Annotated in this window: 49 protein-coding genes, 1 pseudogene and 1 riboswitch; of the genes and pseudogenes, 40 read left to right on the forward strand and 10 right to left on the reverse strand. The window is 40.8% G+C overall.

The window, feature by feature from the left end; translation table 11 throughout:
• Positions 1-151 precede the first annotated feature (151 nt).
• From BN2425_RS03100 to aroD, 9 genes are all read left to right on the forward strand, one after another.
• Positions 152-916, forward strand: a complete 765-nt coding sequence (locus BN2425_RS03100; RefSeq protein WP_042454928.1) for a MerR family transcriptional regulator — start codon at positions 152-154, stop codon at positions 914-916.
• 183 nt (positions 917-1099) lie between these two features.
• Positions 1100-2416, forward strand: coding sequence for a sensor domain-containing diguanylate cyclase (locus BN2425_RS03105; protein WP_042454930.1), 1317 nt, complete (start codon positions 1100-1102; stop codon positions 2414-2416).
• Positions 2417-2575: 159 nt separating this feature from the next.
• Entirely contained in the window at positions 2576-3589 is a 1014-nt protein-coding gene (locus BN2425_RS03110) for an ABC transporter ATP-binding protein (RefSeq protein ID WP_042454932.1), read from the forward strand.
• Entirely contained in the window at positions 3570-4535 is a 966-nt protein-coding gene (locus BN2425_RS03115) for an ABC transporter ATP-binding protein (RefSeq protein WP_042454933.1), read from the forward strand. The genes BN2425_RS03110 and BN2425_RS03115 overlap by 20 nt, the downstream gene beginning before the upstream one ends.
• A 53-nt stretch (positions 4536-4588) precedes the next feature.
• Entirely contained in the window at positions 4589-6202 is a 1614-nt protein-coding gene (locus tag BN2425_RS03120) for an ABC transporter substrate-binding protein (RefSeq protein ID WP_042454935.1), read from the forward strand.
• A gap of 85 nt (positions 6203-6287) precedes the next feature.
• Positions 6288-7295 carry an ABC transporter permease gene (locus tag BN2425_RS03125; RefSeq protein WP_042454937.1) on the forward strand — a complete coding sequence of 336 codons (1008 nt, stop codon included), beginning with the start codon at positions 6288-6290 and terminating at the stop codon, positions 7293-7295.
• 15 nt (positions 7296-7310) lie between these two features.
• Positions 7311-8210, forward strand: coding sequence for a nickel transporter permease (gene nikC / locus BN2425_RS03130; protein ID WP_042454939.1), 900 nt, complete (start codon positions 7311-7313; stop codon positions 8208-8210).
• A 178-nt stretch (positions 8211-8388) separates the two neighbouring features.
• Positions 8389-8874 carry a shikimate kinase gene (locus BN2425_RS03135; RefSeq protein ID WP_042455014.1) on the forward strand — a complete coding sequence of 162 codons (486 nt, stop codon included), beginning with the start codon at positions 8389-8391 and terminating at the stop codon, positions 8872-8874.
• Positions 8875-8893: 19 nt separating this feature from the next.
• Complete coding sequence (gene aroD, locus BN2425_RS03140) at positions 8894-9658, forward strand: type I 3-dehydroquinate dehydratase (protein ID WP_042454942.1); 765 nt, start codon at positions 8894-8896, stop codon at positions 9656-9658.
• 42 nt (positions 9659-9700) lie between these two features.
• Here the strand turns inward: aroD and BN2425_RS03145 are convergent, their stop codons facing one another.
• On the reverse strand, positions 9701-10837 hold the full coding sequence (locus BN2425_RS03145; RefSeq protein ID WP_042454945.1) for a HupE/UreJ family protein: 1137 nt from the start codon (positions 10835-10837) through the stop codon (positions 9701-9703).
• A 285-nt stretch (positions 10838-11122) separates the two neighbouring features.
• Between BN2425_RS03145 and BN2425_RS23490 the strand changes: the two are divergent.
• The 15 genes and pseudogenes from BN2425_RS23490 to BN2425_RS03215 all read left to right on the forward strand — a co-directional run.
• A pseudogene (locus BN2425_RS23490) lies at positions 11123-11464 on the forward strand (lamin tail domain-containing protein); the annotation flags it as partial.
• A 750-nt stretch (positions 11465-12214) separates the two neighbouring features.
• Positions 12215-16324 (forward strand): DUF4350 domain-containing protein, encoded by a 4110-nt coding sequence (locus tag BN2425_RS03150; RefSeq protein WP_406603183.1) that lies wholly within the window; start codon positions 12215-12217, stop codon positions 16322-16324.
• A gap of 222 nt (positions 16325-16546) precedes the next feature.
• Positions 16547-17584 (forward strand): N-acetyl-gamma-glutamyl-phosphate reductase, encoded by a 1038-nt coding sequence (gene argC / locus BN2425_RS03155; protein ID WP_042454947.1) that lies wholly within the window; start codon positions 16547-16549, stop codon positions 17582-17584.
• Positions 17585-17652: 68 nt separating this feature from the next.
• Positions 17653-18879, forward strand: coding sequence for a bifunctional ornithine acetyltransferase/N-acetylglutamate synthase (gene argJ / locus BN2425_RS03160; RefSeq protein WP_042454949.1), 1227 nt, complete (start codon positions 17653-17655; stop codon positions 18877-18879).
• Positions 18880-18891: 12 nt separating this feature from the next.
• Positions 18892-19689: an acetylglutamate kinase gene (gene argB / locus BN2425_RS03165; RefSeq protein ID WP_042454952.1), complete on the forward strand. Its 798-nt coding sequence runs from the start codon at positions 18892-18894 to the stop codon at positions 19687-19689.
• Complete coding sequence (locus BN2425_RS03170) at positions 19689-20888, forward strand: acetylornithine transaminase (RefSeq protein WP_042454955.1); 1200 nt, start codon at positions 19689-19691, stop codon at positions 20886-20888. Before argB ends, BN2425_RS03170 begins: the two co-directional genes overlap by 1 nt.
• 6 nt (positions 20889-20894) lie before the next feature.
• Complete coding sequence (locus tag BN2425_RS03175; protein ID WP_042455018.1) at positions 20895-21971, forward strand: carbamoyl phosphate synthase small subunit; 1077 nt, start codon at positions 20895-20897, stop codon at positions 21969-21971.
• Positions 21958-25191 carry a carbamoyl-phosphate synthase (glutamine-hydrolyzing) large subunit gene (gene carB / locus BN2425_RS03180; protein WP_042454957.1) on the forward strand — a complete coding sequence of 1078 codons (3234 nt, stop codon included), beginning with the start codon at positions 21958-21960 and terminating at the stop codon, positions 25189-25191. Before BN2425_RS03175 ends, carB begins: the two co-directional genes overlap by 14 nt.
• Positions 25175-26149, forward strand: a complete 975-nt coding sequence (argF, locus tag BN2425_RS03185; RefSeq protein WP_235714560.1) for an ornithine carbamoyltransferase — start codon at positions 25175-25177, stop codon at positions 26147-26149. Before carB ends, argF begins: the two co-directional genes overlap by 17 nt.
• Positions 26150-26230: 81 nt before the next feature.
• On the forward strand, positions 26231-27442 hold the full coding sequence (locus BN2425_RS03190; protein WP_042454959.1) for an argininosuccinate synthase: 1212 nt from the start codon (positions 26231-26233) through the stop codon (positions 27440-27442).
• Between the two features lie 65 nt (positions 27443-27507).
• Positions 27508-28884 carry an argininosuccinate lyase gene (gene argH / locus BN2425_RS03195; protein ID WP_042454961.1) on the forward strand — a complete coding sequence of 459 codons (1377 nt, stop codon included), beginning with the start codon at positions 27508-27510 and terminating at the stop codon, positions 28882-28884.
• A 270-nt stretch (positions 28885-29154) separates the two neighbouring features.
• Positions 29155-30015 (forward strand): carbon-nitrogen hydrolase family protein, encoded by an 861-nt coding sequence (locus BN2425_RS03200; RefSeq protein WP_042454962.1) that lies wholly within the window; start codon positions 29155-29157, stop codon positions 30013-30015.
• Between the two features lie 21 nt (positions 30016-30036).
• Entirely contained in the window at positions 30037-30699 is a 663-nt protein-coding gene (locus BN2425_RS03205; RefSeq protein WP_042454963.1) for a GNAT family N-acetyltransferase, read from the forward strand.
• Between the two features lie 20 nt (positions 30700-30719).
• Positions 30720-31391, forward strand: coding sequence for a hypothetical protein (locus BN2425_RS03210; RefSeq protein ID WP_042454964.1), 672 nt, complete (start codon positions 30720-30722; stop codon positions 31389-31391).
• Positions 31392-31477: 86 nt separating this feature from the next.
• Positions 31478-31589, forward strand: a riboswitch (SAM riboswitch).
• A 78-nt stretch (positions 31590-31667) separates the two neighbouring features.
• Positions 31668-32903 (forward strand): homoserine dehydrogenase, encoded by a 1236-nt coding sequence (locus BN2425_RS03215; protein ID WP_042454967.1) that lies wholly within the window; start codon positions 31668-31670, stop codon positions 32901-32903.
• Positions 32904-33211: 308 nt separating this feature from the next.
• On the opposite strand, the gene BN2425_RS03220 is transcribed toward BN2425_RS03215, so the two are convergent.
• Positions 33212-33397: a YfhD family protein gene (locus BN2425_RS03220; RefSeq protein ID WP_042454970.1), complete on the reverse strand. Its 186-nt coding sequence runs from the start codon at positions 33395-33397 to the stop codon at positions 33212-33214.
• 92 nt (positions 33398-33489) lie between these two features.
• Positions 33490-33621 (reverse strand): YfhE family protein, encoded by a 132-nt coding sequence (locus BN2425_RS03225; protein ID WP_074433001.1) that lies wholly within the window; start codon positions 33619-33621, stop codon positions 33490-33492.
• A 164-nt stretch (positions 33622-33785) separates the two neighbouring features.
• Here BN2425_RS03225 and recX point away from each other — a divergent pair, with 164 nt between their 5' ends.
• Both recX and BN2425_RS03235 read left to right on the forward strand, forming a co-directional pair.
• Entirely contained in the window at positions 33786-34598 is an 813-nt protein-coding gene (gene recX, locus BN2425_RS03230) for a recombination regulator RecX (RefSeq protein WP_042454971.1), read from the forward strand.
• A 25-nt stretch (positions 34599-34623) separates the two neighbouring features.
• Entirely contained in the window at positions 34624-34947 is a 324-nt protein-coding gene (locus BN2425_RS03235) for a YfhH family protein (protein WP_042454972.1), read from the forward strand.
• A 71-nt stretch (positions 34948-35018) separates the two neighbouring features.
• Here the strand turns inward: BN2425_RS03235 and BN2425_RS03240 are convergent, their stop codons facing one another.
• Complete coding sequence (locus tag BN2425_RS03240; protein ID WP_042454974.1) at positions 35019-35195, reverse strand: small, acid-soluble spore protein K; 177 nt, start codon at positions 35193-35195, stop codon at positions 35019-35021.
• 130 nt (positions 35196-35325) lie between these two features.
• Between BN2425_RS03240 and BN2425_RS03245 the strand changes: the two genes are divergently transcribed.
• Positions 35326-35595: a YfhJ family protein gene (locus tag BN2425_RS03245; protein WP_042454975.1), complete on the forward strand. Its 270-nt coding sequence runs from the start codon at positions 35326-35328 to the stop codon at positions 35593-35595.
• A gap of 27 nt (positions 35596-35622) precedes the next feature.
• Here BN2425_RS03245 and BN2425_RS03250 read toward each other — a convergent pair whose 3' ends face one another.
• Positions 35623-36603, reverse strand: a complete 981-nt coding sequence (locus BN2425_RS03250; RefSeq protein ID WP_042454977.1) for a metal-dependent hydrolase — start codon at positions 36601-36603, stop codon at positions 35623-35625.
• Between the two features lie 106 nt (positions 36604-36709).
• Between BN2425_RS03250 and mutY the strand changes: the two genes are divergently transcribed.
• Positions 36710-37804, forward strand: a complete 1095-nt coding sequence (gene mutY, locus BN2425_RS03255; protein ID WP_042454979.1) for an A/G-specific adenine glycosylase — start codon at positions 36710-36712, stop codon at positions 37802-37804.
• 29 nt (positions 37805-37833) lie between these two features.
• Here the strand turns inward: mutY and BN2425_RS03260 are convergent, their stop codons facing one another.
• On the reverse strand, positions 37834-38058 hold the full coding sequence (locus BN2425_RS03260) for a hypothetical protein (RefSeq protein ID WP_042454982.1): 225 nt from the start codon (positions 38056-38058) through the stop codon (positions 37834-37836).
• A gap of 112 nt (positions 38059-38170) precedes the next feature.
• On the opposite strand from BN2425_RS03260, the gene fabL reads away from it, so the two are divergent.
• The 5 genes from fabL to BN2425_RS03285 all read left to right on the forward strand — a co-directional run bounded on the left by fabL (position 38171) and on the right by BN2425_RS03285 (position 42319).
• Positions 38171-38920: an enoyl-[acyl-carrier-protein] reductase FabL gene (gene fabL / locus BN2425_RS03265; RefSeq protein ID WP_042454983.1), complete on the forward strand. Its 750-nt coding sequence runs from the start codon at positions 38171-38173 to the stop codon at positions 38918-38920.
• Positions 38921-38992: 72 nt separating this feature from the next.
• Complete coding sequence (locus BN2425_RS03270) at positions 38993-39337, forward strand: gamma-type small acid-soluble spore protein (protein WP_042454984.1); 345 nt, start codon at positions 38993-38995, stop codon at positions 39335-39337.
• A 171-nt stretch (positions 39338-39508) separates the two neighbouring features.
• The gene (locus tag BN2425_RS03275; protein WP_042454987.1) at positions 39509-39766 is read left to right on the forward strand and encodes a YgaB family protein; all 258 of its coding nucleotides are present in this window, start codon (positions 39509-39511) and stop codon (positions 39764-39766) included.
• Between the two features lie 168 nt (positions 39767-39934).
• Complete coding sequence (gene ntdP, locus BN2425_RS03280) at positions 39935-40465, forward strand: nucleoside tri-diphosphate phosphatase (protein WP_042454990.1); 531 nt, start codon at positions 39935-39937, stop codon at positions 40463-40465.
• Positions 40466-40552: 87 nt separating this feature from the next.
• Positions 40553-42319 (forward strand): ABC transporter ATP-binding protein, encoded by a 1767-nt coding sequence (locus BN2425_RS03285; protein WP_042454992.1) that lies wholly within the window; start codon positions 40553-40555, stop codon positions 42317-42319.
• A 26-nt stretch (positions 42320-42345) separates the two neighbouring features.
• Here the strand turns inward: BN2425_RS03285 and BN2425_RS03290 are convergent, their stop codons facing one another.
• From BN2425_RS03290 to BN2425_RS03300, 3 genes are all read right to left on the reverse strand, one after another.
• On the reverse strand, positions 42346-43413 hold the full coding sequence (locus BN2425_RS03290) for an FUSC family protein (RefSeq protein WP_042454994.1): 1068 nt from the start codon (positions 43411-43413) through the stop codon (positions 42346-42348).
• 232 nt (positions 43414-43645) lie between these two features.
• Complete coding sequence (locus tag BN2425_RS03295; protein WP_042454997.1) at positions 43646-48115, reverse strand: glutamate synthase-related protein; 4470 nt, start codon at positions 48113-48115, stop codon at positions 43646-43648.
• A gap of 323 nt (positions 48116-48438) precedes the next feature.
• A complete protein-coding gene (locus BN2425_RS03300) occupies positions 48439-49734 on the reverse strand; it encodes a glutamate-1-semialdehyde 2,1-aminomutase (protein WP_042454999.1) in 1296 nt (431 codons plus the stop codon).
• 162 nt (positions 49735-49896) lie between these two features.
• On the opposite strand from BN2425_RS03300, the gene BN2425_RS03305 reads away from it, so the two are divergent.
• The 6 genes from BN2425_RS03305 to perR all read left to right on the forward strand — a co-directional run bounded on the left by BN2425_RS03305 (position 49897) and on the right by perR (position 54441).
• Positions 49897-50913, forward strand: coding sequence for an ABC transporter ATP-binding protein (locus BN2425_RS03305; RefSeq protein ID WP_042455001.1), 1017 nt, complete (start codon positions 49897-49899; stop codon positions 50911-50913).
• On the forward strand, positions 50906-51697 hold the full coding sequence (locus BN2425_RS03310; protein WP_042455003.1) for an ABC transporter permease: 792 nt from the start codon (positions 50906-50908) through the stop codon (positions 51695-51697). The genes BN2425_RS03305 and BN2425_RS03310 overlap by 8 nt, the downstream gene beginning before the upstream one ends.
• Before the next feature lie 2 nt (positions 51698-51699).
• Positions 51700-52485, forward strand: coding sequence for an ABC transporter permease (locus BN2425_RS03315; RefSeq protein ID WP_042455005.1), 786 nt, complete (start codon positions 51700-51702; stop codon positions 52483-52485).
• Between the two features lie 157 nt (positions 52486-52642).
• On the forward strand, positions 52643-52972 hold the full coding sequence (locus BN2425_RS03320; protein WP_319922063.1) for an ion channel: 330 nt from the start codon (positions 52643-52645) through the stop codon (positions 52970-52972).
• Between the two features lie 80 nt (positions 52973-53052).
• Positions 53053-53520, forward strand: a complete 468-nt coding sequence (gene bcp / locus BN2425_RS03325; RefSeq protein WP_042455006.1) for a thioredoxin-dependent thiol peroxidase — start codon at positions 53053-53055, stop codon at positions 53518-53520.
• Between the two features lie 483 nt (positions 53521-54003).
• Positions 54004-54441, forward strand: a complete 438-nt coding sequence (gene perR, locus BN2425_RS03330; RefSeq protein WP_042455008.1) for a peroxide-responsive transcriptional repressor PerR — start codon at positions 54004-54006, stop codon at positions 54439-54441.
• Between the two features lie 102 nt (positions 54442-54543).
• Here the strand turns inward: perR and BN2425_RS03335 are convergent, their stop codons facing one another.
• A complete protein-coding gene (locus BN2425_RS03335) occupies positions 54544-54897 on the reverse strand; it encodes a YgzB family protein (RefSeq protein ID WP_042455010.1) in 354 nt (117 codons plus the stop codon).
• Positions 54898-55047: 150 nt separating this feature from the next.
• On the opposite strand from BN2425_RS03335, the gene BN2425_RS03340 reads away from it, so the two are divergent.
• Positions 55048-55923 (forward strand): nucleotidyltransferase-like protein, encoded by an 876-nt coding sequence (locus BN2425_RS03340; RefSeq protein ID WP_042455012.1) that lies wholly within the window; start codon positions 55048-55050, stop codon positions 55921-55923.
• Positions 55924-56174: the final 251 nt, after the last annotated feature.

Here is a 56174-nt window from a genome sequence, read left to right on the forward strand (position 1 = left end):
GTTCATGATAACTCGGCGCAGGAGTCTGCGCGACTTCCACTCAAATCAACAGAGTTAGAAAAATCTAAATAAAAAAGGAAAATAGGCATTTTTTTAATTGACTTTGACGTTACGTAAAGGTGTATCGTTGTGATTAGAGGAGGTGACTTTGGTGGAATATACAATCAACAAGCTGGGACATTTGGCTGGGATCAGCACGAGAACTTTACGATATTATGATGAAATTGGCATTCTTAAGCCAGCAAGAGTTAATTCATCGGGATATCGCATCTATGGGCCAAAAGAAGTGGACTGCCTGCAGCAGATTCTTTTCTACCGGGAACTGGGGGTGAGCCTCGACCAAATTAAAAACATCGTCACTGATCCTGCGTTTGACGGTGCCAAGGCGCTCAGAGAACACCGTGAAAAACTCCTCGAAAAACGGCAGCAATTGGATTTGTTAATTGCCAATGTTGATAAAACCATTGCCCACACAGAAGGGAGAATTACCATGTCAAATGAAGAAAAGTTTGAGGGCTTTAAGCAAAAAATGATTGAGGATAATGAGAAAAAGTATGGCCAGGAAATCCGTCAAAAGTATGGGACGGAAACGGTAGAAAAAGCGAATGCAAAAGTGAAGAATATGACCCAAGAGCAATATGATGAGGTTACCGCATTAACTGAGCAACTTACCGAAACATTGGCTGAAGCCTTCAAGACAGGAAACCCGGCAGGGGAACAAGCACAGAATGCAGCCGACCTTCATAAGCGGTGGCTGACCTATTACTGGGACCATTACAGCAAAGAAGCACATGCGGGACTTGCCCAGATGTATGTGGATGATGAAAGATTCAAAGCATACTATGACAAGGAACAGCCGGGAACGGCTGAGTTTCTTAGGGATGCTATTCTAATTTACACAGGGATGAAAAGATAAAGTAGTCGTTTCTATACTAATAGAAAATGGTAATATAAGGTCTATCCTTCAAAATGAGGGATAGACTTTTGTTGTTGCAATTCGATTCGAATACTATTGTACATATGGGTAACACTTTCACTATTAAATGTTAACATTTATAATAATTGTAACTATAATTGTAAATATGGAAAGGCTATAGGTATGACAAATAGGATTAAATTTGAAGGACTGAACCAACTCGATATTTTTTTGAAACTTTTTAATATGATATCCGATTTAGTGTTCCTTACTAAGGTAGAGAACCATCACTTTAGTTATGTATTGGCAAATAAGCCGGCAAAACAACTGTGGGACCTAGATGACAATATGTTTGGCACGCCCTTGAGCGAATTGTTGCCGAGTTATATCTACCATACTATCGAAGCCAATTACCAAGAGGTGTTAAATAAAAAACAGCCTGTTACTTATGTTGATAAGGTATCTGTAAAAGCGGATGAGCAGTCCGCAGATAACCATTCTGATGAGTATGATAGATACTGGGAATCAATTATAACACCCGTTATCAATCATGATGGAAACTGTACTTATCTGTTGGCAATCGTTAGGGATATCACTGCCCGAAAACAAAGAGAAAATGAATTACAAAGGGTTCGGGATCGTCTGGAACTGCTGTGGAACAGTGTCGCGGATGCTGCGTACTTTTTTGATACAGAAGAAACTTTTTTGGGAGTCAACAAGTCTTTTGAACAAATCTTTGGCTGGACAAAGGAAGAAATACTTAAGGATAAGAACATAAGTATTATTCCTAATGAAAGCAAAAAAGACATGAAAAATATCATCGGTCAATTAAAAAAAGGAGAAAAAATTCCGTCCCATGAAGTGCAGCGAATCACAAAAGATGGAAGAGTTATCGATGTCCTTGCCTCCTATGCACCATTGTATGACGTAAATGGCAGATGGGAAGGTGGAGTGGCGGTCTATAAAGATATCACAGAAAGAAAGAAGTACGAGGAGCAGCTCAAGCAGCTGGCTCATATAGACTTTCTCACTGGGCTGCCAAATCGGGCTTATTTCTATGAAAAACTGACCGAAGAAATAAACGCAGCTAGAAAAAAGCAAATACCCTTCGCCGTGTTATTCCTTGATATCGATAAGTTTAAAAACATAAACGATACAAAAGGTCATGATATTGGAGACCTATTGCTCAAGGAATTTGCCAACCGTGTAAAAAACAGTATCAGAAAACATGACACATTGGCAAGATTCGGAGGCGATGAATTTGTTATTCTTATTCCCGATTTAAACATCCTGGGAGATGCAACTGAAATAGCCGAACGAATCATTCAATCACTGGAGCCTAATTGGTCTATCGGGGATTATAATTTAAAAATAACCACTAGTATTGGCATAGCATTCTATTCTGATAACAATTTGGACGAGAAAACCATTTTAAAACATGCGGATGTGGCGCTATATAGAGCCAAAGAAAGTGGAAGAAATAATTATCAAGTTTATTAATAAAGTAATTTTTTATGCCTGGCCCTAAAAAGGGGTCAGGCATATTTTTTTAAAATATTTTTTAGATTTTACAGAAAATGACAAATTACCCAATATACTATATGTCATAATAGTCGTGAAATTTAAGTTGAATAAAGAATCAATAAAGTAGGTGGAACAGTGAGCGACGGACCTATTCTTAGCATAAATGATCTAAAGATATCGTTCCAATCAGGTAAGGAATTTTTACCTGCTGTTGATGGGGTAAGTTTTGAGTTAAAAGAAGGAGAAATCCTTGGGGTTGTCGGTGAATCAGGCAGCGGTAAAAGTGTTACATCATTAGCTGCAATGGGATTAATTCCTTCACCTCCAGGAAAAGTCGAAACCGGTGAAATTATCTTTGAAGGGAAAGACTTAACTAAGTTTACTGAGAAGGAATGGAGAGAAATTCGTGGTAACCAAATCTCAATGATTTTCCAGGAGCCGATGACCTCTTTGAATCCGCTATTTACTATTGGAAATCAGCTAATAGAAGCCATTCGGTTACATACCGACTTATCAAAGTCAGAAGCGAAACAACGAAGCATTGAATTATTGAAGTTGGTGGGAATCCCAAGGGCTGAGGGAATTTTAAAAGAATATCCCCATCAATTGTCCGGCGGGATGAGACAGCGCATTATGATTGCGATGGCCATGGCTTGTAATCCCCGGGTGCTGATTGCAGACGAGCCCACCACGGCATTGGATGTAACGATTCAGGCCCAGATACTAGCGCTCATGAAGAATTTAAATCAAAAAACCAATACATCAATCATTCTCATCACACACGATTTAGGCGTTGTGGCTGAGATTTGTCAGCGCGTGGTTGTCATGTATGCAGGTCAAATTGTTGAACAAGGGGATGTCAAGAAAATTTTAAAAGACCCACAGCATCCCTATACAAAAGGTTTGCTGAAGTCAGTGCCGGATTTAAGGGAAAAAAAGGACAGGCTTTATAGCATACCTGGAATGGTTCCACTTCCGGGTTCCATTAAAAATGGCTGCCGGTTTGCGCCCAGATGCCAAGAGGTATTTGGTCCTTGCCAAGTGGAATCGCCAGAATTATTCAGATCGGAAAAAGACGGACATGAAGTACGCTGTTTCCTACATACATTGAAAGAGGGGAATGACAGGCATGCCGGAGTTACTTCTTGAAGTTAATGGGCTAAAAAAATACTATCCTATCACAGGAGGAATTTTCGGGAGAAAACTAGGCGAAGTAAAGGCTGTTGATAATATTTCTTTTTACGTGAAGAAGGGCGAAACATTAGGAATTGTTGGAGAAAGCGGCTGTGGAAAATCGACTACTGGACGCCTGTTAATGCGTTTAATAGAAGCAAGTGATGGGCGTATTCTATTTGAAGATAAAGAAATCACCAATATGTCCAAATCGGAATTAAGAAAAGTCCGCCGCGATATTCAGATGGTGTTTCAAGATCCTTATGCATCACTAAACCCGAGGAATACTGTTGAACAAATATTAGAAGAGCCCTTAATTGTCCATGGAATGGGAACAAAAGAAGAACGCAAAAAGCGTGTCAAGGAAATGCTTGAGGTGGTGGGGTTAAGCAGCTACCATTCAAAACGCTATCCACACCAATTCAGCGGCGGGCAACGCCAAAGGATTGGGATCGCACGAGCATTAATGACTAAGCCAAAGCTAATCATTGCCGATGAGCCCGTATCGGCACTAGATGTTTCCATCCAGGCTCAGGTTCTTAATTTAATGAGTGACATCCAAAAGGAGTTCGGGCTCACTTACATATTTATCGCCCACGATTTAGGGGTTGTCCGGCATATCAGCGACAGAGTGGGTGTGATGTATTTAGGCAGATTAATAGAATTGGCTGACAGTGAAGAACTTTACGAGAATCCCAAGCACCCCTATACCCAGGCATTGCTAAATGCCGTGCCGGTACCAGACCCAGACTTAAAGAAACAGACTAGTCTGATTGAAGGGGAACTGCCCAGCCCGGCCAATCCTCCTTCAGGATGTGCCTTCCATACGAGGTGCAAGGAATGCATGGAAATATGTAAAACCCAAAGGCCCGTGGAACAAAATCTCAATGGTCATTATGTTGCCTGTCACTTATATTCCTAAAACAGGCTGCATTCATGATAAAAAACAAACACTTAGGGGGTATCTAAACGGATATGAGGAAGAAGTCATTTAAATTAGTGCTGTTTGCCTTATTGGCCATCAGCATGTTGCTGGCCGGCTGTACCGGCAAAACAAGAGAAACCAGCGGCGGCAAAGAATCAGGCAATGGAGGCGGCCCGAAAAAGGACACGCTTGTATATGGGCGTGGAGGTGACTCCACCTCGCTTGATCCCATTACCACAACTGAGGGCGAAGCTTACAAGGTAACTGAAAATATATTTGAAACACTCGTTTCTTACGGGGAGAAAGATGTAACCATCAATCCGGGACTCGCTGAAAAGTGGGACGTCAGTGATGATGGTTTGACTTACACATTCCATTTGCGCCAAGGTGTGAAATTTCATGACGGAACTGATTTCAATGCAGAAGCGGTTGTGTTTAACTTTAATCGCTGGATGAATGGCGACGAAGATAAATTCCCGTATTATACCATGTTTGGCGGCTATAAGAATGACGAGGGCCATGTTATTAAAGAGGTTAAAGCAGTCGATGAAAAGACTGTTCAGTTCGTGTTAAAACGTCCGCAGGCCCCGTTCTTAAAGAACTTGGCTATGTCCCCGTTTGGAATTGGCAGCCCGGCAGCCATTGAAAAATACGGTGATGATTTTAGAAGCCATCCAGTAGGAACGGGTCCATTCAAATTTGTGGAGTGGAAGCAAAACGATACGATTACCCTGGAAAGAAATCCAGACTATTGGCAAGAAGGATTGCCAAAGTTAAATAAAGTCATTTTCCGGGTGATTCCAGAAAATACGGCCCGGCTTAATGCCCTGGTTAACGGAGAAATTGATATTATGGATGGTCTGAACAACTCGGATGAAGCAACGGTTAAAGCAAATGATAAGCTCCAAATAATTGAACGTCCGTCAATGAATGTTGGCTATATCGGCATGACAACAACCCGTAAGCCATTCGACAACAAACTGGTTCGTCAGGCAATGAACTATGCCATTGATAAGAAAGCGCTCATTAATGCTTTCTATGGCGGAAAGGCAGAACCTGCGATTAACCCGATGCCGCCAAGTATCAAGGGGTATAACGAATCGATTAAAGATTACCCATTTGACCTAGAAAAAGCAAAAGCTTTGTTGAAAGAAGCCGGATATGAAAAAGGCTTAGAAATCGATTTATGGGCAATGCCTGTAGCACGCCCATACATGCCTGAGGCGCAAAAAGTGGCTGAAGTAATCCAAGAGAACCTGAACAAAATTGGTGTTAAAGCCAATATCAAATCAGTAGAATGGGCCACCTATTTGGATAAGGCCTCTAAAGGCGAATTTGATATGTTTATGATGGGCTGGACAGGTGATAACGGTGACGCTGATAACTTCTTATATACGCTTCTGGATAAAGACAGCATTGGAAGCAACAACTATTCTTATTACAGCAACGACGAACTCCATGATATCTTGATTCAAGCACAAACGGAAACGGAAGAAGCCAAGCGTAACGAATTATATAAGAAGGCCCAAGAAATCATTAAAGATGATGCCCCATGGGTGCCGCTTGTTCACTCAATTCCATTATTGGCTGCCTCTAAGGATGTAGTCAATTATGTACCGCATCCAACAGGGTCTGAAGCAGTGACGAATGTGGAGTTTAAATAAGTAAGGAACAATGGGGAGGGAGCGTATGCCTCCCCATTTATAACCGACATCATTTGCCTTTGAAATAAAGAAAGGGGTGTGAGCGTTGCTTGCCTATACCGCCCGAAGGATTCTATCATTATTTCCTGTTTTAATCGGAATGACCCTTGTTGTTTTTGCTATTATTCATGCGATCCCTGGAAACCCTGCACAAATGATTCTTGGACAAAGAGCTACGAAGGAAGCAATAGCAGAAGTTACTAGACAATTAGGTTTGGACAAGCCTTGGTACATACAATACTTTGACTATATTAATTCATTGGTCCATGGAGATTTAGGTACATCCCTTCGGACAAGAGGCCCCATCAATCAGGAAATCTGGCCTTTTTTGTCCGCTACCATGGAGCTCACGCTGGCAGCGATGCTGATTGCTGTATTTATCGGGGTTAATGCAGGAATTATTAGTGCTTGGTTTTCAAAATCTTGGTTTGATTATTTGGCTATGGTACTAGCGCTAATTGGCGTATCCATGCCTATCTTTTGGCTCGGCTTAATGGAGCAGTGGGTATTCTCAATTGAATTAGGCTGGCTGCCAACAACAGGAAGAGAGGATGTCCGCGACCCTGTCTCGGCCATAACCAATCTTTACTTAATTGATACGCTGCTTCAAGGCAGATTCGATCAATTTGGAACCGTACTGCAGCATTTGATAATGCCTAGCTTGGCTTTAGCGACCATTCCTATGGCAATCATCGCAAGAATGACACGTGCCACGATGCTAGAAGTCATGAAATCGGATTATATTCAGACAGCACGGGCCAAAGGGTTAGGCATGTTTTGGGTGGTTTATAAGCATTCATTAAAAAATGCGGTCATACCTGTCCTCACTGTAATCGGACTTCAGACAGGATTGCTTTTGGGCGGAGCCATTTTAACGGAAACGATTTTTGGCTGGCCGGGTATCGGCCGGTATTTATATGATGCCATTGCCTACAGGGACTACCCAGTAATCCAATCAGGAATTTTGGTGATTGCGGCCATTTTTGTGTTTATTAATTTAATCGTAGACCTTTTATATGTTCTAGTAGATCCTCGAATTAAATTTACGAAATAAAGGAGGGAACTTAGCATGGCAGAATTGGCAAAAAATACGGCTGATATCACAACGATCCCCCCTGAAGCAAAAGCAATATCACCTTGGAAGGAAGGGTGGCAATCGTTTTATAAAAACCGCTTGGCTGTTGTTGGTTTGGTGATTGTTGTGTTTTTTATCCTTGTTGCGATAATCGCTCCTGTCATCGCTCCCTATAATTTTAAGACACAGGTATTAACGGAGCGGATGCAGGCTCCTTCAGGCAAGCATTGGTTTGGAACTGATGACTTTGGGCGAGATATTTTTTCAAGGGTCATTTACGGAGCAAGAATTTCTTTATGGGTAGGGTTTTTCTCTGTATTAGGGTCCGTCATTATCGGAACTATACTGGGGATTGTGGCAGGATACTATGGCCGTTGGGTGGATTCTATCATTTCCCGGATTTTTGATATTATGCTGGCGTTTCCCAGTATTCTCCTGGCCATCGCAGTAGTGGCTATCTTAGGACCATCTCTGGAAAATGCCCTTATCGCGATCGCGGTGGTGAATATTCCGAACTTTGGACGGCTGATCCGGTCGAAGGTACTTAGTGTCAAACAGGAAGAATATATCATGGCAGCACGGGCAATAGGGATGAAGGATTCACGGATATTATTACGGCATATTTTGCCCAACAGTATTTCTCCGGTCATTGTCCAGGCCACATTAGCCATTGCCACGGCGATTATTGAAGCAGCAGCTCTTGGATTTCTTGGGATGGGTGCACAGGCACCAACACCTGAGTGGGGCAAAATGCTATCAGATTCCAAGAATTATTTGATGCAGGCCCCATGGACGCTGTTTTTTCCTGGGATGGCGATTATGCTGACAGTTCTTGGATTTAATTTGATGGGTGACGGGCTGCGGGATGTATTGGACCCAAAAATGAAGCAATAATAGAAGAGGCTCGAAAAGAGTCTCTTTTTTCTAATCTTTAAAGATGAATTTTACGAATATTTACATATTGGTCATTTTTATATAATATGAATCTATCTTATATTAATTTTGGAAAGTGTTAGCGGGTGGTTAATCTTTGAAGATTATAACTGATAATAATTTGGTATTTATTGGATTTATGGGTGCGGGAAAAACTACGGTTGGGCAACTATTGGCTAGAAAATTGAATCGTGTATTTATTGATACAGATGAAGCGATTGAACAAGAATATGGTATGCCTGTCTCCCATATTTTTAAAGAATATGGTGAATTGGAATTTAGAAATAAAGAAAAAAGCTTGATCACAGATTTATGTCAAAAAAAGAATTTGGTTTTGTCACTTGGCGGAGGGGCGTTCCTGCAGGAGGAAATCAGGAATGTTTGCTTGACGAAAAGCGTTGTCATTTATTTAGACATCTCATTTACAAATTGGAAAGACAGAATGGCCTTATTGATGGACACACGTCCGATTTTGCAAAATAAAACCCTACAGGAAATGGAAGAGCTTTATAATAGCAGACAAGCGATTTATGCGCATCACCACATAAAGATTAATGTCAATGGCAAGGGACCTGAAGAGATTGCGGATTTCATTATTGATAAACTACCGTTAAAACAGAATTAACGTGAACGGGGGATAATAAGTGAATAGAACAGTAACGGTAAGAGGTGTCACAATTGGGGAAGGAATTCCGAAGATATGTGTCCCTCTTGTGGGGAAAACAGTGCAAGAAATAATCGAAGAAGCCGTGTCTCTGAAAACGCTAGATTTGGATATGGTGGAGTGGCGGGCTGACTTTTTTGAACATGTCGAGGATATTTCGGCTGTAAAAACAGCACTTGAAAAAATTCGGGGTATACTGGACGATCGACCAATTATTTTTACATTTAGAAGTGCATCCGAAGGTGGAAATAGGGAGGTTGGCAAAGAGTTTTATTTTGAGTTAAACAAAGTAATTGCTGAAACTGAATTAGCCGATATCATTGATGTGGAACTATTTACTCATGAACCGGATGTAAAAGCACTTTTGGAGTTTGCTCATCAGCATAAGGTGTTCGTCATCATTTCCAATCATGACTTTGCCAAAACTCCATCAAAAGGGGAAATTGTCTCACGGTTGCGGAAAGCCCAGAGTTTGGGAGGGGATATTCCTAAAATTGCGGTGATGCCTAATAGTAGTGGAGACGTTATTACCTTATTGGATGCCAGCAGTACAATGGCAGAAAAACATGCCGATCGGCCGTTTATTACCATTTCAATGGGAGGAAAGGGAACAATTAGCCGGTTAAGTGGTGAAGTTTTTGGATCAGCAATTACCTTTGCCTCGGCTAAGGCAGCATCGGCTCCGGGACAGATGACCGTTAATGAAGTTCGAAAAATAATTAAAATCATACATGAAAATAAATAATGAAAAACCTTGCTGAGTGATTAGCAAGGTTTTCATTATTTATTAACTAAACAATCGCTGTACAAGCCAAATGGCTCCTAAAACAAAGATAATAGCTGAACCGTAATTGACAAAGCCTCGATATTTCTTAATTGTTTGCAGTTTGAACAAAACTGGTACCAAGATTAAGACAATCAACAATTGGATTAATTCAATGCCAACATTAAAGTTTAGCAGCGCGATGGCTAATTCTGATTTAGGGAGATTCATTTCTTTTAAAATACTAGCAAATCCGAGTCCGTGAATTAAACCAAATAGAAAAGTAATTAACCATCTGAATTTTATTTCTTTCCTGAAAATATTTTCTATGGCTACATAACAAATACTTAAAGCAATAATAGATTCAACAAACTTTGATGGTAATTCAACAATTCCAAGAACTGATAACGTTAAAGTAATGCTATGTGCAATTGTAAAGGCTGTAATTGTAGCAATATACTGTTTAATGGTCTGCTTTCTAATCAGTAGCGCTAATAGAAAAAGTAAATGGTCATAGCCAGTTAAAATATGTTCCATACCTAATGTTAGAAAGGATGCCCATGAAGAATTTGTTTGTTTAGATGGTGGCGCCTCTTGAGCTGTTTCATCACCAGGTTTCTGCTGTTGTTGTGTTTCAGCTAAACGCATGGCCCATTCGCGGTTGTTTCCGTGCAATACAGCCTCGCTGACTTGATCTCCATATTTTACTGCCAGAAAGTTGTTATAACTGCTGGCATTTTGCCCTTCATAAAAAATGCCGTCTAGAAGTTTGACGGTTTGACCCACCTGGAAAGCTGGGTATATAAATTGAAGGGTAACCATTTCTTGGTCACCTTTTTGTTCCAGGGTTACCTTTTTTAGCTTCGATTCTTGCTGTTTTCCGTCGACTTCAAGAACGATACCATCCTCAACCCATTCTTGTAATCTAAATTCTAGTTCCTTTAGTTCTTCTTTACTTAAAGTACCATCCTCGTTTTTATCCCCGCCAGCGCCTTCAATGACAGAAAGGGTGTCAATGGAAAAATAAAGCTCTGTTTGTTTATCTGTGATGTTTATTGTCGTATAAGCTGCGCTTAATGCATGAGCATAGCTGAATTTTGGCAAACATAGTAAGGCGATAATTAATATAGTATAAATTTTCCATAGATAAGATTCTTTCATTCGATGTGTCCCCCTTAGCCGTCCAATTCAAATACTATTATAAAGGTTTTCTGTTAAGAAAAAATAAATTTTCTTAATTATCTTTGTAAGGTAAATTTACACAAAATTTACTATATTAATAAAAATAAAATTCTAAATCTACTAATTTTATGGTAAATTAAAGGTGTTTGACAATTTAGTACTTCGTTATATAAAAGGGGGAGGAATATGACGAAAAGGCGGGTAAAGAAGTATAGTTCACTAGCTTTAACAGCCCTACTGGTCAGCGGAACGTTTCTGCCGAATATGGCCGTTCCAGTGAAAGCTGCATCATTTGGAAACATTGTAATCAGCGAAGTTTACGGTGGTGGAGGCAACTCAGGAGCTACATACAAAAATGACTTTATAGAATTGTACAACCCGACAGATGAGGATATCAGTCTGGAGGGGTGGTCGGTGCAGTATGCTGCCGCTACAAAAGGGTTTTCAGGGAAAAACGATTTAAAAGGAACTATCAAGGCTCACGGATATGTTTTAATACAAGGGGCTAAGGGTTCGGGAGGAACTCTAGATTTACCTACACCCGACGTCTCAGGTAGTTTAAATTTGTCTGGTACGACTGGTAAAGTTGCTTTAGTCAAAAGTAATACTACTCTTATTTCCGGTAAAGATGATCCAAATGTTATTGATTTTGTAGGTTTTGGTAAGGATGCAACAGAATATGAGGGAAATGGACCAACGCCTGCCCCATCAAATTCGACAAGTATTGAAAGAAAAGCAAACGATGGTTCAGATCCCACCACTACAGATGGTGCTGGTAAAGGAAACGGTTGGGATGTTAATGATAATTCCACAGATTTTGTGGTTTCGTCTCCAAACCCTCAAAATTCCACTTCTGAAATTGAGCCTAAAATCGAGGAGCCGCCTGCACCTCCGGAAGAGGGAGTAACTCTTTTGAAGGATGTTCGGGCAAATGATGAGAACGGGGAACCGGAATTGAAGGGTCAGACAGTAACCGTTGAGGGGACTGTTACGGTTGCTAACAATATTATCGGTTCAAAAACTTATTATATCCAAGACGCAACTGGCGGCATAAATATATTTGGCAACAGCCAGGAAGTCACGGTTGGCCAAAAGGTGAGAATAACCGGAACTGTTGACTTTTACCGCGGTTTAACGGAGATTACACCGACTTCTGTGGAAGTAAAAGGCGAAGGAGACTCCATTACTCCTAAAAGTATCTCCATAGCTGAACTCAATAACTATGCAACTGCCGAGCCAAAAGAAGGTATGTTGGTAACCGTTCAAGGTAAAGTCACTGACGTACCGGCTACTGCATCGGGTGGAGGCTATAACGTCACCCTAGAAGATGGAGGGAAAACAACAACAGTAAGGGTCATGACGACTACTGGGATTGACACGGCCACCACATTAAAAGTGGGCAGCTCATATGTTATCACTGGGATAGCCAGTCAGTATGATTCCACCTCACCATATGATACGGGCTATCAAATATTTCCTCGTAATGATCAAGACGTTACTGAATACTTTGCTTTGTCTTTATCACATGATCCGTTAACTACAGTTTATACGGGCAATAATGCCAAATTTAAAGTTACCGCAGAAGGTGCAGATGCCGTCACAGTTTATTATCGTGAAAAGGGAGCATCATCCTATAGCTCTTTAGAAATGAGTAAAGGGGAACAAAACCAGTACACCGCTGTTTTACCAACCGCTTCAGTACCACAAAATGGTTTTGAGTATTATATTAAAGCAGTTAATAAGTCTGAAACCAAAACAGCAGGAACGGCCGAACAGCCATACAGCGTTCAAGTTACTGCTGACACATTTGCACCGGTGTTGAGCGGGTTCCAACCAGCGAATAACTCAATCGTTGAAACAACCTTGCCGGAAATCAGCTTTTTGGTAGATGAGCCAAGCGGTCTAGACGAATCAAAACTATCTATTAAACTGGATAATGAGGAAGTCCACCAAAAAGCCATTGTTTCGGAACAGCAAGTACAACTTACCTTAGACAGTCCGTTGTCTTACGGCAAGCATACTGTTGTTGTAGAAGCGTGGGACACAAAAGGAAATCTCGGTACAGCAAATTGGTCGTTTGAAGTATCAGAGCCTTTTACGGGTGGAAATCATTATCGAGGCACAACCCATAACCATACAAACATCTCTCATGATGGTGCAGGTACACCAGAGGATGCACTAAAAGCAGGTATAGCACATGGTTATGATTGGTTTGCTTTCTCGGACCATTCACACGATATTGATGCTGATTTGGCTGGAAAGGATACCGTCGATCATAACGGCATGCCGGAAAGAACAGGCGGATCCGACTGGCAGACTACAAAGAATTTGGCCAAGCAGTATACAAATGATGACTTTGTGGTATTCCCAGCCTTTGAAATGACATCAACGACTTGGGGACACTCCAACGTTTTTGGTACTGATAACTTTATTGACCGTAAAATCAACAATGGCAAGTATCAGGATTTGAATCAGTATTATGCATGGGTATTGACCTATGATAATATCACGGCACAATTCAACCATCCAGATATGTCTACCAACGCATTTAATAACTTTATGCCTTACGATCAAAATGTAGACAAGCTGTTTACCATGTTTGAAGTAGGGAATGGTTCCGGTCATTATGAGTATGCCAACGCCGAGAAGAAATATTTCAGTGCGCTGGATTTAGGCTGGCATGTTGCTCCAACTTACGGCGAGGACAACCATGAAGGTACTTGGGGACAAACCCTGAACAGAACGGTTATCGTTTCTAAAGACTTAAAACAGGAATCCTTATTGCATTCGATGCAAAACATGCGGGTTTACATGGAAGAAGATCCTAACTTTATGCTGGATGTTACGGCAAATGGCCAATATATGGGTTCCATTATTGACAGTAAATCTTTACAATTTGACATCAAAGGATCTGATTCAGTAGCTGAATCCAATGCTCTTCCTGAGTACAATTTCCTTCCGGATGACTATAAGTCTAATGACCAAATTAAAAAAGTAGAATTAATAACCAACGGATTAAAGGTGGTAGATTCTATCGAGCCAATGACCAAAGAATTTACATGGAATCCTTCGGTTACTGTGACCGGCGGACAGCAATGGTTTGTTGTGAAAGTCACTCAGATGGACGGGGAACAAATTTATTCGTCGCCAATTTGGACAAAAGAGCAGGATGTGGACGTGCGTGTCAGCGGGTTGGAAGTTGCCGGTGATGCTATTGTATCGGGTAATCCTGCAACGCTTGAAGCTGGCATAAGCAACCTTGGTAAGACAGAGCAGACTAATTTAACTGTAAAGTTCTATTATGATGAGGTTAATGACAGCAATTTAATCGGGACTGGCAAGATTGATAAGCTAGCTCCTAAAGGTGTTGGCAAAGCCAGTGTTGTCTGGGAGAAACCAATTGAAGGTCAGCATACTCTCATTGCAGTTGTGAATACACCGCAAGGGGACAGTCCAGAAGATAACAAGTTTAACAAGCAAGTAAATATTAAAAAATCTCTAGGTAAAACGGTCATGATTGATGCTGCTCATAAGAATGAGAATACATCTACAGACCCTGGCACCTACAAAAATAACTTCACTGCCTTTACCAAGCTGGTACAACGTGAAGGATATACAGTGGTAGAAAACAAGCAGCCGCTGACAGAGGATATCTTAAAAGATGTAAGTGTCTTAGTAATGACCCATCCAGAGATAGATTTAACTCAAGCCGAAAATGATGCAGTGGCCAATTTTGTTAAAAATGGCGGTTCATTGTTCCTGACAGATAAAAGTAATTATAACAATGAATCAACCATTAACAATGACTTGCTTCTGGGAATGGGTTCAACCATTCAATTTAACAACGATGGCATATATGATGACACGAAGGAAGGAAACTTCTGGTCCGATCCGTTGAAATCAAAATTTGCTGTCCGGCTTCATGTGAAACCGGTAAAAAACTATATCACTGACCGTGCCGACACCATCGAGTATTACAGCGGTGCAAGCTTAGAAAAAATAGGTCACCAGCCTTTAACGGACAGTGACACCGTTACAATAATAGCCAGCGGCAACGAAACCACTTACCAAGTAAGTGTCAAACAAGGCTACGTCTATGACGATGTTTCTGATGACCATGGTGGTACAGCTATACCAGCCATTGCGTCTGAGACGATTGGAAAAGGACGTATTGTTATTTCAGGTATGAATTTCATGAATGATAAGCAACTGGATGAGTCTTTCAACCCTAAAGGCAACGACGAAGTAGCCCTTAATGCTGTCAATTGGCTCGCAGACCGTGGAACAACGATTACCAACATTGCTGAAGCCCGCAAATTGGCAGATGATACTGAAGTAGTGGTAGAAGGAACAGTAACCACAGCTGCCGGCGTTTTCTTTGATGCCTTCTATGTGCAGGATGAAACTGGAGGTATTATGGCCTTCAACGAAGTTCCTGAGGGTACATTAAAAGAAGGTGACAGGGTACGGATATACGGTCATCTAAAAACCTTTGAAAATAACAAAGAATTAGAGTTCAGTAAGTTTGACCAAGATGTCATCAAATTGGGAAGCGTTGACCCTGTAGAGCCGAAAGTAGTTACAACTAAGGAAGCCACATCAGATACAAACAAAGGGCTGCTAGTGAAGGTACAGGGAAAAGTGGTATCCCAGTTCGATGCAAATTCCTACGTCATTAATGATGGCTCTGGAGACGTACTAGTCTTTACTGACGGATATATTGTCAACCAAAGCGGACCAGTACCTGATTTGAAGATTGGGGATACGCTGCAGGCTGTTGGTCTATCTGGTTCCTTTGGACAAGGCGATCGAATCCGGGTTAGAAATACAAAAGAGTTGGCCAAGCTGGATGTTACCGCACCAGTTACGACAGTTGCTGTAAATCCGGGTGAGCCAACCGGAAAAAATGGCTGGTATACTTCAAATGTATCTCTGGAACTCACTGCCAGTGATGATATGTCTGGTGTCCAAGGTATACAATATCGAATCAACAGCGGAGATTGGACAGACTATTCCGATATCATAGAGTTAACCAAAGATGGCCAATATACGATAGAGTATCGAAGTAAGGATGCTGCAGGGAACTCAGAGGATTCAAAGTCAGTAGTAATCAAGATTGATAAGACTGCTCCGACAATCGTTGTTTCTGTTGACCAACCTGTTCTGCATGTTCCAAATCATAAGATGGTAGATATTAACGCCTTGGTAAAGGATAACGATAATACATCAGGGATAGCGTCGGTAGTACTAAAAGCAATAGAGATTAATGAAGAAAATGCAAGTCTAAATGATATCCAAAATGCCGATTATGGAACGTTGGATACATTATTTAGCCTTCGTGCCGAAAGAAACGGTTATGGTAATGGACGGACATATACCATTACGTATGTAGCAACAGACATGGCCGGAAATACGGCTGAAGGGAAGACAACTGTGTTTGTACCAAAGGGTAATTCTGGAAAGTAAACCCACAAACGTCCTGGTTCTCATAGAAGCGCGAATCGCTTTATGGGAACCAGTTTTTTTTATTAGGTCTGAGTATTATAATTACCAAATATAAGTAAACGCTTACAATATTAAAATTAGAAATTATTCGATATAACCTGAAAATTGCTATATTTTTGGTTGAATAATTATTTGTTAATATGTATAATAATTCATTATGAGGAACACAGGAGATGACAATAAATGAAAGCTGCAGTAGTTGGAGGTACAGGGTATGGCGCCATTGAGCTAATCAGGCTGATCCATAAGCACCCATACCTCGAAGTGGGAACCGTTGTTTCCAATTCACAGGCTGGAAACAAGTTTAGCGACAGTTATCCTCATCTTTCAGGGATTGTTGAACAGCCACTTGAAAAATTCGATGCCGAAGCTCTTTCTAAAAACAACGATGTAGTGTTTCTTGCTACCCCGTCAGGTGTAAGCCGTAATCTAGTACCGCAGTTGTTGGAGAACGGGATAAAGTGTATCGACCTATCAGGTGATTTTCGCCTCAGGTCGTCGGAAGAGTATCAAACCTGGTATAAGCATTCACCAGCAGATGAGCAATACCTGAAACAAGCGGTTTACGGCCTAAGTGAGATATATAGTGAAAAAATAAAAACAACGGCATTAATCGCCAATCCTGGCTGTTACCCAACAGCTTCGACCCTGGGATTAATACCGATTTTAAAAACAAATCTGGCAGACTATCAGTCTATTGTTATAGATGCAAAATCAGGTGTATCGGGAGCGGGCAGAGGACTCTCTTTAACTTCCCATTATGCCGAGATTAATGAAAACTTAAAAGCTTATAAACTCGGTGCCCACCAGCATATACCCGAGATTGAGCAAGTATTGGCAGACGAGGCAGGAGAACCGATTACCGTTACATTTACAACCCACTTGGTGCCAATGACAAGAGGGATTATGTGCACTATTTATGTCAGGTTAACTGACAAAATATCAGCTGAAGAAATTAGTGAAATCTACACCGAATTTTATAAAAATCACCCATTTGTAAGGATTAGGCCACTTGGTTCAGTTCCTGCCACCAAAGAGGTTTGGGGGACTAATTATTGCGATATCGGTCTCCATGTAGACCCGCGAACCAATCGCCTAACGATAATTTCCGTAATAGATAATTTGATGAAAGGTGCAGCCGGGCAGGCCATCCAAAATCTAAACTTGATGAATAACTGGGATGTCAGGACAGGGCTGAATGACATACCAATATATCCATAGGCGAAAATAATGAAATGACTAGAAAACTAGTTTTAAAGATCAACAGGGAACCGTAGGGGGTAGTTAAAATGCAGGCAACAACATCGAAAGAAATCGTAGTACTAGATAAAGAAAGTGTCACATTGCCACAAGGGTTCAAGGCCGGAGGGGTACATTGCGGTATAAAGCGAAAGAGAATGGACCTGGGGTATATCGTATCAGATGTTCCTGCAGCTGTAGCTGGGGTTTATACAACAAATTTATTTCAGGCAGCCCCGTTGTTGGTGACCCAGGAAAGCATTGCCAAGGAAAATAAAATTCAAGCAATCATCGTAAATTCTGGGAATGCCAACGCCTGTACGGGAGAACAGGGGATAAAAGATGCCTATGAGATGCAAAAGGAATTCGCTTGCCAGCTAGGAATCCAAGAACATCTGGTTGCCGTTACCTCCACCGGGGTCATAGGCGAACTTTTGCCAATGGATAAAGTGAAAGCCGGAATCCAACAAATTCTTGCTAGCGAAAATGAAAATGAAACACTTTTTAAGGAAGCGATCTTAACAACAGATACTTGCACGAAACAAATTGCCGTTCAAGTGAAAATAGATGGAAAAACCATCAGCATTGGCGGTGCTGCCAAAGGGTCTGGAATGATTCATCCTAATATGGCAACGATGCTTGGATTCGTGACAACAGATGCGAATATAGCTCACGAGGACTTGTTGGCAGCCTTAAAGGATGTAACCAATAAAACCTTTAATATGATAACCGTCGATGGAGATACAAGCACAAATGATATGGTTTTAGTTATGGCAAATGGATTGGCCGGAAATGACCAGCTTACGAGCAACCATCCAGATTGGGATATCTTCAAAACAGGGCTGCAAATTGTTTGCGAGGCACTTGCAAAAGATATAGCCCGCGACGGTGAAGGAGCGACCAAACTGGTGGAAGTACAAGTTAACGGAGCCAACTCCTTCGAGGATGCAAGAGCGGTCGGCAAAGCGATTATCTCTTCGAATCTTGTGAAAACAGCCATTTACGGAACAGACCCGAACTGGGGGAGAATTGTCACAGCCATCGGGTATAGCGGAATAAAACTTAATCCAAGCAACATTAAAGTCGGTTTGGGACCCTATAACGTATTTGAAAACGGACTGCCTTGCCCAATAGTGGAAGACGAAGTGAAGGAATATTTGGAGTTAGATACGATAAAGATTACGGTTGAGTTAAATCAGGGTGACCAGAGTGCAACGGCCTGGGGATGCGATTTAACCTATGATTATGTCAAGATCAACGCATCCTACCGCACGTAAGGAGGAAGACAAATGAAATATGTAGTCATAAAGTGCGGCGGAAGTGTGTTAGAAAACCTGCCAAGATCGTTTTATGAAGATGTAGTTAAACTGCATCAATCCAGTGAGTGGACTCCGGTTATCGTCCATGGCGGCGGACCACTGATTACTTCTCTGTTAAAAACATTGCATGTTGAAACTACCTTCGTGAATGGGCTAAGAGTAACCAATCATGAAGTATTAGACGTTGTGGAAATGGTTCTTAGTGGATCTGTAAACAAGCAGGTTGTCAGAAATCTCATCGAAGTAGGCGGCAAGGCGCTTGGAGTTAGTGGTGTGGATGGTATGCTTCTAAAAGCAAGGCCGACAAATGAAGCAAATGTGCTTGGTTTTGTTGGAGAAGTTGTCGCAGTGAACCAAAGAATCATTGAAGATATAGTTAAACAAGGATTAATTCCTGTTATTTCGCCAATTGGGATTGATAGCAGCGGCCAGCGTTATAACATCAACGGAGATATCGCCGCAGCGGCAGTTGCCAAAGCATTGACAGCAAATTTGTGCTTTATTAGCGACATTCCAGGTATCCTAGTCGAAAAGGATGGCCAGAAAACCAAGCTTGATAAAGTCAGCAAAGCGGGAATTGAAAGAATGATTGAAGACAAAACGATCTATGGCGGGATGATACCTAAAGTAAGGGCGGCCATTGACGGGCTTTCCCTCAATATACCTGAAGTCGGCATTATCAATGGTTTTGAGAGTAATGGATTGATTGATTATATCAATGGGAAAAAAATCGGCACCAAAATTGTTCTAGAAGAGGAGATTGTATAATGACAACTACACAACCACTTTCCCTAACTTCTCCTTTGATGTCTACCTACAGTCGTTTCCCGGTCACGTTAGTAAAGGGAAAAGGAAGTTATGTTTGGGATGATCAAGGTGTAAAGTACTTAGACTTTACATCAGGAATAGCAACTTGTAACTTGGGGCATGTTCCCGATGCAGTAAAACAAAAAGTGGAGGAACAGCTACAAAATCTCTGGCACTGCTCCAATTTATACCATATTCCTAATCAGGAACAACTCGCTGCATTGCTAACAGCTAACAGCTGCGGCGATCAAGTGTTTTTTTGCAACAGTGGAGCCGAAGCCAACGAAGCAGCCATTAAGCTGGCAAGAAGATATGCAAACAAAGTAAAGGGGAGCGGCAGTTCGGAAGTCGTTACATTCACTCAGTCGTTTCATGGACGGACCTTGGCAACATTGTCAGCCACAGGCCAAGAAAAAATCCAGCATGGCTTTGCACCGCTGATGCCGGGATTCAGCTATCTGCCATTTAATGATATCCAAGCCTTGGATCAACTGGCAGTACGTAAACCGGCAGCTGTCCTTCTAGAAATGATTCAAGGCGAAGGCGGGGTCATCCCGGCCGAACAAGAATGGGTTAATGAGCTCGCACAAGTTTGCCAAGAGAATGATATTCTTTTAATGGTTGATGAAATCCAAACAGGAATGGGCAGAACCGGAACCTTGTTCGCCTACCAGCAGTACGGCATAGAACCTGATGTGATTAGCATCGCCAAGGGATTGGGTTCAGGTTTTCCAATCGGAGCGATTATTGCGAAGGAAAAAGCAGCCAAAGCCTTTGAACCGGGAAGCCACGGCAGTACTTTTGGCGGCAATCCACTTGCTACCGCTGCAGGACTCGCGACTATTACTTACTTGCTTGACAGCAATGTACTAGACAATGCAAAGAAAATGTCTGAATACCTTGACGTTCAACTTCAAAGTTTAAAAGAAAAATATACTGTCATAAAAGAAATTCGCGGCAAAGGGCTATTGAAAGGATTGGTTCTCGAGTCAGGTGCTTTGGAGATTGTCCAAAAGGCCATCGGCAATCAGCTGCTTATCTTAACAGCAGGTCCAAATGTCGTGCGAATTTTACCTCCGTTACCAGTAACAAAAGCGGAGATAGACGAATTTACTATAGCGTTAGAAAAATCTATCCAAAGTACGGAGAAAGGCGAGTGAGTGTTTTTGGAACAGGGATACCTTACTTTGGAAACAGGAGAAGTATTTGAAGGGGTACTAATCGGTGCCGGGAAGAAATCTATCGGAGAGGTTGTTTTTAATACAAGTATGACCGGTTATCAAGAGATCATCACCGACCCATCCTATGCCGGGCAAATTATTACCTTCTGTTACCCAATCATCGGAAACTATGGCATCAACGCCTTGGATGATGAAAGCATAGCACCGGCACTCTCCGGCGTGGTAATTGGGGACTTATGTGAAACCCCAAGCCATTATCAATCGATCCAGAAATTTTCCGAGAAGTTAAAGAAGTTCGGTATAACCGGAATCGCCGGTGTGGATACAAGACTTCTTGTAAAAACCATCCGCAGTCGCGGTACGGTAAAAGGCGTCCTAAGCACTACAAAGGATGTTGAATTTTCAGGACAAGATCAAGAGCCTTTATGGGTAGAGAAAGTCTCAACAAAAAAAATCCAATACTATAAAAACAGAGGACCACACGTTGTCTTAATGGATTATGGCCATAAAAAATCGATCCTTAGTGCCCTGCTGGCTGAAAATTGTGCGGTTACCGTAGTTCCATTCAATACAACTTTTGAAAAAATCAAGGCATTAAATCCAGATGGTGTTTTGTTCAGCAATGGTCCTGGGGACCCGATGGAACTGAAAAAGTGGTTCCCAGAAATTAAAAAAATCAGCTCGTCTTACCCGTCATTGGGAATATGCCTTGGGCATCAACTCATTGCCCTGTCGTTTGGAGCACAGACAACCAAGCTTGCCTATGGGCATAGAGGTGGAAATCATCCAGTTAAAGAACTCGAGACCGGAAAGGTCAAAATCACCGCACAAAACCACAGTTATGTGGTAATGGATGATAGTATTGATGGCCAAATATTTGATATCACCTATCGAAATGTCAATGACCAATCCATTGAAGGCTTAAAGCATAAAGTTTATCCGATTCAAACTGTGCAATTTCATCCGGAAGCTCATCCGGGACCAAGCGATACAGAATATATCTTAAAAGAATTCGTAAAAAGAATTGCATCCCTGGGAGAGACGCGTTATGCCATTAAATAAAAATTTGAAAAAAGTTCTGGTCATCGGATCAGGTCCCATTGTCATCGGCCAGGCAGCAGAATTTGATTATGCCGGGACACAAGCTTGTATTGCCCTCAAAGAAGAGGGACTTGAAGTTGTACTGGTCAATAATAACCCGGCCACCATCATGACCGACCAAGCCATTGCCGATAAGGTTTATATTGAACCATTAAATGTAGAAACCATTGAAAAAATTATCCTGAAGGAAAAACCGGATGGAATTATTGGAACCTTAGGAGGGCAAACCGGCCTCAATCTGACGGTTCAGCTTTTTGAACAAAACATCCTCGAAAAATACAATGTCGAGTTGTTAGGAACCTCCGTTGAATCCATCAAAAATGGGGAAGACCGAGAGAGATTCCGGAACTTAATGCTGAAAATTGGTGAGCCGATTCCTGAATCAGCGATTATCCAGAATTATCAGGAAGGCGTCCGCTTTGTTGAAAAAATTGGCTTTCCAGTCATTATTCGTCCTGCATTTACACTCGGTGGTGAAGGCGGGGGATTTGCCTACAATGAGGAAGATCTGGAACTCGTTTTGAAAAAAGGCTTGTCCGCCAGCCCTATCCACCAAGTTTTGGTGGAGAAAAGCATTAAAGGCTGGAAGGAAATCGAATATGAGGTCATGCGCGATGCCAATGATACATGCATCATCGTCTGCAATATGGAAAACATGGACCCTGTCGGCGTTCATACAGGGGACTCGATTGTTGTGGCCCCGTCCCAGACATTGACCGATGTACAGTATCAAATGCTCCGTGACGTTTCCATTAAGGTAATCCGCGAGCTTGAGATTATCGGCGGATGCAATATCCAATTTGCGCTGCATCCGGAATCTAATGAGTACTATATTATTGAAGTAAATCCGAGGGTCAGCCGTTCATCGGCACTTGCCTCCAAAGCAACAGGATACCCTATTGCCCGGATGGCAGCAAAGTGTGCCATCGGTTACCATTTGGATGAGATTGTGAATCCGATAACAGGCAATACCTTTGCCTCGTTTGAACCAGCGATTGATTATATTGTGGTAAAACTGCCGCGCTTCCCGTTTGATAAATTCCCAGAAGCTGATCGAACATTGGGAACACAGATGAAAGCAACGGGTGAAGTTATGGCGATTGACCGGACATTTGAAGGGGCTCTTAATAAAGCAATCCGTTCCATGGAGATGAATGTTTACGGTTTATGTGTGGAGGCAAATAAAACGTTGGCGACGGATACCTTGTTTAGCCTTCTGGAAACCGCTAATGACCGCCGCCTGTTTATCATTGCGGAAGCATTCAGAAGGGGAATCTCCCTTGAACAGGTTCAGCAAGCAACCGAAATTGATCCGTGGTTTTTATACAAAATTAGTTCAATCGTGGAAATGGAAACGCATTTGTGTTCCCATAAGTGGAGTGAAGTTTCTGACCAACTGCTAATCAAAGCCAAGCGATTAAATATGGCTGATAAACTTTTATCGCAGATATTTGCCATACCGGAAAAAGTAATCAGAAGTAAATGGAAGGAACTGAACATCCAACCAGGCTATAAAATGGTCGATACCTGTTCCGCCGAATTTGATGCAATTACCCCTTACTATTACTCTACCTATCATGGATTTGATGAAGTAGAAGTCACCAATCGAAAAAAGATTATGGTCATTGGCTCCGGCCCAATCCGGATTGGCCAGGGAATTGAATTTGATTACTGTTCGGTACACGCAGCCAAAGCGATTAAGAAAAAAGGTTATGAGGCCGTTGTTATCAATAACAACCCAGAAACAGTAAGTACGGATTACTCTACAGCAGACCGTTTGTATTTTGAACCTCTGACCGCCGAGGATGTTCTCCATGTCATCAATAAGGAGCAAGTGGCAGGTGTGCTGATTCAATTTGGCGGTCAAACAGCGATAAATTTGGCCCATGATTTGGAGGAAGAAGGGGTCAAGATTCTTGGTACATCTGTCGCAAATGTTGACAAGGTGGAAGATCGAAAGGAATTTTATCGACTCCTAGAGGACCTGGACATTCCTCATATTGAAGGAAAAACGGCTGCCCATCCCGAAGAACTTGTGGAGGCAGCTGAGGAACTGGGTTATCCGGTACTTGTTAGGCCGTCCTACGTCATTGGCGGACAGTCCATGTTCACGATTTTTTCTGAACCGGAACTCCACAGCTATATCAAGCAGTTGGAGCAAAATGCCAATGAAAAAATGTGGCCGCTGTTAATTGACAAGTTCATGCCGGGACTAGAGTGCGAGATTGATGTGATTTGTGATGGTGAACAAATCGTTGTACCAGGAATATTTGAGCATATTGAAAAAGCTGGTGTTCACTCGGGGGATAGTATTACTGTGTTTCCGCCCATTTCGATATCTGATGAAATAAAAACGGTATTAATTGACTATGCAGGCAAAATTGCCAAAGCAGCGTCCATCGTTGGAATGATGAATATTCAATTCGTAGTTTATCAAAACAAGGTCTATTGTCTGGAAGTAAACCCGCGTTCATCACGTACGGTACCGATCATGAGCAAGGTAACTGGGGTTCCGATGATTGAATGGGCAGTTCGGGCTCAACTAGGGGAAAAAATTGGTGATTTTGCACCTGCTCCAGGGCTTTTGGAGGAACCAACTTATTACTCCGTAAAGGCACCTGTATTTTCTTCAGGAAAACTAAAGGGAGTCGATCCGGTCCTTGGTCCGGAAATGAAATCGACCGGAGAAGTGTTGGGCTTAGGCCAAACTTATTTAGAAGCATTGAATAAAGCTGTGCCACCGCTGCAAGAAAAGACCGAAGAAACTTATATTTTATGTTCGATATCCGATCGTGAAAAGTCAGCCAGTCTCCCTATTATTCAGGGACTTACAAAAAGATACAAATTGGCTGCAACGGAAGGAACGAGTGAATTTCTGCGGAACCAAGGTATTTCAGTGGATAAGGTCCTCAAGGAAGAACAGGACGTAACGGAGTTGTTCCGAAATCAAGTACTAAGGGCTGTCATCAATATTCCAAGTCAAGGACGAAACAAATTGAAATTTGGCTTCCATATCCGTGAGCAAGCCATTCGTTACAAGGTGCCTGTGTTTACCCATTTGGATACAGTGAAGGTCAACAGTGAATTGTTGAACCAACCACAGACGAATCTTGACGTAAAACCAATCAGCGAATTTTATCAACTGGAAGAAAGAGGTGCCGTTCATGCCAGAAGCCATTGAATCGACTAAAGTAAATAACAAGCCTATGAATTTTAAAGGAAAAGATTTTATTCAACTGGCTGATTTTTCAAAAGAAGAGATTCTCCATATGCTTGATGTGGCAGTGGAGCTAAAGTCACTGCAAAAACAGGGAAAACCACACCCTTATTTAAGCGGGAAAGTTTTGGGGATGATTTTTGAAAAGTCGTCAACCCGAACGAGAGTCTCATTTGAAGTAGGCATGCTCCAGCTCGGGGGCCATGCGATTTTCTTAAGCTCCAAAGATATTCAGCTCGGCCGGGGCGAAAGTATCCATGATACGGCAAAAGTCCTATCGAGATACGTGGATGGAATCATGATTCGTACTTTCGGTCATGAGACGGTGGAGGAGCTGGCAGAGCATGCCTCCATCCCGGTCATTAACGGTCTGACAGACTTGCAGCATCCCACTCAAGTGTTAGCCGACCTGTTAACAATTCTCGAGCATAAGGGAAAACTTGAAGGGGTAAAAATGTGCTATATTGGCGACGGCTATAACAATATGCCCCATTCTTTGCTCGAGGGTGCTGTAAAGGTAGGAATGGATATTAGTATTGCTAGCCCGGCTGGCTACCTGCCTGATGGCAACATTACCGAACAGGCGATAGAAGCGGCAAAACAAACTGGGGTTTCGGTGACGATTACCCATGATCCGGTTGAAGCCATCAAGGATGCCGATGTGGTGATTACCGACGTGTGGACCAGCATGGGGATGGAGGCGGAAACGGAGCAGCGCTTAAAGGCATTCGCGTCTTACCAAGTGAATGAGGAATTATGCAAACATGCGAAAGATGACTATATCTTTTTGCATTGCCTGCCGGCCCATCGCGGTGAAGAAGTGACGGCAGAGGTAATTGATGGTTCCCATTCTGTAGTTTTTGACGAAGCAGAGAACCGTCTGCATGCCCAAAAAGCAATTTTAAAACTTTTGCTAGATTAGGACTTTCATTTTTCACTAGATATGTTGTATAATAATTCTATCGGTTGAATAATAATACAAACATACGCAAGGAGAATAGAAATGGCGAAGGAAAAAATTGTTTTAGCTTACTCAGGCGGCTTGGATACATCCGTATCGGTTAAATGGATTCAAGAGAAATATGGTTATGATGTCATTGCTTTAGGACTTGATGTAGGGGAAGGAAAGGACCTAGAAGCGATCAAAACGAAGGCGTTAAATGTTGGGGCAATTAAAGCCCATATTATAGATGCCAAAGAGATGCTGGCAAAGGATTATATTCTACCAGCTTTAAAGGCTAATTGTTTATATGAAGGGAAATACCCTTTATCGTCTGCTCTTTCTAGACCGTTAATTTCTAAACTATTGGTGGATGTGGCTGAAAAAGAGGGCGCAACAGCAGTGGCCCATGGCTGCACAGGAAAAGGAAATGATCAGGTGCGGTTCGAGGTTTCCATCCAAGCGTTAAATCCAAGCTTGAAAGTGGTTGCGCCTGTCCGTGAATGGGGCATGACCCGCGATGAAGAAATTGAATATGCCAAGAAAAACGGCATTCCGATTCCAGTTGATTTGGATAACCCGTTTTCCATTGATGCCAATATCTGGGGCCGTGCCTGCGAAGCAGGTGTCCTAGAAAATCCTTGGGCAGAGGCACCTGAAGCAGCTTACGACTGGACCAACCCGATTGAATTGACTCCAGATGCACCGGAGTATCTTGAAATAGAATTTGTACAAGGCGTTCCTGTTGCGCTTAATGGAGAAAAGCTTGAGCTTGTTCCATTAATTGAAAAATTAAATGAACTAGGCGGCAAGCACGGTGTTGGCCGTATCGACCATATTGAGAATAGATTAGTAGGTATCAAATCACGCGAAGTGTATGAAAATCCAGCTGCATTAATTTTAATTAATGCCCATAAGGAATTGGAATTTTTGACATTGCCACGTGAGGTCACCCAATTCAAAACGCAGGTAGAACAGCAAATGGCGAAAATCATTTATGAAGGACTTTGGTATTCTCCATTAAAAGCTGCTTTGGATGCGTTTATTGAGGAAACCCAGAAAGTCGTTTCCGGCACAATTCGGGTTAAGCTCTTCAAGGGAAATCATACCGTTGTCGGGCGTAAATCGGAGCACAGTCTGTATAACGAAGAACTGGCTACCTATACAAAAGGCGATGCGTTTGATCACAATGCAGCGGTAGGCTTCATTAAGCTTTGGGGACTGCCAACTAAGGTCTTTTCGGAAGTAAACCAGAAAGAATCGGTTTTAAAATAATTCAGGAGGTGCCCTCGAAGTGTTTCGGGGGCTATCTTGTTAAGAGCCATGAGGAGGAGCAGCATATGTCTAAGCTATGGGGCGGACGATTTACGAAAGAAACGAACAAGCTGGTAGAAGAGTTCACAGCCTCGATTCCGTTTGATCAAAAATTAGCCAAAGAGGATATCGCAGGCAGCCTTGCCCATGTCCAAATGTTAGGGGAGTGCGGCATCATTCCAGTAGAGGATGCCGAAGAAATTAAAAAGGGCCTGCATCACATTAAAGAGATGGTTGACCACGGCGAAGTGGAATTTTTAATAGAAGATGAAGATATTCACATGAATATCGAAAAACTTCTGCTGGAACAAATCGGCCCAGTTGGGGGGAAACTTCATACAGGAAGAAGCCGAAATGACCAAGTGGCAACCGATATGCATTTATATTTGCGCACCAAAACCACAGAACTCATCACCTTGGTGGAAAATGTCCAGAAGGCCATTGTCGAACAAGCAAAAGCGAATATCGAGACGTTAATTCCCGGCTATACGCATCTGCAACGTGCCCAGCCGGTTTCGTTTGCCCATCACTTGATGGCCTACTTTTGGATGTTTGAGCGGGATAAAGAGAGATTAATTGATTCGTTAAAGCGGGTAAACTGGCTGCCATTGGGAGCCGGTGCATTGGCAGGTACCACCTTTCCCATTAATCGGGAACGGGTTGCCGAGATTTTGGGGTTTGAAACGATTTATCCGAACAGTATGGATGCCGTCAGTGACCGGGATTTTATTTTGGAGTTTTTGTCAATTGGCTCGATTATCATGACCCATATCTCCCGATTATCGGAAGAACTGGTACTGTGGTCCAGCCAGGAGTTTCAATTTGTCGAACTCGATGATTCTTTTTGTACAGGTTCAAGCATTATGCCGCAAAAGAAAAATCCCGATGTACCAGAGCTGTTGAGGGGCAAAACCGGACGTGCCTATGGCAATTTAATCGGTCTGTTGACTGTTTTAAAGGGTCTGCCGCTTGCTTATAACAAGGATTTGCAAGAGGATAAAGAAGGCATGTTTGATACCGTAGAAACCCTCGAGGGATCATTAAAACTTTTGGCACCGATGATTGAAACAATGACTGTTAAAAAAGACGTTATGAGAAAAGCAATCAACAATGACTACTCCAATGCAACCGATATTGCGGATTATTTGGTAACTAAAGGGCTGCCGTTCCGTGAGGCCCATGAGGTGATTGGTAAAATTGTTTTATATGCAATACAGTCTGGCAAATTCTTGCTTGACTTAAGTTTTGATGAATATCAGCAGTTCAGTCCGTTATTTGGAGAGGATATTTACGAGGTACTGGCTCCAGAGCATGTGGTCGCCGTTCGAAATAGCCTGGGAGGCACTTCTCCTGAACAGGTCAAACAACAAATTAAGCTTGCTGAGGAAAAGCTGCAGCAATAAGGGAAAAGTCCGCCGGATTGGCGGGCTGTTTTTTTTGATTTCTTTGGTATTCTACAAATTTGGGGAGTGTTTCTACAAAATATCAGGTTATCCTTCAAAATGAAAGGTGGATTCTACAAAATCATGAACTATTCTACAAAAATAGGAAACTATTAGAAAAATACACCAAAATCTAGTCTTTGATAAACACCTCAAAGATTGTATTCATTATAAAAATATTAGATAATCTTTTCATAACCACTTTTTCAAAAAATTGACTGGAGGAATATGATGAAACTTAGAGTATCAGCTGTGCAATACCACTTGCATACGATTCAATCCTTTGAGGAATTCGCTGCCCAATGCGAGCATTATATAAAAACCGCAGAAGAATTTGGGGCTGAATTTGCGCTATTCCCTGAATTCTTTACCACTCAGCTTCTATCTATTGGAGACGGTCAGGGTCACAGCCTGAAAATTGATGACCTGCCAAACTTCACTGAACAATATCTTGCGTTATTCTCTAACTTTGCCAAACAAACAAATATGCATATCATCGCCGGTACCCATGTGCTCAGGAAGAATGGCAAGCTGTATAATACCGCCCATTTATTTTACCCCGATGGAAGAGTGGGTGAACAGGCCAAGCTCCATATCACCCCGACTGAGGTGCATGAATGGGACATGGCCCCTGGGGATTCTTTTCAGATTTTTGAAACCGACAAAGGAAAAATCGCCCTGTTGACTTGCTATGACATCGAATTTCCGGAAATCGTCCGAATGGCGAAAGCAAAAGGGGCCGATGTGATTTTTTGTCCATCCTGTACCGATGACCGCCACGGATTCCACCGGGTCCGCTATACAAGCCATGCCCGGGCAATTGAGAACCAAGTATATGTAGTTTTAACCGGAACGGTCGGGTCGTTGCCGACAGTTGATTTTATGCGGGCTAATTTCGGCCAGGCTGCCATTATTACACCAAACGATATCCCATTCCCGCCACGCGGTATTTTAGTCGAAGGGGAAATCAACAATGATATGGTTGTAACAGCTGACTTGGATTTAGAACTGTTATACGAAGTACGTGAGCGGGGTTCGGTTACCACTTGGCGGGACCGCAGAACCGATTTATATGTCGATTGGGAAAAATAACGGACCGGAGGAGCATAGGCCATGTATCGAAGCGAGTTTTACGTGTTTGAACACGACCAGCCAAAGGCCGCCATCATTCGCAACTACACAAAGGAGGACTTTGGGCAGCTAATTGAAATTCAATCAGAATGCTTTCCTCCCCCGTTTCCATCCGAATTGTGGTGGAATCAAGAGCAATTGACTAATCATGTGGAGCTTTTTCCCGAAGGAGCCCTATGTATTGAAATCGGTGGGGAATTAGCTGGGTCCTTAACAGGTCTCTGTGTTGATTTTAATCCAAACCATATGGAACACACTTGGGCAGAAATTACGGATAACGGTTATATAAGAAACCATAATACCAACGGAAATACCTTGTATATTGTTGATATTAGTGTCAGACCAAAGTACCGGAAACTAGGACTTGGCAAGCTAATAATGCAAGCAATGTACCATATTGTCATTGAAAAGGGGTATGACCGCTTGCTTGGAGGCGGCCGGATGCCCGGTTACCATATACATAATAAGCAATTGACACCGGAAGAGTACCTCGATGCTGTTGTGAAAGGACAATTGAAGGATCCGGTGATTACTTTTCTTTTGCGATGCGGCCGCGTCCCATTAGGGATTGCGAACAACTATCTAGATGATGAAGAATCGTGCAATAATGCCGTACTCATGCAATGGAAAAATCCATTTAAATAAAACTTGGGAGGCCGCAGGCTATGGAATATAAGAGGATAACCAGTATAGACGATCCAAATTTTAAAAAGCTCCATGATTTAATGGGCAAAATTTTTCCGCCGGAGGAAGTACTAGATTACGAATTATGGAAAGAACCATTAGAAGACCCTGGCATTAGGGTGTTTGTCGCAATCCACCAAGATCAGGTTGTAGGAGCGACGGAATACCGATATTACCCTGACTGGAATATTGCCATGACTGATTTTACCATTATTAGTGTGCCAGGATTAGGTCTTGGACGGTTCCTGGCCCAAAGTCGGATGCAGGATTTGCAGCAGTTGGCACAAGAAAATAGGAAAGAGCTATTCGGGATGTTTGCGGAAATATATGACCCATATCGTGCTTCTAATCATGAGTTTGGTGGAGTGAAAGTAATGGACCCATATGTTCGTCGTGAAGTTCTGTCTCACCTGGGTTATAAACGACTCGATTTGAAATATGTTCATCCATCATGGGAAAACAACGGTGAAGCTGTAACTGGACTAGATTTGTGTTTTATGCCTGTAACAGAAGAAACGGATGTGTTGCCTGCATCATTGGTCAAAGCATTCCTAACTACTTATTATTCTGTTTTACCCAATAAACCGAAGGAATGGTTGGAAATGATTGAAAAGATAGCTGCAAAGGAGACAATCGATTTGTTGCCATTGTAGGAAAAGAAAGATTGACTAGTAAGGAATATTCAGTTAATATAATTTCTATATGTTCGAAAAATTAACTGAATGATAAATAAATAGATCTCTTATCTAGAGAGGCGGAGGGACATGGCCCGATGAAGCCCGGCAACCTTCAAGGTATATCTTGAAAAGGTGCTAATTCCTGCAGATTATTGGTAATCTGACAGATAAGAGGAGGAACCTGCCCTCTTCTTATCAAGAGGGTTTTTCTTTTTCTACTTGTAAAGGAATATCATGAAGGGTGGTCATTAAATGACTGGAATCAAAGTTGCCATTCTTGGTTTTGGCACAGTTGGCGAAGGTGTGTATCGGACAATTCAATCACATGAAGATGAATTGGCGGAAGTTTTAGGCAAAAAAGTGGAAGTTGCCGCTGTTTTAGTGAGAAACAAGGCAAAGACAAGGGAAATCAATGACAAAGTACTTGTCACCACTGACTTTGAGGACATCATCTGCCTGCCAAATCTTGATGTGGTCATCGAGGCAATTGTCGGCCAAGAACCATCCTATACATATTTAAAACGTGCCATTCAAAGAGGCTGCCACATCATTACCGCTAATAAAGAGATGTTTGCCCACTATGGTAAAGAACTGATTGAACTCGCGGAGGACTATCATGTTCAAGTAGGGTTTGAAGCAACAGTAGCGGGAGGAATTCCAGTCATCCAAACGTTAAGGCAGCTTTTAAAAATTAACAGAGTTTCGCAAATTCATGGGATCCTCAATGGAACTTCTAATTTTATTCTAACGGAGATGCGTGAAAAAAAGCTGTCATTTGACCAAAGCCTATATCTTGCCCAAGAGAAGGGCTATGCAGAAGCCAACCCTGTAAATGATGTTGAAGGGTTTGACGCTTTTTATAAAGCCATGATCCTCAGCCGTATAGCTTTCGGTACGGAACCCAATTGGCAGGATGTGGAGCGCGAAGGGATCACCAATATTACCAGTGACTTATTATGGGCTGCTGATCAGCTTGGACTAAGGTTTAAACATGTGGCAAGCTTAACGAAAAAGGGAGAAAAAATTCTTGCATCTGTAAAACCGGCCCTTGTTGGTCATGAGCATCCATTCTACCATGTTGAGGGCGTAGAAAACGCTGTGAATGTACACTCTGATATTGTAGGAAGAATAACTTTGCAGGGTCCGGGTGCAGGAATGTTCCCAACTGCAAGCGCGGTTATTGAGGACTTGGTTTATGTGAATCAGTTCCAAGCAACTGATTCTACGGCTAATCGAAAACTTGCTTCCCATAAAGTGGAGGAACAGGATGAGGTAAGCGAATACTGGTTTATTCATGGAGTAAGCCAACCCCTATCCAAATTGAGCGTGGTTTGGAGTGGCGGTGAACAAGCAGGAAACTATGTAGTAAAAGCAACAAAATCTGACTTACAACGCTTGTCATGTCTAGAACCAATGTTGCACTACTATGCGATTTTAGGCGACGTAGAGGGGGAGGCAGTTCTGCAGGAGCAGACAGTTGTCATTTAAACATCAGAAAGGAGCATGGGCTTCTTTCTTTTTATTTGCAGTTTTATGGTCTCGACTGCAAGAGTTCACATCCTATTCACATTTCTAATATAAATATGTTAAATAACTGTGAAATGCGTTGTTTCATCATAATTAGGAGAGTATAGTAAAAGTATAGATAAGAAAGTGAAATATTTCACAATTCATTTAGATTTTAACGAGTTCTAAATCTTAGTTGGATTAACTTCTCTTTGGAACTCGCTGAAATATATCCCCCCTTTTATATATTTCTTTTGTAAGAAGCAGGATAAAAAATCCTGCTTCCTTTTTTACTTATTTCTTCTGGCAGCACGTTGATTGGCTGCATTTGCACGAGCTTGAGCTTCCATATCCTCTTGATCGGCTAACTCTCTTGAAAATTCAACATCATAGCCATCTGATTTCATATTTTTGGGAACCTGTGGCAAAGATGCCTTATTTTTATCACGAGTTTTATGTCCATGTGAACGGCCCATAACAAAAACCCCTTTCATTTGTCGGTTTGAAAGCCAGATTGGCTCCATTTATTAGGATGAACAAATGAACAGGGGTTATTTATGGAATAATTTTATAGCTTAGTTTTACGATCAGTGAAACCGCCGGCACGGTCAGCCATTTTAAATTCACGCTGATACAATACTTCTTGCGTACTTGTAAGTGAATATTTTCCCCGATTTTTATCCTTTTTGCGATCTCCCATTATGATCATTCCTTTCGCCATTTTCATTGTAAAGGTACAAAGTGCACCTTTTTACATTTTTTCCTAATTGCCGAAGAAACATACAAAAAGAATCGATTTCTTAAGAATAAAAAATTAAAAAGGTATTGTAGAATATGATAAAGTAGGGGGAGAGAGGTGAAAGAATGGCTATCATTACAAGAATCACCACCCAGAAAAAAAACCAAGATAGGTTTAATTTATATTTGGATCACGGAAAAGGGGAAGAGTACGCTTTTAGTGTTGACAGTGACGTCCTTATTAAGTTTGAATTAAAAAAGGGTATGGAAATTGATGAACTTTCCATCTATGAAATTCAATTTCAGGATGATATCCGTAAAGCATATAATCTTTCAATTCAATATTTAGCGCGAAGAATGAGATCAGAAAAAGAGGTAAGCGATTATCTAATCAAAAAAGATGTCGAAGAGCCTATTATAAAAGAGGTCCTTCATAAATTAGCTAACCAAAAATATATCAATGATGAAGATTTTGCTTTGGCGTTTGTGAGAACCCAAGTCAATACAACTGACAAGGGACCGGATTTGATTAAACAAGAATTGAAAGAAAAGGGTGTTGCTGAAGATCTAATTTCGCGAGCATTAGCAGCATACTCTTCAGAACTGCAACTAGAGAAGGCAGTAAAGCTGAGTCAAAAATTCTTCAGCAAATCTTCAATGGAATCCCAAAAGATTCAAAAACAAAAGCTAGAGCAAATACTGCTTAGAAAGGGATATCCGTTTGGAATCATTCATCTTGCTGTTGAGGAACTACAAGGTAACGGGGCAGAAGAAGAATTTTCTGCGATCCAATACCAGGGAGCAAAAGCCCATAGAAAATTTTTTCAGTATAGCGGGTTTGAATATGAGCAGAAAATGAAGCAGGCTTTGTATCGAAAGGGTTTTTCTATGGAACTCATTGAAAAGTACATAGCCTCTTTAAATAGGGAAGAGTATTAAACAAACAGAACTGGATGTGAATTATATGCAGCAGGAGAAAAGATATAGTGATTTGACAGAACAAGAATTAACCCAGGAAATTGCCAAACTAAAGGAACAGGCAAGAAAAGCTGAACAAATGGGGATGGTCAATGAGTTTGCTGTGCTTGAGAGGAAAGTGCAAATGGCTCGTGCCTATTTGTTGGATCCACAAAATTTTAAAAAGGGAGAAATATATGAAATTGAAGGGGCACCTGGTGAATATTTTAAAATTGAATATTTCAAGGGTGTATTCGCCTGGGGCTTTCGCTTAGGTGGCGACGGAAGTGAAGAGGCACTGCCGATTTCTATGTTAAATGAGCTTAACTAAAGAACAAACCAGAGAGAAAACTCTCTGGCTTGTGAGTGAGAAATGCATGCCTACACAGATTGGAGCTTTTGTTATTTCCAAACCTGCGGCGATTCGTCATCACGAGCGTTTGAAGCTCTCATCCGCTCTTGCGGATGGGTATTAATCGTCCCATCTGCTCGTCTTGAGGCATATTCTGCTTTTGCCCTTGGCTCACCATCAAAATTCTGTTTATTTTGGTTAGGGAAATTGCGCTGTTTATTTCTCATGCTATACCTCCATAAAAGGGAATGAGAAAACGTGTAAAGCGGTGCATTTACACCGTCCATACCCGTACTATTATTATCCACGAAACTTTTTATCTTTATAATTAAAAGAAATTGGCAAGAGGTGAGATACATGAATGATTATCAGGAGAAATTAACTAAGCTGTTGCTTGATAAAAATGAGCAGCTTTCCTACAATGAAGCACGAACTTGGGTAGAATTGTTATGGGATGACTTTGAAACAACTCAGGCGAAGGCAGGTCGTGAGTATAAGGGCAGTGAAGCGACTGAAAGGATTGTAAAGCAATGGATTGAAAACTATGGCCCGAAGCTTCATGAATTTACTACATCCAATCCAAAATACGAAAAATATTTAAATCAAAATAAAAAGATGCTTCATTAAATGAAAAACTCGCCAAATGGCGAGTTTTTAACTTGGCAATATTCCTAATTTCTTTCGCAGCTTCTTTTCACTGTAAACCCAACCGGTATAAGAAGTAATTGGCTTCAGATTGGTATCTAACTGGACAACTGCAACAAACGGATAATGGCCATTACTACGATAGCGTAAATCGATAAATCTGACTTCATAGTAATGATCATACTCATCCACTTCCCAGCGGTAAACAGGTGAAAAAGAAAGGAAGGCTGCAATATTTTCATCCTTTTTTGCAGCTTCAATGACTGGTGTTTGTGGAACAGGAACCCGCTTAAATTGATCAAGGATTTCAACCTTCTCTTTGGAGGCTCGGCCCACGTAAAAAAATCCTTCACTCATGGCAGCAATCCGCCATTGATGGAATCTCATGGTTGGTGCAACAATGATTTCTTTAACATCAGGAATCATCGACCTTACCTCAAGCAAAACTCTTTTTTTAGCTTGATACCGTTTGAAGTAATAAGCAATGATCACCAGGAACATGGCTAGGAATGTATAGCCTGCGTGTGCCCCCACGGCCCAGATAAAAATGGCAAGGACATGAATCCCAAAAATGAAAGGGTCAAAGGTATTAATCACTCCAAGAGCAACCCATTTGGCTGAAAATGGTCTAAGTGCCTGGGTGCCATAGGCATTAAAGATATCTACGAAAACATGAATGAAAACAGCAGCAAATGTCCATGCCCATAAATGCAAAAGGTTGGCATTCGGAAAAAAAGGATAAAGGACAGCCAATATCACCAAAGGCCATAATACAACAGCGGGTACAGAATGCGTAATGCCACGATGATTCCGAATATAGATAGCATTGTTACGCAGTTTTAAAACCGTATCAATATCTGGTATTTGCGAGCCAGCAATCGTAGCGATTAACACACTGATTGTCGTGGCATGGTTGGAAGTAACCGCCGGATCCAAGGTTGCAAGACCTCCAAGTGCAATTCCCATTACAACATGTGTGCCAGTATCCAAAAGAAAGTATCTCCTTTCAAACTTCTTGTCAAAAAGCATATTATCCGTTATCGTTTATTATATTCCCCTTTTTTTGTATGTTTAACAGCAGGAGGAACTAAACGTTATGTTAATTGAACAAAATTTTACCAAAAAAATCAATATAAAAGCATTTCAACATGACTTAATCACCTGGTTTAAGAGGGAACAGCGTAATTTGCCGTGGAGAAAGGATAAAGATCCTTATAAAGTTTGGGTATCAGAAATCATGCTGCAGCAGACCAGAGTCGATACCGTTATTCCATATTTTAACCGATTTATTGATTGGTTTCCGACAATTGAGGACTTAGCAGAAGCCGACGAGGATAAAGTGCTTAAGGCTTGGGAAGGACTTGGATACTATTCAAGAGTCCGAAATTTGCAATCAGCAGTAAGAGAGGTAAAGGAAAGGTATAATGGAGAAGTGCCCGATTCCCCTAAAAAGATTTCTGAATTAAAAGGAGTGGGGCCATATACCGCCGGGGCGATATTAAGTATCGCTTATGGATTGCCGGAGCCTGCAGTAGACGGCAATGTCATGAGGGTGCTATCAAGAATATTAATTATAGAAGAAGATATTGCCAGACCTGCTTCCCGCAAAGTTTTTGAAAAGGCGGTAAGGGAGCTCATTTCCCATCAAGACCCTTCTTCCTTTAATCAAGCCCTAATGGAATTGGGTGCCTTAGTTTGCACTCCTACCTCACCTGCCTGCTTATTGTGTCCTGTTCGAGATCATTGCCAGGCATTTGAAGAAGGAATCCAAGATGAATTGCCAGTAAAGACAAAGAAGACTAAAACCCGCCATGTACAGCTTGCGTCTGTCATTTTAATGGACGAAACAGGCAAATTTTTAATTCACAGACGCCCGGACCAAGGGTTACTAGCCAATTTATGGGAATTTCCAAATGTCGAAATGCTTTCTTCATTTCAGCATGAGCGTGAAGCTGTCAGGCAGCAATTAAAGGATACGTTAAGTCTTGATGTCCAATTAGAGAAAATTATTGGACAAATCGAGCATGTATTTTCACACTTGGTATGGAATATCGAAGTCTATATCGGAAAATTGAATTCTAGTGTAGAAGAAAATCAGGAGTGGAAGCTTGTAACAGAGGATCAGCTGCAGGATTATGCTTTTCCGGTACCACATCAAAAGATGTTTAAATTATTCCAGGAATATGAATAAACGCCGCTAAGAAAGCGGCGTTATTTAAATTAATCATAAACTGGTTTTGTGCCGTGTGTATAATCCGCTTCATTGCGTTTCATTCCGCCCCGTGCCTCAATTTCTTCAATAATCTGCCGATGAATGGATTGCCCTTCACTGTTTAAATAGGGGGTCATCTGTTGCATGGCGTGATGAAAAAAGGCAAGTTCACTGTCTTGCCATTCTGTTTTAGCCATCATCGAGAGTTCAGTAATATCTCTGCCAACATACATAGTTATTACGTCCTTTCTAGAGGTAATATGGTTTAGTTTTTCTACTATACATTGTCTTCTATTCATGTTAAAGCTAAAATGAAAACATCAGAGTTGAAGGATGGGATTTTAAATGACACAAAAAGTAGCATTAGTAACAGGGAGCAGCCGAGGAATTGGGAAGGCAACTGCGTTAAAACTTGCTCAAGCCGGTTATGATATTGTAATTAATTACGCTCGAAGCAAAAAAGGGGCTATGGAAACAGCAGAACAAGTGGAGGCCTTAGGGAGAAAAGCATTAGTGTTAAAGGCAAATGTCGGGGATGTTGCCAAAATAAAAGACATGTTTGCCCAAATTGACCAAGAGTTTGGCCGTTTGGATGTATTTGTTAACAATGCCGCATCCGGTGTCCAACGTCCGGCAATGGAATTGGAAGAATCGCATTGGGATTGGACCCTGAATATTAACAGTAAGGCGCTTTTATTTTGTGCCCAAGAGGCGGCTAAATTGATGGAGCGCAATGGCGGAGGAAAAATTGTTAGCATCAGTTCACTTGGCTCAATCCGCTATCTGGAGAACTATACTGCTGTCGGGGTGTCCAAAGCTGCACTCGAAGCACTGACCAGGTATTTGGCGGTTGAATTGGCACCGAAGAATATCGTGGTTAATGCAGTATCTGGCGGTGCTGTGGACACTGAGGCACTAAAACATTTCCCGAATCGTGAGGAACTGCTTCAGGAGGCCGCAGAAAAAACACCTGCTGGAAGAATGGTTGAAATTGAAGATATGGTCAATTGTGTTATGTTCCTGCTTTCAGATGCTTCAAGCATGATTCGTGGCCAAACCATTATTGTTGATGGAGGCATATCGCTGCTCGTTTAAGAAATTTCGTAAAAAATTTTTGGGATAATCTCCACGGGGACGGGTAAATTAATCTCGTGGAGGTGATAACAAATGGCAAATTTCAATCAACAGCCAAACAAAACAAGTGCAGGAACTAACATCCAACAAGTAAGACAACAAAACGCACAATCTGCTGGTGCAGGTTCTGCAGGTTCTTTTGGCACTGAGTTTGCAAGTGAAACAAATGCACAAGAAGTAAGACAGCAAAACGCTCGTTCTGCTCGTTCTGGTTCAGCAGGCGCTGGAGCAGCTGGTGCAGGTGCCGCTGGAACATCTGCTGGTGCATTTGGCACTGAATTTGCAAGCGAAACTAACGCACAAGAAGTAAGACAACAAAACCAACAAGCTGAATCTCGCAAGAGCCAAAACTCTGGCGGACAATTTGGCCAAAGCTAATTAAACATACTGGTAAAAAGAAGGTACTCCTGTCTTTTGGGGTACCTTCTTTTTTTTCTTCGCTTCTTTCCCTTTCGACAAAACTTCCCGAGAGTTTACATAATTGGTTAAAGGATTCTGCTTGTTTCTAAAGAATAAATATTAAGAACAAACTTTAAGGCGGTGAGGGAAGTGGACCAATTTAACAAACTTGTTTCCGAGCAAATGGTAACGATGGAAAAATTACTTTACTTACAAGCTGAGCTGGAACGCTGCCAGAAGATTGAAGCAGAACTGCAAGCTTTACAAAGTGAGACTGACTTGGAAAGTATCCAAACCGATATTAAGATCATGAAGGAAGAGTTAAAACAGATTCAACACATCTTTGAAAAACAAACCGAAGAGGTCATTAATACGTATCGAGAAATGAATTTTTCGTCTTCTTTATAAAAAAACGCAAATTTTTACAAAGAGCCATATGGAAATATGGCTCTTTTGTTTTAAATTCTGTCTTCAACCGTTATAATAATAGAAAGTAGGAAATTTATCTTTGCTGTTATTTGTCGTATTGGATGGAGATTAGATGAAACAGCGTTAAAAATGAAGGTAGGGGAGAAAATGGGCGTACCCAACGAAGGTGAACCAGTACAAATACATAGTTATAAACACAATGGGCACATCCATCGCGTCTGGGAAGAAACCACTGTACTAAAGGGGTCGCAGAACTTAGTAATAGGTGCAAATGATCGGACACTTGTAACAGAATCAGATGGCAGGACATGGATTACAAGAGAACCAGCCATTTGTTACTTTCACTCACAATATTGGTTTAATGTTATTGGCATGATTCGCGAAGATGGTATTTATTACTACTGCAATCTAAGTTCACCATTCATTTTCGATGGTGAGGCAATTAAGTATATCGATTATGATCTTGATATAAAAGTATATCCTGATATGACGTTTAACTTACTTGATGAGGATGAGTATGAACGCCATCGCCGAGAAATGAATTATCCTGATGTGATTGATCAGATTTTAAAGCGCAATGTCGATAAGCTAATTCAGTGGATTAGACAAAAGAATGGCCCATTCGCGCCAGATTTTATTGATATTTGGTATGAAAGGTATCTTACGTACAGACGTTAGCTGGTGTGCCAAATTCAAACGCCTGTTGATTTTAAATCAACAGGCGTTTTGGCTGTTTATTTATCTAGAGAGGTAGGTGAGGGGAGTTTGAACAGCATACGCCGTTATTTAGAGTTTGTAAAGCCGTACCGTTGGCAAATAATTGCTACGATTATCATCGGGATTGTTAAGTTTTCCATTCCACTTATTTTGCCTATGCTGATTAAATACGTGGTCGATGATGTATTAGGGAATCATGGATTGTCAAATGGCGAAAAAGTAAACAAATTATTCCTCATGATGGGAATCATGATCGTTATTTTTGTCATTCTTAGACCGCCAATCGAATACTATCGGCAATATTTTGCACAGTGGACATCAAATAAAATATTATATGACCTGCGTGGTGTTTTATATAAACATATCCAGAAACTTAGCTTTAAATATTATGCAAACAGCAGGGCAGGAGAAATTATCTCCAGAATGATAAATGATGTTGAGCAAACGAAGACTTTTGTAGTAACAGGATTAATGAACATTTGGCTGGATATGGCTACAATCGTTATAGCCATCATTGTCATGTTTACTATGAGTGTCAAATTAACTATTGTATCCATTTTACTCTTTCCGCTATATGCTTTTTCCATAAAGTACTTTTTTGGTAACTTGCGAAGACTGACAAGAGCGAGGTCGCAAGCTCTAGCTGGTGTACAGAGTTATTTGCATGAAAGGGTACAGGGAATGGCCATCATCAAAAGCTTTGCGATTGAAGAGCATGAGCAGACGCTGTTTGATAAGCAGAATAAAAACTTTTTAGAAAAAGCCATTCAGCATACAAGCTGGAATGCGAAGTCCTTCTCGGTGGTTAACACCATTACCGACATTGCTCCTTTACTCGTTATTGGCTATTCCGCCTATTTAGTTATCCATGGACAGCTTACATTAGGAACGATGGTCGCTTTTTACGCTTATATTGATAAGTTGTATAATCCGCTGCGAAGATTAGTCAATTCGTCAACCACGATTACCCAATCTTTTGCATCGATGGACCGGGTTTTTGAATTATTGGATGAAAAATATGATGTAGTAGATGCACCGGATGCGATTGAGTGCAGGGACGTAAAAGGGGAAATCTCCTTTGAGAATGTTTCTTTTGCCTATAAAGAAGAAGATGGCGCCGTTCTAAAGGGCATAGATCTGAATGTAAAAAATGGCGAAACCATCGCATTGGTTGGTATGAGCGGGGGAGGAAAATCATCACTTGTCAGTCTGATTCCCCGTTTTTATGATGTATCAAAAGGGAGAATTACGTTAGATGGAACAGATATCCGCCAATTTAAAATTCAATCCCTTAGGGACAAAATTGGAGTAGTTTTTCAAGATAATATTTTGTTCAGTGAATCTGTAAAGGAGAATATCCTGTTAGGCAAGCCGGATGCTTCGGATGAAGAAGTGTATCGTGCAGCCAAAGCAGCTAGTGCGGATGAATTTATTCAACAACTGACAGAGGGCTATGATACAAAGGTTGGAGAGAGGGGAGTAAAACTTTCAGGTGGGCAGAAGCAGCGCATTGCGATTGCCAGGGTTTTCTTAAAGAACCCGCCGATTTTAATCCTGGATGAAGCTACGTCTGCTCTTGATTTGGAAAGCGAGCATTTAATTCAGGAGTCATTAAACGAACTGGCGAAAGACCGAACTACCTTTATCGTGGCCCATCGTTTATCCACGATTACCCATGCAGACCGAATTGTTTTAATTGATCATGGCCAAATCGCAGAAGTGGGAACCCATGATGAGTTAATGGCGAAACAAGGAGGCTATTATAAGTTATTTCAAGTCCAGCAATTGGAAAAAACAAAAGCCGAAGCAAAATAAATTGCTTCGGCTTTTGTTTGTCGTTTTTAGTCTTTGTCCTCAACTAAGATTTCATTATGATGAAACGAGTGAAAACTGGTGATTAACAAATCAAGATGCTCAATTTGCTCACTGTAATCAATAATGGCAGCGACAATTTGCATGGTATGGAATAAGTGAGGACTATCCTCATCCATCTCCCTTGGCTGATTCAGAAATAATGCAAAAAGCTTTTGATTATTTGAAAAAACATCCAACACTTCTTCGGCAGCAGGTAATGGCACTTTACCTATAAACATAAGCATCAGCTGCTCATGTCGGTAAATAAGCAAATCTAATTGTTCTTGTATGGCAGCTTTAAAGTCTCCGGGAAGCTGCAACAGCTCGTTTTCAAATCTGTGGAGTTTTTTTAAGGTATCTAACCCTTTTCTTGCGGTTATAATCATCTGCCTGTATATGACCAGTTTTCGTGACTTATCGAGAGTTGATTTTTTTAGGTAGCTTCTTTCTTCCTTGTACATGGTATAAAAGTCTTCCATCATTTTTACGTTCTTTTTTATGGATTCAATATCGGATTTCAACAGATGGTGATCATAAGCATGTCGGGAGCTTAAACGAATCCAACGGATAATTTCTTCAGTTGTACTGGTAATTTTGCTATAAAGTTTATTTTCGTATTTAGGCGGCATGAATATGAGATTGACCACGAAGGCTGAAAATACACCAATCATGATAGTAGAAAAACGGATACCTGCAAACGTTATAAAGGTTTCCTCAGTGCTTTCCATAATTGAAATAAGTGTTACCATTGAAAGACCAATGGTGTTTTCAAGCTTTAGTTTAAGGTTAATCATGATGACAATAATCGCCGCCAAGCCGATAATAATGAAATGATTGCCCAAGAGCAGAACGAAAATAACGGCAACGATGGCCCCAATGAGATTTCCTTGTATTTGTTCGATTATCGTTAAGTAGGAACGGTAGATTGTTGGCTGAATGGCGAAAATGGCGGCAATTGCTGCTAAAACAGGAGAAGGGGAATGCAATAATTGGGCTGAATAGAGAGAGAGAACAATAGCAATTCCCGTTTTAAAGATGCGGGCACCTAGCTTCATGTTATTTGCTGATTCCTTTCAATAGAGAGATTAATAAATAATGATATCAGATAAGAAACTATCTAAGTAATATACCTGTATTAACGCATATAATCAAGAGAAATTATATGTATTTATTCATTAAAAGTTGCCTTAAACGGAGGAAAAACTCTAATTGGGCACATAGGGCTAGATGGAAAAAGCGTCCGCAATAAACTGCGGGCGCTTTTTTGTTATGCTCTGATATGCTTTATTATTCTGTTGATACTGATGGGTCGGCTTGCTCCTTAACTGGAACAATTTGAATGAAGTGATCTTCCGGACTGTTTAGTAGCTTGCGCAGTTGTACAGCTTCACCAGTCTGGCCATTTTGTTCAAGTAAATCAGTATATTGGGTAAGCAATTCGTAAATATCTTGTTTACCTTTGTCGGATAAGTTTTCGACAGAAACCTTTGCTCCCTTGGCAATCCTTCTTCTGATAGCATCTTTTGTTAAACCCATTTCAGGCTGGTAACGGACATAAACCACTCCACCTGTCATACCTGCGCAAATCCATGGGCCTGGGTCACCTAATACTAATCCACGGCCATTTGTCATATATTCAAAGGCAAAGCCTTTGATATTTGCGTTGGCCCCAAGGTTTCCATTTTCCTTTTCAGTAACTGGCTTTTTAACTTGGCCGCCAATGATTAAGTCGGCACCTGAAAGACGGATACCAGCACGTGCATCGGCATTGCCTTGGGCAACTAAAAGGCCTTTTTGAGCTCCATAACCAAAGCCTTTGCCGACAGAGCCATTTAAGAATCGGCCGTTTTTGCCTTGAGATTTCAATACAAAAATGTTGCCGCCAAATGAAGTTTTACCCACGCCGTCCTGACCGCCGCCGTTAACGGTGATCTCGATTCCTTCACTATTATAAGCGCCCAAGCCATTACCAGGAATAGAGCCTTCTTTATATTTAAGCTGAACTTTTGGAAGTTGTTTATAAGAACCATCCAATCTGCCGCGAACACGGTGGCAGGATACTCGGCTGCCTAACACACGTTGTTCAGATGTGACGTTGACAAATTCTCTAGAAGAATGCAACTGCTCAACACTGGCATCCAAATATTCTGCACCAGCTGCCACCTGCATTTGAGTTTGCTCAAGTGATTTTGGTGTTTCCATCCTAGAAAATTGGCTAATTTCCAATGGCTTTAACAGGTGTGTAAGGTTTAACCTGTGTTCGCCTGATGCTTGCTCCAATAAATCGGAACGCCCAACTGCTTCTTGGAGGTTACGAATACCTAGTGAAGCTGCCAATGCTTTTACCTCTTTTGCAAAAGCAGTATATAGATTCATGATCCCTTGTACAGCAACCTCGAATTGGCGTGGTACAAATCGGCGGAGACCATGGTCTTTTGCCTGAGCTTCCGTTTCAATTTGGGTCGCTATACCTACATGGCATGTATCTAAGTGGCAGCCGCGGCAAGTGGTGCAGCCGATAGCCAGCATGGAAAGTGTTCCAAAGCCAATGCGGTTCGCACCAAGCAGCATGACTTTGATAACATCCACTGCGCTCTTCATTCCGCCGTCTGCCCATATTTCGACCTTATGGCGCAGCCCGCTTTCTAGTAATGCATTATGGGCTGCTTTAACTCCAATTTCCACTGGAAGACCTACGTGTTGCAAGGCATGAATTCTTGCTGCTCCGGTACCGCCATCAAAGCCACTTAGTGTAATAATGTCGGCTCCTGCTTTGGCTATACCGACTGCTATTGTTCCGATATTCGGTACAACCGGAACTTTCACAGCAATTTTTGCTTGGTCGTTAGCTGTTTTTAATTCGTGAATCATTTGTGCTAAATCTTCTATAGAATAGATGTCATGATTGTTTGACGGTGAAATTAAATCGGATCCAAGTGTTGCATTACGCGCTGCAGCTACTTTTGCTGTAACCTTGGAACCAGGTAAGTGACCGCCTTCCCCAGGCTTGGCACCCTGGCCAATTTTTATTTCCAATAGATTAGAAGAATTTAAAAGTTCAGCATTTACTCCAAAACGTCCAGAGGCAATTTGCTGCCCACGGGTTCTTGGATATTTGCCAAGCATATCTTTAATTTCGCCGCCTTCACCATTGAGGCTGACCATATTGAGTCTGTCAGCTCCTTCTGCGTAAGCTCTGAAGGCAATTTCGTTTTGAGAGCCGAAAGACATGGATGAAATCACAAACGGCAGGTCGTGTTCACCAACACGAATATCGACATCTTCTGGCGATAGTTGATTATTGCTTGCCTTCAATCGAATTAAATGACGGATTGTTGTAGGGTTTTCCGCTTCTTGTTCAGAAATTTTATCACGGTAAACTCCATAATCTCCGGTAGCTGCAATATCCCCGATTGCCTTCCAAATCCGAGGAAAGAGGTGGAATGTCTTTCCGAGCCGTTCTTTTTCATTATTATAATCTTCTGCTCTCTTGAGTGAGTCAGTTTTCAGAGTCTCGAAATTTGTTTCAAGTTCATCTGAGCCAAAAAAGTTGGTTGTATTGAGAATTTTGGCAATGGACTCATGCAGTCCGATGCTGGAGAACAATCGGCCATAGCCACGCAGTTCATGAATTCCGATTGTAGAGATAACTTTTTCAAGACCTTTTGTCAGAGCGCTATAAAGATTGATTAATGGTTTCTCAGTCTCATTGAGTACAGTCAAAAACATATAATAAGGACTAATTAAATCAGCACCTAGTCCAAATACGGTAATAATATCGTGAAGGGAACGGATGGCGGCTGATCGTAATAATATAGAGCAGTCTCTTCTTAGTTCTGCCTTGACGAGCGCCTGATCAATAGCTGACGTGACCATGTGAGGGTCAATCCAATAGGAATCTACTTGATGTGCCTTAGCATCATCAAGAATTAATAATGCTTTACCTGCTTTAACCGCTTGAACTGCTTCGACTGCAAGTCTTTCAAGTGCCTGGTCAATGCCTTCATCATTTTGGAAAGTCATAGAAATATAGGCTGCTAATTTTTTGTCTTGATAGTATTGGACAATTTGATCAAAGCTTGGCTGGCCTAAACTTTCAGCACAGTTGTACCCTGCTTTACCCTCTAAAAGTAGGGGAGTGGTCAATTCTAAAACCGTTTCTGCTGTTTCTTTGGAGAATAAGCCAGGTCTTTTTCCGATAATCACCCGGGTTGAAAAATGCTCAGTTTCCCGGTCGCGGTCAATCGCAGGATTTGTTACAACGGCAACACTCTCTTTGATGTAATCTGCAATATTTACGCGCTCAGAATTTAACGCTGCGAGCGGTGCATCGTGTCCAAGGGAACGGATTGGTTCGACCCCTTTTTCTGCCATTTGTTCAATTAATTGAATATGGTCTCTTTCCCAGCCAAACGCTTTATATTGGCCGTTATGAATTTTATCAGGATAATTCATGGTAACCGTTTTACTTAAAGCTGGCGGCTGCAAGCGAACTCTTGCTTCACTAAGATTCAGCCGAGGTGAGAAGCGATTATAAACTTCTTCTTGATACTCGCTATGTTCAAAAACCTTTAATGTATCGCCATTCCATTTAAATCCTACCTTTTCTCCTGGTGCTAAAGGTTTAGGGTCATTTACATACTCGCTAGTAGGAATAATGCCTGGTTCGGAAGAGAATAGATAGGAACTTTCAGTTTCCAGCATCCATAGCGGGCGTAAACCTAATGCATCCACGCTAAATACTGCTTCGTCACCGTATCTGGAAATGATTCCAGCTGGACCTTGAGCAAAATGTCCCCAAGCTTCCCGAAGGTAAGTATATAAATCTTGTAAATGCTCAGGATACTTTTTTATTTCGTTTATTATTGGTGGAAATAATAAATCCATAGCCTCAAACAATGTATATCCATCACGGCAAATCAAGGTTTCCATTGTTCTACTTAAATCTTGGGAATCACTTCCGTCTTTTACAAGTGGAACACCAATCAGTTTGGCTTCATCGCGAAGTTTTGCAATCGTATTGATTTCTCCATTATGACCTAGAACGCTGAATGGCTGAACACGGAAAAAGCTTGATAGTGTGTTGGTAGAATAACGGTTATGGCCTAGTGTCATGGTTGAAGCAACAAGTGGACTTGCTAAGTCTTGGTAATACCGAGGTAAGATATCCCCAGCACCCATAACTTTGTATACCGCGTGATTTTGACTTAGTGATGCGACATGAACATGTTCATTTGCCTCAAAATCAACTAGCGTTTCAAATAATACTTTATTTAATTCCTGTCCGCTTTTATCAGATAAACAAGCAAATTGCCAAAATACAGGGTTTTCTTGGATGGCAATCGGTCCAAGTGCCGATGGGTTGGTTACTTTATCTGTTTCATAAATTAGCTCAAGTTCGTGTGCTTCCAGTTTTGCTTGTAGTTCTTGTTTAGTAGTTTTCCAGTCTACTTTTTGGCTGATAAAGATATGTCCAACCGCAAAGTCTTCTCGATCTACTAATTGAATATCGAGTCCGGTCTTGTGCAATTTTTCTTTCCAAAGTTCAATTGGAATATCGAGGTGAATCCCAACTCCGTCGCCTTCTCCGTTAATAAATCCAGCGCGGTGATTCATAGTCACAAGAGCATTAATAACATCAAAAATATTTTTCCTAGTAGGCACCTTATTTTTTTCAAGGCACGCTACGATTCCACAGGCATCATGTTCGTCCTTGTGAAAATCTTTAAATTGGGAAGGGGTCCATCTTTGGGTCATAAATATTTGGCTTCTTTAGGGAACCTTAGGAAGCCGTTTCACCTCCTATTAAACTATATTTAGAAAAATTGATTATGAGTTAGAAAATGTACCATACTTTAGTCGGACTACCACAGTTCAAGCTACAATGCAAAAAAGATAATGTAATAATATCATAAGAATTTTCAGAAATCAAATAAATATACAAAAAAATGGATGGAAAATAATGAATAAAAAACTGCCATAAGGAACACCAAAAGGTATTAATGTAAACGTTTTCATTTGAATCCAAAAAAATATTGGGAGTGATTCCCACTCCCAACCAATGCATAAAATGTGCATATTTATTCTTCTTTTAGTAATGAAAATGCATTTCTGACTGCGTTTAAAGTAGCATCAATATCTTCTTCCGTATGAGCGATTGTCAAAAACCATGCTTCATATTTTGAAGGGGCAAGATTTATGCCCTGTTGCAGCATTAGTTTGAAAAACTTGCCGAACATTTCGCCATCAGTATGCTGAGCTTGGTCATAGTTTTCAATTTTTTCAGTAGTAAAAAAGACGGTTAAAGCCCCTTTTAAACGATTTATGGTAATAGAAATGCCATATTCTTCAGCTGCTGCTAGGATACCTTCCTCGAGTATTGCTCCTAACCGGTCTAAATAGTCATATACTCCTTCTTGCTTTAAAACCTCCAAACAGGCAATCCCTGCAAGCATGGAAGCTGGGTTACCGGCCATTGTTCCAGCTTGGTAAGCAGGTCCCAACGGAGCAACTGTTTCCATTATTTCTTTTCGACCGCCATAAGCACCAATTGGCAAACCGCCGCCAATAATTTTTCCCATTGCGGTTAAATCCGGCGTAATTCCCAATAAATTCTGGGCACCTCCATACATGAAACGGAAAGCAGTTATAACCTCATCATAAATCACCAGAGCACCTGCTTGATGGGTTAATTCATTGACCTGCTCCAGAAACCCAGGATTAGGTTCAACAATTCCAAAATTGCCGACAATAGGTTCTACTAATACCGCAGCAACTTGTTCTCCCCATCTTTCAAGAGCCTGTTTAAATGGTTCAATGGTATTAAACGGAACGGTAATCACTTCTTCGGCAATACTTTTAGGTACCCCGGCCGAGTCTGGAGTACCTAATGTTGAGGGACCAGATCCCGCAGCAACTAATACGAGGTCTGAGTGTCCATGGTAACATCCGGCAAATTTAATGATCTTTGTACGTCCAGTATAAGCACGTGCGACGCGGATCGTAGTCATCACCGCTTCTGTCCCTGAATTGACAAACCTTACCTTATCTAATGATGGGATTGCCTCTTTCAGCATTTTGGCAAACTTTACCTCGTGAGGTGTTGGTGTACCATATAGGACACCAGTTTCTGCAGCCCGTGTAATCGCTTCTGTTATATGTGGGTGGGCATGGCCGGTAATAATTGGACCATAAGCGGCTAAATAATCAATATATTGATTGCCGTCTACATCCCAAAAGTAAGCGCCCTGTGCCCGCTCCATTGCTACGGGGGAGCCGCCTCCCACTGCTTTATAGGAACGTGAAGGACTGTTTACTCCTCCGACAATATGTTCCAATGCTTCTTTATGTAACCTTTCAGAATTGGCAAATTTCACAATGATTCCTCCTAACAATTTGTTCCTATCCTATTTTAGCACGTTTTTCCTGTAGCAACTTTTCGACTATTTCCTTTTCCTCTATTTTAAAAGCCTGCTGGTTGTTTTACAGAGGTAATTTGATTAAACTAAATTTTTAGGGCAGCGTCAGGAGGTACGCAAATGAGCAATGCAATTGAAGTGAAAAATTTACGCAAGGAGTTTAAGGTTTACTCCAGCCGAAAAGGGTTAAAGGGAGCTTTTCGGGATTTATTTACTAGAAATGAAAAAATTATTCCGGCAGTAAATGACATTAACTTTATGGTAAAACAAGGAGAAATGGTCGGATACATAGGTGAAAATGGAGCCGGAAAGTCGACAACCATTAAAATGCTGACGGGAATCTTAACACCGACTTCCGGACATATTGTGGTAAATGGCATGAATCCACACAAAGACCGGGAAAAATTTGTTCAAACCATTGGGGTCGTTTTTGGGCAAAGGTCGCAATTATGGTGGGATATTGCGGTTCAAGAATCGTTCCGCCTGCTAAAAAAAGTATATAAAGTATCGGATGAACAATATGACAATCATATGAATCATGTTATCAAGACGTTGGATATCGAACCATTATTGGATAAGCCTGTCCGTAAGCTATCTTTGGGGCAAAGGATGAGGTGCGAGTTAGCTGCGGCGTTAATCCACAACCCGCCACTGCTGTTTTTAGATGAGCCGACAATTGGATTAGACGTGTTAGTTAAATTGAAAATCCGTGAATTCTTAAAAGAAATTAATGAAAAATATCAGACCACGATTCTTTTAACGACTCATGACCTTTCGGATATCGAAGCTCTCTGTGAACGGGTGATCATGTTGGATGAAGGAAAAGTCATCTATGATGGGGCTTTGCATCATTTAAAGGAAACATGGGGGGAAGGGAAGGAAGTGCATTTTCAGTTTCTTGAGACTGTAGATTTGCAATCGGTAAAGGCTGCTACAGCTGGTCTTCCCGTTAAATGGGAACACGATGAAAAAGAACAGGTTTTCATTGCTTATATCGAGGATCAAGATGAGCTGATTTCACAGCTAATCGCCCAAATAGTCGCTGCTTACAAAATCAAGGATTTAAATATCCACGAGACTTCAACAGAAGAGATCATTCGAAATATCTATGAAAAGGGTGAAGTCAGGCTTGGATAAATATTTGGAAATGATCCGAATCCGTTTTTTAATGATGCTCGCCTATCGAACTAATTATTATACGGGCATCTTGATTTATAGCATTAATATTGGGGCCTATTATTTTTTATGGTCTGCGATTTACGGAGGAAAAGAGCAAATTCAGGGACTGTCTATTGCCCAAATGACCACATATGTCGCTATTTCTTGGATGGCCCGGGCCTTCTATTTTAATAATTTGGATCGGGAAATGGCAGTGGAGATTATGGATGGCCGAGTGGCGGTAGAGTTAATTAGGCCTTATAACTATCTGGTGATGAAAATGATGCAGGCACTTGGAGAAGGGATATTTCGTCTATTTCTATTCTCAGTTCCCGGACTTGTCATTGTCTATTTTATTTTTCCAATCCATCTAACGTGGGATATAGCTGTATGGGGACTATTTGCTATTTCCATTTTGTTAAGTTTTTTCATCAACACTCAGATCAATTTGCTTACAGGAATAACCACCTTTTTTCTATTTAATAATTCTGGGTTAATCAGAGCAAAACGAGTCATCATCGATTTGTTCTCTGGACTAATCTTGCCAATAAGTTTCTTCCCTGTTTGGGCGCAAAATGTCATGAATTACTTGCCGTTTCAAGGAATTAGCTATATACCCAGCATGATTTTTACTAAAGGTTTTACTGCTCAACATGCTGTTTATGCAATCGGCCAGCAATTCATTTGGATTCTTATTTTAATAGTGCCCATTCAATTGCTTTGGAATTTGGCGAAAAAACAGATGGTTATCCAAGGGGGATAAACATGTTCTACGTTACTATGTTATTTCAATATATGTCACAGTATATGAAAACAAGACTTCAATATCGAACAGATATATTAGTTGAGTTTTTCTCGGATTTACTCTCACAGTCCGTTAATCTTATTTTTATTTTAGTTGTTTTTGGTCATACGGATCTTTTGGGAGGTTGGACACGAGACGAAATTATCTTTATCTATGGATTTTTTTTAGTCCCATATGCTGTTTTTTCTGCCTTTTTTAATATATGGGATTTCAACGATCGATATATTGTAAAAGGTGAATTGGACCGGATATTGACCAGGCCGATTCATAGCCTGTTTCAGATTATTTTAGAAAGGCTGGAGTTGGAGGGACTGCTTGGGGCGATTACCGGGATTGCGGTTATGATTTATGCAGGAAGCCGGATGGGCCTTACACTTTCATGGTATGACCCGTTTTTATTTATCATTTTTGTTATTGGGGGTGCCCTTGTGTATGGGGGGATATTTATTATTCTGGCGTGTATCAGCTTTTGGGCCGATGCCCGTACCTCCATTATGCCCATGATGTATAATATTAGCAATTACGGGCGTTATCCGATTAATATTTATAATAAAATTATTCGTTTTGTATTAACATGGATATTGCCGTTTGCATTTGTGGGTGTTTACCCGGCTTCCTATTTTTTAGGAAGACATGAATTACTATTTTATTCATTAATAACTCCTCTGATTGGCGTTGTTTTCTTCACACTTTCCATTCTCTTGTGGAACCAGGGAGTAAAACGGTACCGCGGGGCAGGAAATTAAAGCTAAACTTATTTAAAACCAGGCCATTGGGTCTGGTTTTGATATTTTATTGGCCAAGCCAGCATAACAATAGACTAACAGGAAACTACGAGGTGGTTAGGTGCTCTATTTTTTGTTGGTGATCGTTATTTTTTGTATATTCATGAGTATTCGCACATTGTTTATACCAAATATTATTAAAGGGAAATTAGTTTCAGTTGATAACTTCTTTTATTTAGGGGTTTGCTATTTATCCGTCATTATTGGATTTGGTCTGATATATTTGCTGTTTGAGTTAATGGGCACGGCCGTACTTAAGGAAATAGGTGGAGAGAACAAGAATATCTTTGAAACAAGTTTTTATTTTAGTGCTATGATGCTTTTTTCTGTTGGCAATGGCGATGTTATTCCACAGGGGATTGGTAGGTTAATTGCCGTAACGGAGGCTTTAATTGGCTATACATTGCCAGCAGCTTTTGTTGCGAAAGTCATGTCTGATAAAGAATAAAAAAGCGATGCGGAAAGGTTGTTTTGGATATAATATTTGGTTAGTCTATATGTAAATGAATTCATTATGGAGTGGATATTATGACTGTAGAAGTAGGAACGCTAGCACCTGATTTTGCGTTAGAAGTCCAAACAGGTGAAAAAGTGAAACTTACCGATTTTAAAGGGAAGAATGTTGTGCTTTATTTTTATCCAAAAGACATGACTCCAGGCTGTACAACAGAAGCATGTGATTTTAGGGATAAGCATGAACAATTTGCGGAATTAAATGCAGTAATTTTAGGAATCAGTCCAGATCCAGTGGACCGCCATCAAAAGTTCACAGAAAAATATGGTTTGCCGTTTTTATTGCTCGCCGATCTGGAGCATCAAGTGGCGGAGGCATATGGAGTTTGGAAACTGAAAAAAAACTTTGGCAAGGAGTATATGGGGATTGAGAGGTCAACTTTCATCATTGATGAACAAGGGAAAGTTGTAAAGGTCTGGCGGAAAGTCCAAGTGAAAGGTCATGTGGAAGAAGCATTAAATTTCATTCGTGAGAACCTCTAATATTTTACAGCCTATTTTAGTAATAAAAGGCTTTTGTCCAATGCAACGAAGCTCGAATTGAATATCATTTTATTAGGGCATACCTCCTCAGATAAAATTTTTAGGGTCCATAGTGACCCTCTTTTTTTTTGTAAACGATAGAAATGCTATGTGAATGATGGTATCATGAATAAAATTAAGATTTTTCTGATTTTTCTGAAACTAAATTATGAAAAATCTCGGGAGTAAGAAATTTTTAAATACGTATATCATAAAATACAAACAAGTTTATTTCTTGTTAGGGGGGAGATTAGCTTAAATCAGAGGAAAGGAAAGGGACACGTTATAAAGCATCACTTAGAAATCATGGAATGAATATCCTTGTTCGTAATAAAAGAGTAATGCTTGGGTTTGCCGTATAACAATATTGACAAAAGTACAAAATACCTAGTAAAATAAATTATAACAATTATAATATAAGAATATATTTTAGAAAAGAGGTGCATGACGATGAATCAATTAAAAGAAGCGTTGGATACCTTAAAGGATACAGGAGTTCGAATTACTCCACAACGTCATGCGATACTGGAATTTTTAATAAGCTCGATGTCACACCCTACAGCAGATGAAATTTATAAAGCATTAGAGGGCAAATTTCCAAATATGAGTGTGGCAACAGTTTACAATAATTTGCGTGTATTTCGTGAAGTTGGCCTTGTAAAGGAATTAACCTACGGAGATTCGTCAAGCCGATTTGATTTTGTTACTACACAGCATTATCATGTTATTTGTGAAAAGTGTGGGAAAATAGTGGATTTCCATTATCCAGGATTAGATGAAGTTGAACATCTTGCTGCACATGTTACCGGTTTTAAAGTTTCTACTCACCGCATGGAGATTTATGGAACCTGTCCAGAATGTTCTGGGAAAGAAGTTCATTAAAAATTGGAAGGGGTTGATTCTTATAGTGGATTGCTCCTTGCCATCAATAATCGAAATAAGGATGACCGAATCTATCTGCGTTCAATAGTTTCGGTCATCCTTTTATTTTTTTGATTTTCGGTTATAGGACTCATCAAATTCCTTACCTTCAAGATTTACATCTAATGTTAATGGTTCTCGGCAATACATACACATGTCTACTTTTCCAAGTATTTTTGTTGTTTTTCCGCAATTAGGGCATCTTACCTGGATTGCTTTAGTTGATAGCATACCGATCCAGAAATAAACAATTGTACTGGCTATGATGAAAACAAGACCTAAAAGCATAAATATGGTCATAATAATAGGTGAAGTCCGAAAATAAACGCCAGCATACATGACGATAAATCCAATAAAAATTAACGATAATGCAAAGGTTCGAATTTTATTTATTTTGCTCGAGTTTTTTGCCATCATACTCCCTCCTAGAAAGAACTATACCACACTTGCAGTACTTATGGAAAAGGGATGAAAGTAAGAATGTCGAATGTTGTCTGTTTTTTTTGAAGGAGTTTTATCGTTGTTGTCGAACATATAAACCTATTGATAAAAATGGAGGTAGGATGAATGGAAGACATTCTTCGGCCAATCTACCAAGAGAGAGCAGGCCAATTAAATACTCTCGGAGTATTAATGGTTGAAAAAAGACAAAAGCCAAGTCAAACAACCGATACATTTGATGTTATTTTATTAGTGATTGTAAAAGAAGCGGAGCAGCCAATTTTTATAAAGCACTATACTTTTGATGATAAAAAAGCGGCGATGCATATTGTAACTGAGGCCCAGGTGCAGGAGTGGATTTTGCTTGGAACGAATCGAAAAATCTTTGAATGGTTACACCATGCAAAAGTAATATTCGATCGAAATGAATACATAGCTAACTTAATCAAAGAACTCAAGGAGTTTCCTTTTAACGGGAGAAAGATTAAATTAGGATTAGAGTTTTCTAAATTAATTCGCCGCTATGTAGATGGTAAGGCACTATTTGAACAAAACCTATATTTAGATGCTTATAATCACGTAGTTCATTCTCTCCATCATCTGGCACGTTTAGCGGTGATCGATAATGGATTACACCCTGAACTTACGGTTTGGCATCAGGTTAAAATAATTGAACCCGAAATATATAAATTATATGAAGAACTCGTTAACAGTGAAGAGCCTATTGAAAAGCGATTAGAGCTTTTATTCTTGGCCAGCGAGTTTTTGATCCATTCAAGAACCAGTATGGGCTCAGAGCACTTGTTAAGTGTATTATGTCAAAAAGACTACTGGACATTTAATGAAATTGTTTCCGAAAAACAACTAATGCCATATTCCGTGGATATGTCAGTACTCTTGGAGTACTTAATTGACAGACATTTAGTTGAAGTAGTCAATATAGACACGAAGGGCCGAGGGGTTTTTCATCGATGCTATCGGGCGAGTAAAAAGTTATCTTAAAAAAATAAAAAAAGTATTGACCTTTTTACAAATCCTTGTTATATTTATAACCGTCGCTGCGGAACAATTAAAAAAAGCTTTTCGCAGATGGCGGTTTTATTTATTAAAAGTATTGACTTGGTATAATGATTTATGTTATATTAACAAAGTCGCTTTTGGTGAATTTGTTCTTTGAAAACTAAACAAACAAAACGTCAACAATAAAACATTCGTTTCTTATGAAACGAAGCCAACGTAAAATTTATGAGCTA

The organism is Neobacillus dielmonensis (genome assembly GCF_000612665.1).
Classification (GTDB): Bacteria; Bacillota; Bacilli; order Bacillales; family Cytobacillaceae; genus Neobacillus; species Neobacillus dielmonensis.

What these genes read in the sequence shown, in the direction of transcription:
- BN2425_RS03105 (WP_042454930.1), top strand. Translation starts at nt 1,100, where the DNA reads ATGACAAATAGGATTAAATTTGAAGGACTGAACCAACTCGATATTTTT.
- BN2425_RS03115 (WP_042454933.1), top strand. Translation starts at nt 3,570, where the DNA reads ATGCCGGAGTTACTTCTTGAAGTTAATGGGCTAAAAAAATACTATCCT.
- BN2425_RS03120 (WP_042454935.1), top strand. Translation starts at nt 4,589, where the DNA reads ATGAGGAAGAAGTCATTTAAATTAGTGCTGTTTGCCTTATTGGCCATC.
- nikC (WP_042454939.1), top strand. Translation starts at nt 7,311, where the DNA reads ATGGCAGAATTGGCAAAAAATACGGCTGATATCACAACGATCCCCCCT.
- BN2425_RS03135 (WP_042455014.1), top strand. Translation starts at nt 8,389, where the DNA reads ATGGGTGCGGGAAAAACTACGGTTGGGCAACTATTGGCTAGAAAATTG.
- BN2425_RS03145 (WP_042454945.1), bottom strand. Translation starts at nt 10,837, where the DNA reads ATGAAAGAATCTTATCTATGGAAAATTTATACTATATTAATTATCGCC.
- BN2425_RS03150 (WP_406603183.1), top strand. Translation starts at nt 12,215, where the DNA reads ATGACGACTACTGGGATTGACACGGCCACCACATTAAAAGTGGGCAGC.
- argC (WP_042454947.1), top strand. Translation starts at nt 16,547, where the DNA reads ATGAAAGCTGCAGTAGTTGGAGGTACAGGGTATGGCGCCATTGAGCTA.
- argJ (WP_042454949.1), top strand. Translation starts at nt 17,653, where the DNA reads ATGCAGGCAACAACATCGAAAGAAATCGTAGTACTAGATAAAGAAAGT.
- argB (WP_042454952.1), top strand. Translation starts at nt 18,892, where the DNA reads ATGAAATATGTAGTCATAAAGTGCGGCGGAAGTGTGTTAGAAAACCTG.
- BN2425_RS03170 (WP_042454955.1), top strand. Translation starts at nt 19,689, where the DNA reads ATGACAACTACACAACCACTTTCCCTAACTTCTCCTTTGATGTCTACC.
- carB (WP_042454957.1), top strand. Translation starts at nt 21,958, where the DNA reads ATGCCATTAAATAAAAATTTGAAAAAAGTTCTGGTCATCGGATCAGGT.
- argF (WP_235714560.1), top strand. Translation starts at nt 25,175, where the DNA reads ATGCCAGAAGCCATTGAATCGACTAAAGTAAATAACAAGCCTATGAAT.
- BN2425_RS03190 (WP_042454959.1), top strand. Translation starts at nt 26,231, where the DNA reads ATGGCGAAGGAAAAAATTGTTTTAGCTTACTCAGGCGGCTTGGATACA.
- argH (WP_042454961.1), top strand. Translation starts at nt 27,508, where the DNA reads ATGTCTAAGCTATGGGGCGGACGATTTACGAAAGAAACGAACAAGCTG.
- BN2425_RS03200 (WP_042454962.1), top strand. Translation starts at nt 29,155, where the DNA reads ATGAAACTTAGAGTATCAGCTGTGCAATACCACTTGCATACGATTCAA.
- BN2425_RS03205 (WP_042454963.1), top strand. Translation starts at nt 30,037, where the DNA reads ATGTATCGAAGCGAGTTTTACGTGTTTGAACACGACCAGCCAAAGGCC.
- BN2425_RS03210 (WP_042454964.1), top strand. Translation starts at nt 30,720, where the DNA reads ATGGAATATAAGAGGATAACCAGTATAGACGATCCAAATTTTAAAAAG.
- BN2425_RS03215 (WP_042454967.1), top strand. Translation starts at nt 31,668, where the DNA reads ATGACTGGAATCAAAGTTGCCATTCTTGGTTTTGGCACAGTTGGCGAA.
- BN2425_RS03220 (WP_042454970.1), bottom strand. Translation starts at nt 33,397, where the DNA reads ATGGGCCGTTCACATGGACATAAAACTCGTGATAAAAATAAGGCATCT.
- BN2425_RS03225 (WP_074433001.1), bottom strand. Translation starts at nt 33,621, where the DNA reads ATGGGAGATCGCAAAAAGGATAAAAATCGGGGAAAATATTCACTTACA.
- recX (WP_042454971.1), top strand. Translation starts at nt 33,786, where the DNA reads ATGGCTATCATTACAAGAATCACCACCCAGAAAAAAAACCAAGATAGG.
- BN2425_RS03235 (WP_042454972.1), top strand. Translation starts at nt 34,624, where the DNA reads ATGCAGCAGGAGAAAAGATATAGTGATTTGACAGAACAAGAATTAACC.
- BN2425_RS03240 (WP_042454974.1), bottom strand. Translation starts at nt 35,195, where the DNA reads ATGAGAAATAAACAGCGCAATTTCCCTAACCAAAATAAACAGAATTTT.
- BN2425_RS03245 (WP_042454975.1), top strand. Translation starts at nt 35,326, where the DNA reads ATGAATGATTATCAGGAGAAATTAACTAAGCTGTTGCTTGATAAAAAT.
- mutY (WP_042454979.1), top strand. Translation starts at nt 36,710, where the DNA reads ATGTTAATTGAACAAAATTTTACCAAAAAAATCAATATAAAAGCATTT.
- BN2425_RS03260 (WP_042454982.1), bottom strand. Translation starts at nt 38,058, where the DNA reads ATGTATGTTGGCAGAGATATTACTGAACTCTCGATGATGGCTAAAACA.
- fabL (WP_042454983.1), top strand. Translation starts at nt 38,171, where the DNA reads ATGACACAAAAAGTAGCATTAGTAACAGGGAGCAGCCGAGGAATTGGG.
- BN2425_RS03270 (WP_042454984.1), top strand. Translation starts at nt 38,993, where the DNA reads ATGGCAAATTTCAATCAACAGCCAAACAAAACAAGTGCAGGAACTAAC.
- ntdP (WP_042454990.1), top strand. Translation starts at nt 39,935, where the DNA reads ATGGGCGTACCCAACGAAGGTGAACCAGTACAAATACATAGTTATAAA.
- BN2425_RS03290 (WP_042454994.1), bottom strand. Translation starts at nt 43,413, where the DNA reads ATGAAGCTAGGTGCCCGCATCTTTAAAACGGGAATTGCTATTGTTCTC.
- BN2425_RS03295 (WP_042454997.1), bottom strand. Translation starts at nt 48,115, where the DNA reads ATGACCCAAAGATGGACCCCTTCCCAATTTAAAGATTTTCACAAGGAC.
- BN2425_RS03305 (WP_042455001.1), top strand. Translation starts at nt 49,897, where the DNA reads ATGAGCAATGCAATTGAAGTGAAAAATTTACGCAAGGAGTTTAAGGTT.
- BN2425_RS03315 (WP_042455005.1), top strand. Translation starts at nt 51,700, where the DNA reads ATGTTCTACGTTACTATGTTATTTCAATATATGTCACAGTATATGAAA.
- bcp (WP_042455006.1), top strand. Translation starts at nt 53,053, where the DNA reads ATGACTGTAGAAGTAGGAACGCTAGCACCTGATTTTGCGTTAGAAGTC.
- perR (WP_042455008.1), top strand. Translation starts at nt 54,004, where the DNA reads ATGACGATGAATCAATTAAAAGAAGCGTTGGATACCTTAAAGGATACA.
- BN2425_RS03335 (WP_042455010.1), bottom strand. Translation starts at nt 54,897, where the DNA reads ATGATGGCAAAAAACTCGAGCAAAATAAATAAAATTCGAACCTTTGCA.
- BN2425_RS03340 (WP_042455012.1), top strand. Translation starts at nt 55,048, where the DNA reads ATGGAAGACATTCTTCGGCCAATCTACCAAGAGAGAGCAGGCCAATTA.